Annotated in this window: 51 protein-coding genes, 1 pseudogene and 1 riboswitch (1 of these 53 only partly in view); of the genes and pseudogenes, 33 read left to right on the plus strand and 19 right to left on the minus strand. The window is 41.8% G+C overall.

The window, feature by feature from the left end; genetic code table 11:
* The 9 genes from PNC201_RS07110 to PNC201_RS07150 form a co-directional block, all read left to right on the plus strand.
* Window positions 1-291, plus strand: the 3' portion of a protein-coding gene (locus PNC201_RS07110) for a hybrid sensor histidine kinase/response regulator (RefSeq protein ID WP_102056608.1). It extends 831 nt beyond the left edge of the window; only the last 291 of its 1,122 coding nucleotides appear in the window; the start codon falls outside the window, past its left edge; the stop codon is at window positions 289-291.
* Between the two features lie 386 nt (window positions 292-677).
* Window positions 678-1,520: an isopenicillin N synthase family dioxygenase gene (locus tag PNC201_RS07115; protein ID WP_017219251.1), complete on the plus strand. Its 843-nt coding sequence runs from the start codon at window positions 678-680 to the stop codon at window positions 1,518-1,520.
* A gap of 310 nt (window positions 1,521-1,830) precedes the next feature.
* Window positions 1,831-2,742 carry an N-acetylglucosamine kinase gene (nagK, locus tag PNC201_RS07120; RefSeq protein ID WP_102056609.1) on the plus strand — a complete coding sequence of 304 codons (912 nt, stop codon included), beginning with the start codon at window positions 1,831-1,833 and terminating at the stop codon, window positions 2,740-2,742.
* A complete protein-coding gene (gene nagA, locus PNC201_RS07125; RefSeq protein ID WP_102056610.1) occupies window positions 2,742-3,866 on the plus strand; it encodes an N-acetylglucosamine-6-phosphate deacetylase in 1,125 nt (374 codons plus the stop codon). The genes nagK and nagA overlap by 1 nt, the downstream gene beginning before the upstream one ends.
* A gap of 259 nt (window positions 3,867-4,125) precedes the next feature.
* On the plus strand, window positions 4,126-5,259 hold the full coding sequence (gene nagX, locus PNC201_RS07130) for a transmembrane glucosamine N-acetyltransferase NagX (protein ID WP_102056611.1): 1,134 nt from the start codon (window positions 4,126-4,128) through the stop codon (window positions 5,257-5,259).
* Between the two features lie 262 nt (window positions 5,260-5,521).
* Window positions 5,522-6,316, plus strand: a complete 795-nt coding sequence (nagB, locus tag PNC201_RS07135) for a glucosamine-6-phosphate deaminase (protein ID WP_010604062.1) — start codon at window positions 5,522-5,524, stop codon at window positions 6,314-6,316.
* 147 nt (window positions 6,317-6,463) lie between these two features.
* Entirely contained in the window at window positions 6,464-7,366 is a 903-nt protein-coding gene (nudC, locus tag PNC201_RS07140) for an NAD(+) diphosphatase (RefSeq protein WP_102056612.1), read from the plus strand.
* Between the two features lie 2 nt (window positions 7,367-7,368).
* Window positions 7,369-8,547, plus strand: coding sequence for a cystathionine beta-lyase (locus PNC201_RS07145; RefSeq protein ID WP_102056613.1), 1,179 nt, complete (start codon window positions 7,369-7,371; stop codon window positions 8,545-8,547).
* Window positions 8,548-8,762: 215 nt separating this feature from the next.
* Window positions 8,763-9,050, plus strand: a complete 288-nt coding sequence (locus PNC201_RS07150; protein WP_039495561.1) for a hypothetical protein — start codon at window positions 8,763-8,765, stop codon at window positions 9,048-9,050.
* 241 nt (window positions 9,051-9,291) lie between these two features.
* Here PNC201_RS07150 and PNC201_RS07155 read toward each other — a convergent pair.
* A pseudogene (locus PNC201_RS07155) lies at window positions 9,292-9,540 on the minus strand (site-specific integrase); the annotation flags it as partial.
* 325 nt (window positions 9,541-9,865) lie between these two features.
* On the opposite strand from PNC201_RS07155, the gene PNC201_RS07160 reads away from it, so the two are divergent.
* From PNC201_RS07160 to tnpC, 5 genes are all read left to right on the plus strand, one after another.
* A complete protein-coding gene (locus PNC201_RS07160) occupies window positions 9,866-10,636 on the plus strand; it encodes a hypothetical protein (RefSeq protein ID WP_102056614.1) in 771 nt (256 codons plus the stop codon).
* Between the two features lie 93 nt (window positions 10,637-10,729).
* A complete protein-coding gene (locus PNC201_RS07165; protein WP_102056615.1) occupies window positions 10,730-11,434 on the plus strand; it encodes a hypothetical protein in 705 nt (234 codons plus the stop codon).
* A 295-nt stretch (window positions 11,435-11,729) separates the two neighbouring features.
* Entirely contained in the window at window positions 11,730-12,032 is a 303-nt protein-coding gene (gene tnpA / locus PNC201_RS07170; RefSeq protein ID WP_102056524.1) for an IS66 family insertion sequence element accessory protein TnpA, read from the plus strand.
* A complete protein-coding gene (gene tnpB / locus PNC201_RS07175; RefSeq protein WP_102056525.1) occupies window positions 12,029-12,373 on the plus strand; it encodes an IS66 family insertion sequence element accessory protein TnpB in 345 nt (114 codons plus the stop codon). The genes tnpA and tnpB overlap by 4 nt, the downstream gene beginning before the upstream one ends.
* An 89-nt stretch (window positions 12,374-12,462) precedes the next feature.
* Window positions 12,463-13,938 carry an IS66 family transposase gene (tnpC, locus tag PNC201_RS07180; RefSeq protein ID WP_102057857.1) on the plus strand — a complete coding sequence of 492 codons (1,476 nt, stop codon included), beginning with the start codon at window positions 12,463-12,465 and terminating at the stop codon, window positions 13,936-13,938.
* A 281-nt stretch (window positions 13,939-14,219) separates the two neighbouring features.
* Here the strand turns inward: tnpC and PNC201_RS07185 are convergent, their stop codons facing one another.
* The 12 genes from PNC201_RS07185 to PNC201_RS07240 all read right to left on the minus strand — a co-directional run bounded on the left by PNC201_RS07185 (window position 14,220) and on the right by PNC201_RS07240 (window position 29,977).
* Entirely contained in the window at window positions 14,220-15,731 is a 1,512-nt protein-coding gene (locus PNC201_RS07185; RefSeq protein WP_102056616.1) for an NAD(P)-binding domain-containing protein, read from the minus strand.
* Between the two features lie 2 nt (window positions 15,732-15,733).
* Window positions 15,734-17,470: an ABC transporter ATP-binding protein gene (locus tag PNC201_RS07190; protein ID WP_102056617.1), complete on the minus strand. Its 1,737-nt coding sequence runs from the start codon at window positions 17,468-17,470 to the stop codon at window positions 15,734-15,736.
* 3 nt (window positions 17,471-17,473) lie between these two features.
* The gene (gene darE, locus PNC201_RS07195) at window positions 17,474-18,766 is read right to left on the minus strand and encodes a darobactin maturation radical SAM/SPASM protein DarE (RefSeq protein WP_010604503.1); all 1,293 of its coding nucleotides are present in this window, start codon (window positions 18,764-18,766) and stop codon (window positions 17,474-17,476) included.
* Between the two features lie 12 nt (window positions 18,767-18,778).
* Window positions 18,779-19,453, minus strand: coding sequence for an ABC transporter ATP-binding protein (locus PNC201_RS07200; protein ID WP_102056618.1), 675 nt, complete (start codon window positions 19,451-19,453; stop codon window positions 18,779-18,781).
* A complete protein-coding gene (locus PNC201_RS07205; protein ID WP_102056619.1) occupies window positions 19,446-20,684 on the minus strand; it encodes an HlyD family efflux transporter periplasmic adaptor subunit in 1,239 nt (412 codons plus the stop codon). Before PNC201_RS07205 ends, PNC201_RS07200 begins: the two co-directional genes overlap by 8 nt.
* Before the next feature lie 8 nt (window positions 20,685-20,692).
* Window positions 20,693-22,996: a darobactin export ABC transporter permease subunit gene (gene darB, locus PNC201_RS07210; protein ID WP_102056620.1), complete on the minus strand. Its 2,304-nt coding sequence runs from the start codon at window positions 22,994-22,996 to the stop codon at window positions 20,693-20,695.
* A 1-nt stretch (window position 22,997) separates the two neighbouring features.
* On the minus strand, window positions 22,998-24,074 hold the full coding sequence (locus PNC201_RS07215) for a hypothetical protein (protein WP_010604507.1): 1,077 nt from the start codon (window positions 24,072-24,074) through the stop codon (window positions 22,998-23,000).
* A gap of 65 nt (window positions 24,075-24,139) precedes the next feature.
* On the minus strand, window positions 24,140-24,316 hold the full coding sequence (gene darA / locus PNC201_RS23240; protein ID WP_157782782.1) for a darobactin family peptide antibiotic: 177 nt from the start codon (window positions 24,314-24,316) through the stop codon (window positions 24,140-24,142).
* Between the two features lie 430 nt (window positions 24,317-24,746).
* Entirely contained in the window at window positions 24,747-25,298 is a 552-nt protein-coding gene (locus PNC201_RS07225; protein ID WP_102056621.1) for a DUF4136 domain-containing protein, read from the minus strand.
* Window positions 25,299-25,405: 107 nt separating this feature from the next.
* Complete coding sequence (locus PNC201_RS07230) at window positions 25,406-28,183, minus strand: ATPase (protein ID WP_102056622.1); 2,778 nt, start codon at window positions 28,181-28,183, stop codon at window positions 25,406-25,408.
* Complete coding sequence (locus tag PNC201_RS07235) at window positions 28,180-28,728, minus strand: condensin complex protein MksE (RefSeq protein WP_010371906.1); 549 nt, start codon at window positions 28,726-28,728, stop codon at window positions 28,180-28,182. Before PNC201_RS07235 ends, PNC201_RS07230 begins: the two co-directional genes overlap by 4 nt.
* Before the next feature lie 4 nt (window positions 28,729-28,732).
* Window positions 28,733-29,977, minus strand: a complete 1,245-nt coding sequence (locus tag PNC201_RS07240; protein WP_102056623.1) for a hypothetical protein — start codon at window positions 29,975-29,977, stop codon at window positions 28,733-28,735.
* 156 nt (window positions 29,978-30,133) lie between these two features.
* On the opposite strand from PNC201_RS07240, the gene nhaD reads away from it, so the two are divergent.
* From nhaD to PNC201_RS07260, 4 genes are all read left to right on the plus strand, one after another.
* The gene (gene nhaD, locus PNC201_RS07245) at window positions 30,134-31,381 is read left to right on the plus strand and encodes a sodium:proton antiporter NhaD (RefSeq protein ID WP_102056624.1); all 1,248 of its coding nucleotides are present in this window, start codon (window positions 30,134-30,136) and stop codon (window positions 31,379-31,381) included.
* A 145-nt stretch (window positions 31,382-31,526) separates the two neighbouring features.
* A riboswitch (Lysine riboswitch) is annotated at window positions 31,527-31,697 on the plus strand.
* Between the two features lie 88 nt (window positions 31,698-31,785).
* Window positions 31,786-33,132 (plus strand): lysine-sensitive aspartokinase 3, encoded by a 1,347-nt coding sequence (gene lysC / locus PNC201_RS07250; protein WP_102056625.1) that lies wholly within the window; start codon window positions 31,786-31,788, stop codon window positions 33,130-33,132.
* Window positions 33,133-33,254: 122 nt separating this feature from the next.
* A complete protein-coding gene (locus PNC201_RS07255) occupies window positions 33,255-33,785 on the plus strand; it encodes a DUF924 family protein (protein WP_010604514.1) in 531 nt (176 codons plus the stop codon).
* 79 nt (window positions 33,786-33,864) lie between these two features.
* A complete protein-coding gene (locus PNC201_RS07260; RefSeq protein ID WP_102056626.1) occupies window positions 33,865-35,190 on the plus strand; it encodes a sodium-dependent transporter in 1,326 nt (441 codons plus the stop codon).
* 61 nt (window positions 35,191-35,251) lie between these two features.
* Here PNC201_RS07260 and PNC201_RS07265 read toward each other — a convergent pair whose 3' ends face one another.
* Window positions 35,252-36,052 carry a DUF2989 domain-containing protein gene (locus tag PNC201_RS07265; RefSeq protein ID WP_102056627.1) on the minus strand — a complete coding sequence of 267 codons (801 nt, stop codon included), beginning with the start codon at window positions 36,050-36,052 and terminating at the stop codon, window positions 35,252-35,254.
* A gap of 188 nt (window positions 36,053-36,240) precedes the next feature.
* Between PNC201_RS07265 and PNC201_RS07270 the strand changes: the two genes are divergently transcribed.
* The 7 genes from PNC201_RS07270 (at window position 36,241) to PNC201_RS07300 (ending at window position 45,049) form a co-directional block, all read left to right on the plus strand.
* On the plus strand, window positions 36,241-37,686 hold the full coding sequence (locus PNC201_RS07270; RefSeq protein ID WP_010604517.1) for a glyceraldehyde-3-phosphate dehydrogenase: 1,446 nt from the start codon (window positions 36,241-36,243) through the stop codon (window positions 37,684-37,686).
* A gap of 245 nt (window positions 37,687-37,931) precedes the next feature.
* Complete coding sequence (locus PNC201_RS07275; RefSeq protein WP_010604518.1) at window positions 37,932-39,059, plus strand: M14 family metallopeptidase; 1,128 nt, start codon at window positions 37,932-37,934, stop codon at window positions 39,057-39,059.
* 135 nt (window positions 39,060-39,194) lie between these two features.
* On the plus strand, window positions 39,195-40,865 hold the full coding sequence (locus PNC201_RS07280) for an alanine/glycine:cation symporter family protein (RefSeq protein WP_102056628.1): 1,671 nt from the start codon (window positions 39,195-39,197) through the stop codon (window positions 40,863-40,865).
* A 108-nt stretch (window positions 40,866-40,973) separates the two neighbouring features.
* Entirely contained in the window at window positions 40,974-41,300 is a 327-nt protein-coding gene (locus PNC201_RS07285) for a hypothetical protein (RefSeq protein WP_010604520.1), read from the plus strand.
* Between the two features lie 2 nt (window positions 41,301-41,302).
* Window positions 41,303-41,584, plus strand: a complete 282-nt coding sequence (locus tag PNC201_RS07290; RefSeq protein WP_010604521.1) for a YeaC family protein — start codon at window positions 41,303-41,305, stop codon at window positions 41,582-41,584.
* Window positions 41,574-44,258 (plus strand): DUF349 domain-containing protein, encoded by a 2,685-nt coding sequence (locus tag PNC201_RS07295; protein ID WP_102056629.1) that lies wholly within the window; start codon window positions 41,574-41,576, stop codon window positions 44,256-44,258. The genes PNC201_RS07290 and PNC201_RS07295 overlap by 11 nt, the downstream gene beginning before the upstream one ends.
* 191 nt (window positions 44,259-44,449) lie before the next feature.
* Window positions 44,450-45,049 carry a polymer-forming cytoskeletal protein gene (locus PNC201_RS07300; RefSeq protein ID WP_102056630.1) on the plus strand — a complete coding sequence of 200 codons (600 nt, stop codon included), beginning with the start codon at window positions 44,450-44,452 and terminating at the stop codon, window positions 45,047-45,049.
* Between the two features lie 43 nt (window positions 45,050-45,092).
* Here PNC201_RS07300 and PNC201_RS07305 read toward each other — a convergent pair whose 3' ends face one another.
* The gene (locus PNC201_RS07305; protein ID WP_102056631.1) at window positions 45,093-45,755 is read right to left on the minus strand and encodes an FMN-dependent NADH-azoreductase; all 663 of its coding nucleotides are present in this window, start codon (window positions 45,753-45,755) and stop codon (window positions 45,093-45,095) included.
* Between the two features lie 107 nt (window positions 45,756-45,862).
* Between PNC201_RS07305 and PNC201_RS07310 the strand changes: the two genes are divergently transcribed.
* The 5 genes from PNC201_RS07310 to PNC201_RS07330 all read left to right on the plus strand — a co-directional run bounded on the left by PNC201_RS07310 (window position 45,863) and on the right by PNC201_RS07330 (window position 52,646).
* On the plus strand, window positions 45,863-46,750 hold the full coding sequence (locus tag PNC201_RS07310; RefSeq protein WP_102056632.1) for a LysR family transcriptional regulator: 888 nt from the start codon (window positions 45,863-45,865) through the stop codon (window positions 46,748-46,750).
* A 111-nt stretch (window positions 46,751-46,861) separates the two neighbouring features.
* Window positions 46,862-47,665 (plus strand): phosphate/phosphite/phosphonate ABC transporter substrate-binding protein, encoded by an 804-nt coding sequence (locus PNC201_RS07315; protein WP_102056633.1) that lies wholly within the window; start codon window positions 46,862-46,864, stop codon window positions 47,663-47,665.
* A 31-nt stretch (window positions 47,666-47,696) separates the two neighbouring features.
* Window positions 47,697-49,310 carry a sensor histidine kinase gene (locus PNC201_RS07320; RefSeq protein ID WP_233525226.1) on the plus strand — a complete coding sequence of 538 codons (1,614 nt, stop codon included), beginning with the start codon at window positions 47,697-47,699 and terminating at the stop codon, window positions 49,308-49,310.
* 247 nt (window positions 49,311-49,557) lie between these two features.
* Window positions 49,558-50,052, plus strand: a complete 495-nt coding sequence (locus tag PNC201_RS07325; RefSeq protein ID WP_233525247.1) for an RNA polymerase sigma factor — start codon at window positions 49,558-49,560, stop codon at window positions 50,050-50,052.
* A 272-nt stretch (window positions 50,053-50,324) separates the two neighbouring features.
* Window positions 50,325-52,646, plus strand: coding sequence for a TonB-dependent siderophore receptor (locus PNC201_RS07330; protein WP_233525227.1), 2,322 nt, complete (start codon window positions 50,325-50,327; stop codon window positions 52,644-52,646).
* A gap of 49 nt (window positions 52,647-52,695) precedes the next feature.
* Here the strand turns inward: PNC201_RS07330 and PNC201_RS07335 are convergent, their stop codons facing one another.
* Entirely contained in the window at window positions 52,696-53,070 is a 375-nt protein-coding gene (locus PNC201_RS07335; RefSeq protein WP_227387189.1) for a VOC family protein, read from the minus strand.
* A 227-nt stretch (window positions 53,071-53,297) separates the two neighbouring features.
* Here PNC201_RS07335 and PNC201_RS07340 point away from each other — a divergent pair, with 227 nt between their 5' ends.
* Window positions 53,298-53,603 carry an NIPSNAP family protein gene (locus PNC201_RS07340; RefSeq protein ID WP_010604531.1) on the plus strand — a complete coding sequence of 102 codons (306 nt, stop codon included), beginning with the start codon at window positions 53,298-53,300 and terminating at the stop codon, window positions 53,601-53,603.
* Window positions 53,604-53,630: 27 nt separating this feature from the next.
* Window positions 53,631-54,146, plus strand: coding sequence for a GNAT family N-acetyltransferase (locus PNC201_RS07345; RefSeq protein ID WP_102056636.1), 516 nt, complete (start codon window positions 53,631-53,633; stop codon window positions 54,144-54,146).
* A 49-nt stretch (window positions 54,147-54,195) separates the two neighbouring features.
* Here the strand turns inward: PNC201_RS07345 and PNC201_RS07350 are convergent, their stop codons facing one another.
* A complete protein-coding gene (locus PNC201_RS07350) occupies window positions 54,196-55,095 on the minus strand; it encodes a DMT family transporter (protein ID WP_199539689.1) in 900 nt (299 codons plus the stop codon).
* Window positions 55,096-55,211: 116 nt separating this feature from the next.
* Between PNC201_RS07350 and PNC201_RS07355 the strand changes: the two genes are divergently transcribed.
* Entirely contained in the window at window positions 55,212-55,694 is a 483-nt protein-coding gene (locus tag PNC201_RS07355) for a MarR family winged helix-turn-helix transcriptional regulator (RefSeq protein ID WP_102056638.1), read from the plus strand.
* Between the two features lie 175 nt (window positions 55,695-55,869).
* On the opposite strand, the gene PNC201_RS07360 is transcribed toward PNC201_RS07355, so the two are convergent.
* Both PNC201_RS07360 and PNC201_RS07365 read right to left on the minus strand, forming a co-directional pair.
* Complete coding sequence (locus tag PNC201_RS07360) at window positions 55,870-56,295, minus strand: N-acetyltransferase (protein WP_102056639.1); 426 nt, start codon at window positions 56,293-56,295, stop codon at window positions 55,870-55,872.
* Window positions 56,292-56,543, minus strand: a complete 252-nt coding sequence (locus tag PNC201_RS07365) for a hypothetical protein (protein ID WP_095727859.1) — start codon at window positions 56,541-56,543, stop codon at window positions 56,292-56,294. Before PNC201_RS07365 ends, PNC201_RS07360 begins: the two co-directional genes overlap by 4 nt.
* Window positions 56,544-57,671: the final 1,128 nt, after the last annotated feature.

Consider the following 57,671-nt stretch of genomic DNA (forward strand, 5'->3'; position numbering starts at 1 on the left):
GCCTGGATTGACCATGATCACCTTGCCACCATCACTTTTACGCGCTCAGGTAACAATTTACATGTTAATTATACTGACAATGGAATAGGGCTTAGAGGAATTAGTACACAAGAGTTATTAAAACCATTTGTGACGACAAAAAGAGGTAATGCAGGCCATGTTGGGTTAAGCGCAAATTTAACTGCCAACTTGGTTTCAGGGGCACTCAATGGAGAGTTTAGCGTGAAAAATACACCGCAAGGATTGGAGTGGGATATCCAAATACCGATAGATACCCCCGATAATGCTTGATCTGCATCAAAAGTCTCAGGCCCTATACATAAAAGCGGACATAAGTCCTTATATCATTTGTCCTAATTCAATAAGCTCGCTCGCTGTTAAAACGTAATCTTTAAAAAGTACTCTGCTGACCATGTAATTAGCTACACTTTTTGAAGAATTATCGACAACACGATCGTATAAGGGCTTTTTAGCCTTTGCTGTTGCTGTTTTGAGTGAGGCTTGTTAAATACAAGTTTACTGCTTAAAAACAACCCCCTAGGTTAACAGACCCGATAACATACGCCTTACCTTCTACTAGGTACGCAGTGTTGAGATGACACGGGAAGTGCGTTATTTACCCCGATGTGCAATTGAGTAAATAACCATGAATTACTAATAATTTTGGTGGAACCATTATGCAACAGTTACCTACCGTAGACTATCAATCGCCAAATGCTGCGAAAGAATTTGTAGAATCTTTAAGAAACACGGGTTTCGGTGTACTAAAAAATCACCCAATCCCACAAGAGTTGGTTGAATCAATCTACAAACATTGGCAAGAATTTTTTAATTCAGAAGAAAAACACGAATTCCTTTTCAATAAAGAAACCCAAGATGGTTACTTCCCACCAGAAGTCTCTGAAGTTGCGAAAGGTTTTACAGTAAAAGACATTAAAGAGTACTTTCACGTTTATCCAAAAGGTCGCGTACCGGCTCAATTAGAAGCAGAGATTCGTGAATATTACCGTTTAGCGAGCGAGTTTGCTCAAGAGTTGCTAAGCTGGGTACAAGCGGAAGCGCCTGCAGACGTGAGAGCGAGATTCTCTATTGATCTCAAAGATATGATCAAAGAATCAGAGCAGACATTACTGCGTATTCTTCATTACCCACCAATGACAGGCGATGAAGAACCAGGTGCAATTCGCGCCGCAGCGCATGGTGATATCAATCTACTTACTGTATTGCCTGCGGCAAATGAGCCTGGCCTACAAGTGCAAAGACAAGATGGCAGCTGGTTAGACGTACCATGCGACTTTGGTTCGTTGATTATTAACATTGGTGACATGCTGCAAGAGGCGTCGGGTGATTACTTCCCATCGACAATTCACCGTGTGATTAACCCAACAGGCAAAGCGTCGACGAAATCTCGTATTTCATTGCCGCTATTCTTACATCCAAGACCGGATGTTGTGTTGTCAGAGCGTTACACTGCAGATAGCTATTTGCAAGAGCGTTTAAGAGAACTTGGGGTTAAGTAATCTGCGAATAACCTGAACGACAAGGTTAAATCGATAAAGCGACTTGATGTAATATTGAGTCGCTTTTTTATTATGTGTCTAACAATCCCTAATCTCTGTTAGTCCTTGTAATTTGACGATTATTGCAATTTTTCACTGACAATCCTCACAATCTGTGCAATATTAGTTTTTTTCAAAATGAAGAAATTTCTTGAAAAATTTAATGACAACGCTGTCATTTGTTGTGTAACATCAATTCAACATGAATGAAAAACCGTGTCCAACGAAAACAATAACGCGGTCTAATCCAGAACAAAGTAGGGGTCTTTACATGATGGCTAAACAGGTTAACCAAGACCAACTATACATCGGCGTCGATGGTGGTGGAACAAAATGCCGCGCTACAATTTATTCTCTTCAACATGGCGTTTTGGGTACGGGTCTAGGCGGTCCTGCGAATCCCCTACATGGTCTAGAGCGCACGCTTGAATCTATCATGGTGTCGACACAAATGGCGTTACAAGACGCAGGTCTTCGTGTTGAACAAGTACATGAGCTAAATGCAGGTCTTGGCCTTGCAGGTGTTAACTTACCCGCGCTCTATGACAAAATCATGCAATGGGAGCATCCCTTTAAACAAATGTTCCTTACCACAGACTTACACACCGCGTGTATTGGTGCTCATGAAGGTAGCGATGGTGCCGTGATTATTACGGGCACCGGCTCCTGTGGTTTTGCGTTAGTTGATGGTAAAACAGTGAACTATGGTGGTCATGGCTTTGCTCAAGGCGATATGGGCAGTGGCGCATGGATGGGATTAGAGGCGGTCAAAGCTGCGTTACTCGATCTTGATGGCCTTGGCGAAAAAACATCATTGAGCCAAGTATTACTAGAGCACTTCAGTGCGAAAGGGGCGATGGGTATTGCTGAACAAATGGCTGGGCAGCCGTCTAGTGGTTATGCAAAGCTGGCTCGTTATGTATTAGAACAAGCCAAGCTAAATGATGAAATTGCTCTTACTATCGTAAAGTCTGGTGCGGAATATATTAGTCGTTTAGCAAAGCGTTTACTTGAACTAAACCCGCCTAGACTCTCTATGATCGGCGGATTATCAGAGCCACTACAACCATGGCTCGACCCAGAAGTTGCAAAGCAAGTCCAATTACCGAAACAACCTCCTGAAATGGGGGCAATTTACTTTGCAATTCAAAGTGCAGGTCAAGAATTAAAAAAGGCGAACTAATGACGACTCAATGTTATTTTGCTCCAGAATTTTTTGATGGTGAAAGTGTTAGAAAAGACGTTTACTTCGAAATAAACAACGGCCAAATTGGTTATATCAATGAGTCGCAAGCGACCAATGTATCTAAGCTATCAGGGTTAGTTGCACCAGGCTTTATTGACGTACAAGTTAATGGTGGTGGCGGTGCATTTTTTAACGCCGAGCAATCGACGGCATGCTTGGCGACTATGGTTAAAGCACATGGTCAATTTGGTTCTACGGGATTAATGCCAACCCTTATCACTGACAAAATTGAAGTGATGCAACAAGCGGCAGATGCAACAGCAGAAGCGATTGTTACTAAACAGCCCGGAGTGCTTGGGATCCATTTTGAAGGTCCACACTTATCTCATCCTAAAAAGGGTACGCATAGCGAAAAGTTCATTAGACCAATTTCAGAGCAAGAGTTTGCGGTTTACGCGCGTCAAGATTTAGGCATCAAAATGGTGACTTTAGCACCTGAAACTCTGCCACTTAGCGATATCGAACTCTTGATTTCACTGGGTGTGAAAGTGTGTATCGGTCATTCAAACGCGGACTATGACACTGCTAACGCTGCACTCAGTGTTGGCGTGGATGGCTTTACGCACCTATTTAATGCAATGTCTGCGTTTACTTCTCGTGAGCCGGGCGTTGTCGGCGCCGCGCTTTGGAATGACAATAGCTGGTGTGGTTTGATTGTTGATGGCCATCACGTTCATCCATTGTCGGCACAGCTTGCGATTCGTACTAAGCAGCGCGGCAAAGTGATGCTAGTGACGGATGCCATGCCTCCGGTTGGGACAGATGATACGGAGTTTGACTTTTTTGATGGCAGAAAAGTTATTCGTACTGGTGATCGGTTAAATTCAACAACCGGTGAGCTTGCTGGTAGTGTATTGGATATGGCAAGTGCGGTGCGAAATACCGTCAATACGCTTAACGTGAGCCTAGCGGAGAGTTTGCGCATGGCCTCTCTTTACCCTGCACAATATCTTGGCCTGTCTCAAAAGGGGCATCTAAGATCGGGCGCTGATGCTGATTTCGTGGTGCTCGATAGCGATTTGATTGTGAAGCAAACCTATATTGGTGGTCAGTTGCTGTAACTGATTTGCAATTGAATAGTGGACGGAAACGGCCGCTTAAGTTTCCCTGATAAAACCCCGCAGCAGTACCGCGGGGCTTTGTTTTTTTAAGCTTAGCCGGTATTTGGTTAAGCATGGGTGGATCGACAACTCAGGAAGTTAATGTCGTGTGCGTAATGATAGAGTCATGATTGCAACGCGCATCAAAACTAACCTTGAGGCAAATGGATTTGCTTGATTGAGCGATCCATAGTTAATGTTTTCACGCGGATAAATAACAATGACAACGAATAATAAGCCAAAGCGACTTGCGTCTTTAGATGCCTTACGCGGCATGGATATGTTCTGGATCTTAGGTGGCCAGTCTATTTTTGCGGCACTGTTTGTATTGACCGGATGGCAAGGGTGGAAGGCGTTTGAAGCGCACACGCTACACAGCCCTTGGCATGGCTTCACTTTTTATGATCTTATCTTTCCACTGTTTATCTTTTTATCGGGTGTGGCGATGGGCTTGTCGCCTAAACGTATCGACCATCTGACCTTTAATGAACGTAAACCGTTTTATCTCAAAGCACTGAAGCGCCTTTTGTTACTGTGTGCTTTTGGCGTGTTATACAACCATGGTTGGGGAACTGGGATCCCAATGGATCCTGACGGTGTTCGCTACGCCAGTGTATTAGGTCGCATTGCGTTTGCTTGGTTCTTTTGTGCTTTGCTGGTTTGGCATACGAGTTTGCGAACCTTGGCCTATGTGGGTGTAGGCATATTGATATTTTATTGGGTATTGCTTTGCTTTATCCCGGTTCCTGGTGGGCAAGCGGGGGACTTAAGTGCAAATGGTGTTGGTAGTTGGAATGCGTTCATTGACACGTATTTACTGCCAGGGATCAGTTATCAAAATCGTCCGGTTGACCCAGAAGGTGTGCTGTCAAGCTTACCTGCCATTGTAAATGCTATCGCAGGTGTATTTGCTGGTCGTGCGATTGCCAATGCACAAACGCAGGGAGAGTGGAAAACCGTTGGTATTTTGGCAGGCTCTGGTGTACTTGTTTTAGCACTAGGTTGGCTTTGGGACATGCAATTTCCAGTTAATAAAGAACTGTGGACAAGCTCATTTGTGCTAGTAACCGTTGGCTGGAGTGCAATTCTACTTGCGGTATTTTACGCGATAGTAGATGTACTCAGCTTTCAACGTTGGGCGTATCCATTTGTTATTATTGGGGCTAACTCCATTATTATTTATTTAGCGTCAAGCTTAGTGAGTTGGACATTTATTAGTAAAAGCGTATTTGGTGGCGTGATTGCCGCCGTGCCAACTGCGTGGCAACCATTAATTGCTGTTTTTGCGCTACTGGCGGTACAGCTTTTAGTGCTGCATTGGATGTATAAACGCCGTATTTTTGTAAGTGTATAATATTCACTAGCCTCCTTTCAAAAAGCCCACCGTTGTGGGCTTTTTAACACCTTTCGATTGCATAGAGTAAAAAATATCCATATTTTTTTTCACTTTTGCTTTACAAGCGAATTATTTCTGATAATAATGACAGCGTTGTCATAATGGTAATAACCTAATGTTGTGTATCTCAATTAGGTTCGATCTGACCTTGCTTTGATTGCACGCGAGGCAAGGCTCAGATCCCATTTTATTCTAATCATCTCAACATTTGGTTAATCGTATGCAAGTAGTCATTTTAAAAGACGCTGCCGAAGTGGCAGCATATGGTGCAGACATTTTTACAACGCAATTAAAGCGTAAAGCTAACTCTGTGTTGGGATTAGCGACGGGTTCAACACCGGTTGCTTTGTATCAAGAATTAATTAAGCGTAACCAAGCAAACGAAATCAGTTTTGCTGAGGTTACCAGCTTTAACCTAGATGAATATTTAGGCTTAGATGGCTCGCACCCACAAAGTTATCGTTACTTTATGCAGCAGCAGCTATTTGACCATATCAACATTGATAGAAGTAACACACACGTACCGCCGGGTGATGCAAAAAATCCAATTACGGCGTGCGGCGAATATGAAGCGCGTATTAAATCTGCTGGTGGTATTGATGTACAACTGTTAGGTATTGGCAGAAATGGCCATATTGGCTTTAACGAGCCATCTTCTGGCTTAACGTCTCGCACTCGGGTTAAAACCCTAACGAAAGCGACGATTGATGATAATGCTCGTTTTTTTAAAGCTGATGAGTACCAACCTCATTTGTCAATCACAATGGGTATTGGCACGATTTTAGATGCTAAAAAAGTCGTGTTATTAGCGACGGGTGAAAACAAAGCTGATGCCGTTGTTGCTATGGTGGAAGGCCCGTTAACTGCAGCGTGTCCGGCTTCGGCACTACAAATGCATCGTGATGCTGTAATCGTCATCGATGAAGCTGCGGCATCTAAGCTAAAAGATATTGAATTCTATAAGCATATTGAAAACGAAAATCAAAAGCTGTTGGACTATCTTGCCTCTCTGTAGTGTGAAATCACACTGTAGTTTTCAAAAGCCCATTTATGGGCTTTTTTTTTGCCTGTACCTTTGTGCTATGGTAGTTTTAAGGTCTCGCCGAGGTGGATAAAATGTTCCAGAACACGAAGGAATAGGGGCTTGCTGTATTACACTCAAATGACGTTAGACAGAGCGTCTAACGAAAGAAAAGATCAAAACTGGTTATTATCTCAAATGGGTGACAATAGTCGCTGGTTATTAATTCAAGACGACGCTAATTTAGTGCGTATCGGAGATAATGAATTACACTATCTTTCTCGCACAGAAGTCGCTGATTTAGCACTTCAAGACGCGATATTCTTAGGTCGTGACGAAGCGCACAGCTATTTTGCGCTTGACGTCTCTAAACAACGAGACAAGCTTTCTTTTATTGACTCCGAGTCAGAATTCATCGATATGCGCCAAGTGGGTCGTAACTTACCAAAGCAACAAGGCTCAATTGGTGTGCTTGCACGAGGCTTATGCTACTGGCATAAAACCCATTGTTTTTGCGGACGTTGTGGGCAACCCAATAAAATGGTTGAAGCAGGTCATGCAAGACGTTGTGTTAACCCTGAATGCCGCCACATGACGTTTCCACGTACAGATCCAGCCGTTATCATGCTTGTCACTCATGTTTTCCCTGATGGCGTTGAACGCTGCTTGTTGGGCCGTCAGGCTGTTTGGCCAGAAGGTGTATTTTCGACACTGGCTGGGTTTGTTGATCCCGGCGAGTCGTTAGAGCAAGCCGTGATAAGGGAAGTGATGGAAGAGGCGGGTGTTGAAGCATACGACGCCACTTATATTGCCTCACAGCCTTGGCCGTTTCCGTCTTCACTTATGCTTGGGTTTATCGCGAAGGCGAAAACCACAGAGATTTTTGTCGAGCAAGATGAGCTTGAGCAAGCTAAATGGTTTTCACGGGCGGAGCTTAATACATTTTCAGAGTGGGGCGATACAAAGCCCGGCTATAAACTCACCAGAGAAGACTCGATCTCCAGATATTTAGTTGAATACTGGCGTGCACAATCAGAAGAGTAATTATGAAAAAGCATACTAAAATCGTTGCTGCTGGAAGAAAAGCAGAATATACCAAAGGGGTAGTAAACCCAGTTGTTCAGCGCGCCTCTACCGTAGTTTTTGAGAGCGTTGCCGAAATGCAAGAAGCGATAAAAGGACGTGGACATCGCACTTTGTTTTACGGCCGCCGTGGCACCAATACCCATTTCGCCTTGCAAGATGCCATTACAGAGCTTGAAAATGGTGCGGGTTGCGCCTTATATCCGTCTGGTGCTGCTGCTATCGCACAGTCACTACTGTCATTTTTAAAAGCTGGCGATCACTTGCTGATGGTGGATACTGCCTATGAACCAACCAGAGATTTGTGCGATAAGCTGTTAAAAGGCTATGGTATCGAAACCACTTATTATGACCCTATGGTTGGCGCTGGAATTGACGCGTTAATTCAAGACAATACCAAAGTGTTGTTCTTAGAGTCTCCAGGTTCAATCACCATGGAAGTACAAGATGTACCAGCGATGGTTGAAGTTGCAAAGCGCCGTGGCGTTATCACTATGCTTGATAATACGTGGGGCAATGGCTGGCAATTTCGTCCGCTCGATCATGGTGTTGATATCAGCATTCAAGCCGCAACCAAGTATATTGTTGGGCATTCGGATGTCATGATGGGGGTTGCTGTTGCAAACGAGCGCTATTGGCCTGAGCTTAGAGAGCACTCGTATTTGCTTGGTCAATGTACCTCTGCAGATGATGCTTATTTAGCACTACGTGGGTTACGTACTATGCCTGCGAGGTTAAGACAACACGAGCAGTCGGCAATGACGGTGGCGAAATGGCTCGAAGCGCATCCGCTCGTGGATCACGTTAGACATCCCGCTTTTGATACTTGCCCTGGTCATGAATTCTTCAAGCGAGACTTTGATGGTAGTAATGGTTTATTTTCAATCGTAATGAAAGAAGGTAGCCAAAAGGCGATTAACCGCTTCTTAGATGCTTTATCCCATTTTAAAATGGGTTTCTCATGGGGCGGCTATGAAAGTTTAGTTACAGCCAATAAAACCATGGAGCATTTGCGATCAACTACAGGTTGGACACTTGGCCCCGTGATCCGCCTTCACATCGGTCTTGAAGATGTAGAAGACTTGATAGAAGATTTAGAACACGCACTTAAGGTCTACGAACAAAACCTCGCGAAATCTTAAAACTTCGGCTCAACTTATCAGTATTGGGTGCTTCACTTTTAACGAGGCACCTCGGATTTATTGAGCCATAATCGCTGTTGGATCAAGACTGAAAACTGTAGAAAGCAATACCAGTTTGGCGCAGTTTAAGCGTAAAGCACAGGGAACCTTTAGAGGGAGGTAATGTCCAAGAGCTACGTCATGAAAGTATTGAAAACTAAATTCAAGGAAAGGTGATGAAATTAAACAGACTGATTATGTTACCGGTAATCTCACTAAGCGCTTGTGTGGTAATGCCTGTGCAAGATACTGCTCACACCAACAAGTGCGAGATTTCATCGGATAGAAAAACCCTAAAGATAGTCGATGTTGCAGATGAAACCAATACGTATTATTCCGTGAGTGGAATTATATTAACGCCGATACTCGTTCCTACTACTGCTATTATTTCGGGAACTTATGTGCTGGCAAATAATGCCTATCGTCTTGGGGAAGAGACGATAAAATGCGAAAACAAATCTTAAAACTAACTACAAACTTATTTAATTGTTGCGTCGTGTTTTGTATTTGAACATAGCGCAACGCCTCAAAACCACTTGTGCGAGCACCTTGGGTTGCTGCGTTTTTATTAAGTATCTAGCCTTCAGATATCTCCTTTTTTACAACTGTTTTCTAATACATTGAAAAAATATAGATATTTTAATGCTTTTAAGTTGTTTGCGTTTCCTTTTTCCCTTCAGAGCGAACGTCCATATATGTCACTTATTTTCCTCTCAAATAGGCTAACGCGTTAAGTGCAATTTTTTGTGTGTTGATAGCCACATTTCGTTGGTCGGCAAGGAAGACTAAAAATTGTGTAACCTCTTCCGTTCCGATTGTCTCAGGGTGACGCTTGTGGTGAAAGTTAATGAATGCCTTAATCCAATATAGGTAGGTTTTTTCTGTACTAATGCTGTAACCACGCATACGCATTTCTTCCTGAAGACCTTTCAGAAATGGGCTTTTTAGACTCATGATAACTGCTTACCTTATGTGGCTGTGTACATATACAGTGTTATCTGAAGTTCTCGGATATCAAGGAAAATAATGAAAAAAATTTTGCGCGTTTACGTATGAATAAATTAAAAATGTTATTTTTATCAATAGGTTATTTGTTTTTGATTTGAAATAATAGGTTTGGGAAACGCGCATGCGCATTTTTCCAGATGGTATATTTAGCAGAATGCTGATAAGTTCTTTGCATACTGATAGTTAACTGCGCGCGTTTTCACTGGTCTAACGAGGTAAACGCGCATGCGCATGAATAAAATGTTAGGCGCAAACACAACTTAGGCATCATATGACTGATCAACTTCAAAGAATGATGAAAAAGCTCGAAGGCGATGGGCCTATTGAGAAACACATATTGCTTCTTAAGCTAACCGAAGCTTTAGAAAACGCACCAGAGTTTGGAGATCAGGCAGTAATGGACACGTCATCTCCTCAGCGCCAGTGGCTGTCGAAAGTTGGCGCGTTACTGTCTCGCCTTGGAATCGACAAAAAAGTTAAATTCCAATCTTCATTCAATACTCTTGTTCAATATTGGAAGCACGCAATTGTTCAGATTCAGGGTCAAGTTCTAGATGCAATCGAGGAAATAAAGCTTGAGCTCGAACTTGAAGACAGAAGTGATATAGGTAGTGCCTACGCACCTGGTGATGTTTACCGGTTCTTTGCAGACCTAAAGGACGTAGTGAACTCAGCAGAATCTGAGGTAATGATTGTAGATCCATACTTTAATGGTGAAGCGTTTGATGCCTATCTTTCTTCTGCCAATCCAGAGCTGGGCATTAAAATTCTAGCTGACCGGTACTCTAAAGATATTAGTGCCTATGCTGAAAAGCATAAAGCGCAGTATGGTACTGACATCGAGCTAAGGCGTAGCAAAGAACTGCACGATAGAATTATATTCATAGATCATGATGTGGCGTGGATTATGGGCGGTTCCATAAAAGATGCTGGCAAAAAGGCTACGTATTTAATCCCGCTGCAAACACCTATAGCATTGGCAAAAAAAGAGATTTACCAAGAGATTTGGAGTAAATCCAAAGAAGTAGAATGCAGCGCCTAACAAGTAGCTGCACCGGAAAAATTACTCGCTGTGCTCGCATTTTTCCGGTGAGCTAGGCGTTAGGGCAATTAGAGTTTTGCGAAAGGAGTAAGAATGGCAAATATAGGAACGGTTGATTTTTATATTGGTGTACCAAGTTTACCTCGTGAGGACTTTGAAAATTATTCAACACAGCTATTCGATGAATGGGAAGCTTATGTTGAAAAAAACCTTGATTTAAAAGACTACTCCCTCGTTCTAGAGGTTGAAGAGGGGTCGATCAAAGCTAAAGGTAAAATACTCGCAACAGCAAGTGTTTTGTATTTTGGTATTGCCCAATATGGTTCGTTCATTTCAGGTTTACAGACAATACATAACCAAGTTAAAGCCGTTGGTGATTACTTGGGAGAAAGAGCCAGTTTTCCATTCGATCTCACAAGAGTTAAGCCCAAATTACGAAAAAGAGGTGAGTCTCTTGCTCGTATAGAAAGTCTATTTGTCAAAGTTCAACGTGGCGAATTAACTGTAGAAATGGCGATGAAAGAGACTGAAGCTATCTTTGGCGAAGAACTAAAAGAAGTTCCTGAGTTTTACAGCGAATTGAAGAAATCCTTAGAGCAGACTTTCATAATTCCTGAACAAATGGAGTTGAAGCTAATTGATGAAAACGGAGAAGAATTGGCAACTCCTAGTAAGCCACCGAAACAGCCACGTACACCTCAGCCTCGAACACCTCCGCCAGCTGTAGATCAATTCAGAGTAGAGGTTTGGCGTGAAACGAAAAATGGTAAGAGGAACGTCAAAGTTACGAGTTTATAAAAATTGCCCTAACAAAGCATTTAAGAGTGATTCCCAACGCATGGCATTTTTCATTCCATTTTTGAGTGCGATGTTTACGGTGGTATGTTTAAGTTTCGTGGTTGCGTTGCTCATACCCAAATGCGGCGTTAACCCATAGAAATTTTTATGCGAAATTCGCCTAATACAGCCGACGACCTAAAACATTTCTGTCCAAATACTAGTCGGATGAGCGTAAGCGTCGCCTGAACCACACCTAGCTACTGAATACGCTCAGCCTATAAAGTACAACTCTGACCTCAATTCGGAGCTGACCATGCCTAAACACAAAACCGCAGAGCAATGGCTGCAACTTATCGAACAACAGGAACTCAGTGGTTTGTCTGTCACTGACTTCTGCACGCAGCACAACCTTAGTACCAAGTCTTTTTATAATCGCCGAAGTAAACTTCGCACTAAAAAACCACCTGAGTCATCTTTTATTGCCGCTAAGCCTGCTGCATCTGAGTCCGTTTCTCTGCCTGAGTTGTTACAGCTCAAGCATGGTCAGAATACGGTGTTGTTGCCATCAAACACAGATGCTCTGTGGTTGGCTGCACTGCTCAGGGCGCTGTCTTGATCTGCTGGCACAATGAGTCTGTTTACTTGCACCGCCAGCCAGTAGACTTTCGTAAATCCATCAATGGCCTCTCGGCGATTGTTGAGCAAGAAATGGCAGCACACGCGATGAGCGGTCAGGTGTTTGCGTTTTGCAATAAAAACAAGGACAAGCTGAAGGTGTTATATTGGGATAAAACCGGCTTTGCCTTGTGGTACAAGCGCCTTGAAAAAGACAAGTTTAAATGGCCCGACAAAGAAGACGATGACGTCATTACACTCAGCGCCGAACAATGGCAGTGGTTATTGTCTGGCTTATCGGTCATTGCCCACAAGCCGCTCAGCTATGGTTATAACGTATGATCATAACAGGGGTTTTTAGATCACGAATTAATCTAAGCTATTAATTTAAAAACAGTTACTCTGTTGATACAGTAGACTGYATGAAAGAAATGAATAAACTGCCTGATGATCCTCAGCAGTTGAAGCAGATCATTGCTCAGCTTCAGGCGCGTAATAACTACCTCGAAGAACAATTCAGACTGGCCCAGCAAAAACGCTTCGGGGCCAGCAGTGAGTCGCACCCTGCACAAGCTGACTTGTTCAATGAAGCCGAAACGCTGGTTGAAGAAGCACCTGAGCAAGACGTGGAAACCATCGAATATCAGCGCAAAAAGCCGACACGTCAGCCACTGCCAAAAGATCTGCCCCGCGAACGTGTTGTGCATGACATCGACAACAAACAATGTGACTGCTGTGGCGGTGAGCTGCACAAAATGGGCGAGGATGTGAGCGAAAAGCTGGAGTTTATCCCGGCCCAGGTCAAAGTCATCGAACATGTCAGACCAAAATACAGCTGCCGGCACTGTGAAAAAACACAAACCCGGGTTGAGATAAAACAAGCCCCAGTCCCACCGAGCCCGGTCCCGAAAGGTATTGCCACGGCCAGTTTGCTGAGCCAGATCATCACCAGTAAATATCAGTATGGCTTACCGCTGTATCGGCAGGAAAGCCTGTTCAAACAATATGGTATCGCACTGAGCAGGCAAACCATGGCGGATTGGGTGATCCGCTGCGCCAGTTTATTCAAGCCGCTCTATGACAGGCTGCACGAAGTGTTGCTACAGCAACCGGTACTGCACGGCGATGAAACCACGGTTAAGGTGGTGAAAGAAGACAAACAGACCGGTTACATGTGGCTGTATTGCAGCGGCACGGACTCGCCTGTGGCAGAGGAAAGCATCCCCAATATTGCCCTGTTCGACTATCAGAATAGTCGTGCGGGTCGCTGTCCTGTGGCATTTTTACAGGGCTACAACGGCTATCTGCAAGTTGACGGCTATGCAGGCTATGAGCAAACGCAGGCGACACTGGTTGGTTGCTGGGCGCACGCAAGACGCAAGTTCAAAGAAACCGCAGATGCGCAGGCCAAGGGTAAAACTGGTAAAGCGAACTGGGCGCTCAACCATATTCAAAAGTTATATCGAGTTGAGACTGCAAACAAAACAGCAAGCGCAGAGGAGCGGCAGGCTGCACGGGTACAACAAAGCGCACCGCTGCTGGCCCAGTTTAAAACCTGGTTAGATAAATCAGCACAAACGGTGGTACCAAAATCGAAGCTGGGCGAGGCCGTCCACTATACGCTAAGGCAGTGGCCGAAACTCATTCGCTACCTCGATGACGGACATCTAAAGATAGACAACAACCGGGCAGAGCGCGCTATCAAACCGTTCGTCATAGGGCGAAAGAACTGGCTGTTTAGCTTCACCACAAGTGGCGCTGAGAGTAGCGCAATCCTCTACAGCGTGATCGAAACAGCCAGAGCAAACGGCCACACCCCATTCGATTATGTGATGCATTGCTTAAACGAATTAGCCCAGCCACAGTACGATATCGACAGTTTACTGCCCTGGCATGTTAGCCTCTAGGTGTAGTTAGCCGTACGCTTACGTTTAATCGAGGGATGGATAACGAGAATTCCAATGTCGACATCTACTGGATGGATGCAAAGATAATTAATGAGTTAAAAACTAAAAATCTAAGTAAGGAAGCATTATGAGTCGACGTTATATTTTGTCTCTATTATTTATGCTAAGTGGCGTTCGCAAAAGTCATGATACTAAAGCAGTTGCAACAAGTAGCTAGTTTGGCAATCCTATCAACGCAAGTAAACTAACGGGAACTCCTAGCTTACTTGCGTTGTTAATACTTACGCGAAATTAGATACAATTAGTTCCTTTATACCATTGTCCAACTTGCTTAAATCTTCCCATTCACCATAGATATCTTCTAACATATGAACCTCATCGACTAGCTCACCATTTTTATACTTGCTGACTACAGGATGTAAAAAACCATGTTGAGAAAACTTGAGTTGCTCATCTTTATCACTTGGTATGCGGTAGCTAAATTCCAATCTAAAACCTGAAAATTGCTTAAACTGTTCCTCATTTTCGTAAACAAGTTTTGGGACGCTTTCAAAAAATTCAAAGCCACCATTTGGTTTCTTTGAATACAAATCATAAGCGTTCCCAAACAAAAACCAAATTGTGGTTGCTGATTTTATACGCTCGCTGATCTCATTGTATAATTCCGAAGAAGAATCAAGTTGCTTTCTACTTTGCTGGGCTACAAGATTCAATTTCTTGATAATTATTTCAGATAATGACTCCGCGTTATGCCTAATTCCGTGTATAAAAGGAGTTGAGGAATCTTTGTAGTCATTGCATTGCATATTCGCTCCGCAAAAAAACAGATTCGGAATATTACTACTTTCCCATTTATGATTAAGCTTAGGAAACATGTTTTTTAAGCACAACTCAGGAAAAGTACTTGGTGCGTAGTGATCGAAGTTACACTTAAACCCTGTACAGTTTATGACGTAATCATAAGTGTTTTTTTCTGATTCTCCATCCTCTGAAAAAATCATATCTACCAAATACTGCCCAGAATCTAACTGTTCAATTGATGCAATTTTTCCGTTTAAGATCGCGTTTTGCTGTTTCAAGAAAAAAGTATCTAGAAACGCCTGATTCACTGAGCGTAAATGCCCGGGGTAGTGGCTGACCCAAGCAAAATTGAAATCATCTGGGCTTATTAAATGGGTGTTTGATGAGACTTCTAATAAGCTATCAGCTGTTTCAAATGCCGAGTTACCTTTCCCTAATATGAGTACTTTCTTATTTGTGAATTGAGCTACGTCGTTATTCATTTCTGTATAGGCTATAGAGTGCTCAATGCCTTTTATATTAGGAATGTTGAGTTCGCCGATCCCTGTGGCATCAACTAAGATCTCACTTACATATTCTTTACCGTTACCATCGACGACTGTAAATTGGTGGTCGTCTTTTGTAACCTTTGCAACGTGGGTTTCGTAATGAATAGGTAACTCGTATTTTGTCGCGAATTCACCAAGGTATTTCACAAGGTTGTCCGCACTCGGATAGTAAGATTTATCAAAGTCTTTAAAAGAAAACTTATCGTCGCCATTTAGTAGTGAATTCCAGTCCCATCTAAGGTTCTTCTCTTTATTATCAAAGCCCGTGTTTACCTTATTTATCGATATCAATTTACGATGGACTGGATAAGTTTCAAAGAAGCTTCCTGCAACTTTTGCACGTTCCAAAACAATATGGGACACATTTACTTTGTTAAGATAATAGCTTAATTGTAAGCCCGCAGGTCCAGCACCAATGATGATGACTTTATAATTTAACTCCATTCTCAACACTCCTTTTGTAAGGTTTCGGGGTTTTTGCTTATTTTTCTAAAGTGTTCATTCTTTATTATATTTTGTGGCGTATCAGTAGCCACGATCTGCCCGCTATCAACTACGATAACCTGATCTGAAAGGTAGATGCTATTTAGGTTATGTGTGATTATTAGTACAGTTTTATTTTTTGCTATTTCTTTTAAGTGACTATGAAGACCGGATTCAGTGGCGAGATCGAGAGAGTTTGTAGCTTCATCTAAAATGAGTATATCACTGTCTGAATATAGCGCTCTTGCTATCGCTAGTCTCTGTTTTTCTCCACCAGATAAATTTGCGGCATTCAAGGTGACTTCGCTATTAAAGGTGAAGCCATTGCTTTGCATGACGACATCGAAGTTTGAGAGCTGAGACACTCGCTTGAGCTTTAACTCGTCGACATTATCAAAACTGAGTTGTAGAGTGATATTTTGCCAAAGTGGTCCACTGAAAAAGAAAGGATCTTGTTCGACCATCGTGACCTTTTGGTGAGTCGATTGTGAGTTTTTTTGATTCTGATGAATGAGAATTTCACCTAGATAGCTTTGATATAAACCCGCAATTAGCTTAATTAAAGTGCTTTTCCCGGAGCCTGATCGGCCGATAATAGAGTAAACTTCATGCTCTTTAAATTTATGCGTTATAGCACATAATGATTCAGAATCTGCCTTTTGATATTTAAACGACAGGTCGGTTAATTCAATTTTATTGTGTGTTGACGTATCTTTGGTGGCGGAAGCTAGCCGTTCAGCGGGATCTTGATTTAGTAAACTATCTAAGCTGCTGACTGCGTTTCGAGCCTTCGTTGTAACGGAGTTTATGTCACTTATTGAGGCGAAAGAGTACGACATCAGTAATAATACCATAATGAACGCGACTAATTCTCCCGACGCCATTGAACCTTCTATGACATTCAACCCGCCTACCCACAAAACAAAGATTACGCTAGAGAAACTGCCAAAAATGATTAATCCAGATACAATAGATTCTAAAGAATGAAGTCTTTTAGTTGCATTGTAGACTTGACTCGCTCCCGATTCTATTTGTTCTCCCAGTAAAGTTTCCATTCTATGGATTTTTATTGATTGTATACCTGATAATGATTCAATGATTGTCGAGTTTAGATTAGCAACGGTTTCCCGTTTATGGGTGTTGGCCTCTGAAACTCGCTGGCTTACTTTAAAAATGATAAGAATAACCAGCGGAACGGTGACTATTGAAAGCAAAGTCATATACAAACTGGTGGCTAATAAATAAATTAGGCCACACAATAAAGTGCCGGAAGCTTGAAAGAAAATGCTTAAAATAAAGTGGACGTAGGTGTTTATAGCTTTAACATCATAGTCGATATTAGAATAAAGCTTGGAAGGGGAAGTAACGTCAAATAACTCTTGTTGCTTATATAGCATTCTCCCCATTGCAAAGCTAAGTAGTTTATTGCTTAGCATTTCCTTTATATCAAATACGAGTTTTTGCCTCAAGCCATTCGAAAGCACGAATGTAATTAATAAAAGCAAGATAAATGAGACAAAATAGTTTAAACGTTCTCTCGTGACTGACTCTTGAAACAGTAGCTCAACAGTATAGGCAATGCCAAATGAACTGATGACGACTAAAACATTAAGTACAGCCACAATGAATAGCGTAAAGTGCTGTTTCGCACATAGAGTTTTAAGTTTTTGAAAAACAATACCTTCTGGGATAAATATCATTCTTTATATTGACTCTTCGATAACTCTAAGTAATTTACCAGTTCCACAACATTTATCATTATAGTCTTCGACATGGCGAGCATTTATCACTCTGTCATGCGGACAACCACCATTACAAATTGAGAACCATTCACACTCTCGCATACGATCCGTCGCGTCAATTTCTTCTTTTACAGATGCTTGATTATGATTTGACTTTTCGAGCAGGGTGGCTAGATCTGAATTTAGAAGTGAGCCGTAAATACTGCCAATATCCCCAACATACTTATCACAAGGTGAAACATCACCGTTTGGTTCGACAGTGATTATTTCTTGAGAGCAATTTCCTGCCCAATAACAAGCGGAAAGTTGCTTAGTTTTATCCGATAAAACATCGATAAAATTTTCAAACATTCTGATTCTAACTTTGTCTTTGTAGTGCCCGTACCAAACACGATAAACGCAGCTTAAAAATTCAATGTATTCTTTGTAGCTAATGTAGGCATTACCGATATCATCACCAGGCTTTGCTCGGTTATCTGGGACGATGTTCAGAAATTCTATGTCATTTAATTCAATTGAGTGTAAATAGCTTAAAAGTCGTTCAGGATCTAAGTTGTAAACATCTTTGTCGACGACTATTAAAGCACCGTAGGCTATACCATGATGCTTAAGCCGTCGAATTCCTTCAGCAACCTTAATGCTGGTTGGTCTTCCTCGGACGTCAAGTCTCCGAGTATCATTGATTTCTGGTACACCATCAAAGCTAATTCCCACGGACATGCCAATGCCTTTTAAGAAAGTGAGCCACTCATCCGATATATTAACTGCGTTTGATTGCATAGTATTGGTGATGAAGTGATCTGGGCGTCTAAATTGTTCTTGTAACCAAATCAACTTTTTGAAGAACAATGGTCTAAGAAGTGTTACTTCACCACCGTGCCAAACAAACTCCACTCGAGATACATTTGGGATTGCTAATATTCGTTTAACAATTGAAACGAGGTTTTCGAATTTTATAGATTGATTCGGTCCTTCTGCCCACGAATGGCAATATGTACAGCGTAAGTTGCATAGACGTGTAGCCTTGAGTACAACTACAACTTTACTTGCTTTTAGTGGCTTTGCTTTGAAATCGCTTGCTTTTTCTTCTCTGAAAAGAGCTAATTCTTCATCGTCTAAAATATCATAGTCTTTGATCTCACCAATAAGTTGAGATGCTAAGCGAGAGTACTGATAATCACTCACTTCTATGTCTACGGTTTCTTTACTGTTTTCTGCAGCATCAATAACTTTAATAGAAATATCACCGAGCATAATTTATTTTCCTTAATTAACTAATTCACCATCAACCATACTTACTCGCCTACCTGCAACACTTGCTGCAGCAGCGCTGTGCGTTACCATTATGATTGTAGAAGCGCTTGTGTCATTTACTTCCAGCAGTATATCTAAGACCCGCTGGCCAGTTTTTTCATCCAGATTTCCCGTCGGTTCATCCGCAAGAATAATACTTGGTTTGCACGCCATTGTTCGGGCAATCGCAACCCGCTGTTGTTGACCGCCAGATAATTGACTAGGGTAATGATCTTTCCTCGCAATTAATTCCATACGCTCTAATTCTTGCTCTGCCAGTCCTAGTCTATCTTTGTGTGGCACACCCCTAAATTTGAGTGGCAACATAATATTATCCAACACTGATAGATCAGGGATTAAATTGAAAGACTGGAACACATACCCCAAATGTTCTCTTCTGTACTTTAATTTCTTTTTTTGAGATATCGCTGAAACATCAAAACCATTTAAATGTAAACTACCGGAGTCAATATTCGAGAATAATCCAATTGCGTTGAGTAATGTTGATTTTCCTGAACCTGACTTTCCTGTAATGGCAATAAATTCACCTTTATCAACTTGTAGAGATACTTTATTTAAGGCAGTAGTTTTAATTTTATTTGTATAGAAGTGCTTACACACGCACTCAAGTTGAATGACGCTATTCAATGTATAATTCCTCCTTATATTTTTTGTTCCAATCTAAAATTACGACGCTTTTACCTAACACCATAGGAGCATCAATCACTACTCGATCCCCAATCCTTTCCTTAATAAGGATAGGAGTCCTAATAGCCTTACTCTGTTTATCCGAGTGAAGATATACGAATGTGGTATCACCTTTTTGAAACGTTGCTTCGGCTGGAAGTGTAGGTAGGATATTCTTATCGCTATTGGCAAGTTCTATTTCGACAGATTGGCCGACTTTAATGTTACCTTGCCATTCATCGGTATTTGGCATCTCAAGGTTCATTTTGAACTTTCCCTGCTTAATTAATGGGAATATTTTTAATATCTTTAAGTTAATATTTTTATTGTCTATCTTGGCTGTAGCTCTTGTTTCTTTATTGATTCGCTCTAGATAAAATTCATTTAACTCTACTTCAATTAAGTATTCACCCACCATATCTAGGGAAGCAAATTCTTCTTTAGGCAATATCTGTTGTCCTGACTCGACATCAAAGCCAACAAGGTTGCCTGTGATAGGGGCCCTAATAAGAAGTTGCTGCTCGCTCTCCTGAAGCTTGAGTAGCAAACTATTTAGTATTTCCACCGTTTCACCAATCTGCTTTAGCTGATGTGTAATTTGATTATGTTGTGATTGGTAGTAATTAGTCAGAACACCTTGTTTCTCTTTCCATCGAGTCAGGTTACTTTTTACGTCTTCTACATCTGATTTTTGAGAAAGATTCTTTTCTAATAACCTGAGTTTTTGATCTAGTTCTCTTTCAAGTACATCTACGTTATAAAGGGCATCTTCTAATGACAGCTTTGAAGAGGTAAGCTCACGCCTCAAATTTAATCTCATATTTTCCAAATTACTAATCTGTTCTGATATTTGAGCCATTTTTTCTGTCAACTTTAATGTGTAGTCATAGTTTTCTAGCTCTAAAATAACATCTCCCTTTTCTACAAGTGTATGTTGCCGATTGATAAAGCTTTTTACTCTGCCGCCAATGTCAGAGGACAGCTTGATAGATTTCATCGGACGTATCGTACCTATAGATGTAATTGCTGAATGAGAGTTTGTTACGGCAATAATTTTTGCTTTTTCATATGGTATACTTGATATCGACTTGTTGCTGTGGAATAAAAGAAAGAAAAAGATGAATGTCATTAATAAGAAGAACGCTACTATCTTTTTACGCTTACCTTTAGGGTTTTCTATTATAGTGTCCATTTAAATCTTTACTGCCTCTCTAGATACTTTTTGCTAACAACAAAAAAGCTAAGAATTATCACGCTGATGAAGATGGCTGCGATGGCCATAGAAGAAAATATATAGCTCGTAAAACCAAAGGAGAAGTTATCAGATATCAAAAGGTTGTCTTTAAGAATATAATAACCAATGCAAGTTCCAACTAAAGAAGAAAAAGTATATAAATAAATATTGTTTTTTAGGGTGTAAGAAAAGATATCTTTCAATCCAGCTCCTAGTTGCTTCATTATATCTAGAGTGTAACTATTACGCTCTACATCAACTAAGCTGTTGGCAATTGTATTGAGGGAAATCAAAACTATGTTCAGAGCGACAACCCAAAGTAAATAATTGGCGATTTTTGATAAGTCTGAATACTCTGACTCAAGTGCTGCATAGCTTGAGCTAAAATCTAATTTATTATTTATGCTTATACGATCGACAATTCGGTTAGAAGTGTTAAGTAATACCGATGTTGCTTTCTCTTCATTAAGGACAATCATAATAGGATCATGAAATGGTTTTACCTTACTTAAAAAAAAGTCACTAACTACTTTAACTATTTCAATTTCTTCTACGCCATTCCCTAAGTCAGCATAAAATTTATGCATTGATAACTTTTCGATAGGAATATTGTCATATAAATTTGCGAATGCTTGAGTTACTACAACCCTTGTCTTTCCATTTATATGGCTGTCATAATTTGAGTGAATGATACTGTCTAAGTCTAGCGGATTTAGACCAAATACTTTTATAAATTCTTCACCTGCATAAAAGTAGTTAATTGGTGTGATATTCTGATCTATTTTTTGTTGTGCTGTGGAAACCGTGACAAAGTGTGATGATTTATCAAATGGGTGCCAGCTAGCTACAGCAGAAACTTCTCCATATTCGGCATTGATTTTATTTCTCAGTGTAATAGGACTTACATCATTAACACCATCTAGCTTTATAAAGTGGCTTTTTGCGATATCGTAGCCGTAGTCGGCCTTTTTTTCGGTAAACAGTTCATAAGTTAAGCTAACTGCGATAAAAATTACAATAGAAGTGATTAACATCTGAAGAAACACAGTGACTTTTGTAAGCCACATCGTTTTTAGTCCTGTCGATTTGGTGATGGACTCATTGCTTTGATAGGACAGAACTCTCTTAATAACAAACACATTAGATAGAGTGTATAGGGATGTAATTGTTATTATTATCAAGGATAATGTAAATAACTTTTCCTCTGTGTTGACCGTAGATAAAATATCAAACTCACCGGAAAGAGGTGGAAGGATAAGGTAAAGTAATATAGCTGATGTGATATTGGCTATGATAAGAGAATTTTTGTTTTCTAGTAGAGAAATAAAGATAATCTGTATTTCGCTACCGCCAATGCTTGTTAATGTTTTTATACGATCTAATTGAGAGACTTTTATTGAGATTATCGAGCTTAAAAATCCAACGGTTCCAAGAATGAAAGAAAATATGCAGATTCCAAAGATTAGATATAAGCTTGATTTTGAAAATGTAATTCCAAGCGCGTCAGGGTGATTCCTATCATAATGAAGATCTGAAACTGCTCTTTTTGAAAGGTTAATAAATGAACTTGGGGTGAAAGGTGCCCCAGGGATCTGCGGTGCGTTACTACTAACGATTTTTTCTAGATCTAGGTCATTTCTGTTTACCAGTTCGACAAATAGATGAAGATGAGTGTCATACCAATCAGTATAACTTTCTTTTATTTTTCCATTATATAAATGATCGAAGTTAACAATCACATCTGGTTGGATTGATAAGGTGTCATCTATTTTTATTACTTTCTCTATTCTATATAAACCAGTATTGTTTATTTTTATTGTTTTTCCAATTATTTTACTATTATCTTCCGCTATCTTTTCAGCGAGCGTGGACGAGATGAAAGCTCCACTTATACCCAGCTCTTCAGAGCCTAGATTTAGCATGAGTTGTGCAGTTTTATCTAATGCATAGACTTCAGTGCCTTTTAATTCTATATCATTATATAATATAGTTATATTCTCACGATAAACTTTGCCTACCCTTTTTACAGCTTGATCTTTTTCTAATACAGGTATAAGTGCAGCAGGCGCTTTAGAGCTTACCACGGTTTCACCGGATGGTAGGTTAAATTGGGTTTCAATTTTATATATGTCGCTGGAAAGTCCTGAATTTATAGAGCTGTCTGCTAGAAAAAAAATAAACATCAATCCAAGTAAGACAGCGCCCAGTGATAAAGATAAAACCCCAGTGACAGCGGAAAGTGCTTTTCCATCGCTCAATAGTTTAGACATCTTAACTACCTAAACTCTGCAAATTTTTGAGCGTGTCGAATAGTCTTTGTTCTATTTCAAACTTTGAATCAGTGATAGCATCTAAAAAGCTTGATGATGAAAAGCCTCTAGATGCTTGTTGTAGATAATAATATGCATTATCTGAAGGCTCATAAGCATACGCCTTTCGCCAGAAATTCTTCAAACCATACCAAGTGTAACAGGCTTGAATATAGGTATTTGGATCTAACATTCTACCTGTCCAAGGCGATTTGATGATACGAGAGTGAAATTTTGTTGGTAGACACGGCTCATACAATTCAGCTAGGTCAAATAGATTATGTGTCATCTCATGAACGATAGCATCGGCAATTGTTTCAACACTCACCTCACTAAGATTAGGATTAATCAAGACAATTAAGCCATTGCTAATATTAGTTGAAGCACAGTTAAAGCGATTTTTTGTCTTATCAAACCGGATTGCTATTGAGCAAATGCTCTCTTTTAAAATTGTGTAGCACGGATCTGAAACCGCTTTTATGTAATCTAGCGCATTGTAAATTTTTGGAGTCGAGCATTGAATAAGCTCTGGAGTAATGCCCGTATCGTCCCAAGGAATATCTTTTTGGACACCTCTTGCTAGGTCACTAAAGTAGTCTAGAAGAATGTTTGAGTCGGGATGAACATTTTGATTTTTAAACAGTTTATCTGAGGATGCTTGATAACCAAGATTACCGCGTAAGTTCCAAGTGACTGAGGTTTCATCAATGAAATCACTTTGGATAATATAGTCAGGGTTAAATTCCAAGAAAGAAAGTTCTGTAATTAGTAATCTCTCTATCGTTGATTGATATTTTTCATCACCACGGCGTGCGATCAATGTATTCCAAAATCTTGGTAATTTTAAAAGCTGGTACAGATCATTAGTTGACAGTCTTTCAGAGAGCTTATCAAACAATTCTGAGAGCGGTTTGTTTGATAATACCTCTTTCTCAATGATATCTATCATTAATGTTAATTTACATCGCGTAAATATCTCAACAAAGGAGTCGTTCTCAAACTTCAGACAACTGGGTAATTCGCTCGTTAAAATATTCATAACATTCGTCCTAAATAAAGCTGTTAACACTGCACATCTTTAACAGCTAATCAACCAAAAGGTGGTTACTTCTCGAACGACTTAGACCAGTTCCAAGCGGTAATTGGTGGAGCAATCGCAATGCTATCAACACGAGATTGGTCAACGTTTGCAATATTTAGTGTTTGATCTGAAAAGCTAGCTTTTAACGCATCTAGTTTTTCTGCAACAGAAATTTTTTCTTTTGGTGCTTCAACGATCATTTTTAATTCCTTCTTAAAAGTTAAATTATACCTTGAGGACACATCCTCGAAATATTTGTACATTAAATGATAATGCAGTGTCAAATTTTTTATTTTAACTTGTTAGAGTGTGACGTTGGTTTGCACTTATTTTCTTCAACTTAATTTTTTGTAAGTCATTGGATTGTAATTGTTTATTGGTTTTTTATTTGATGAGCCTAGCTTGGGGCATGGCGAAGCTTACGCTGAGAATGAAGTTGTGTTGAATTTATGTTAATTTTATGGGTTTGTTGGTGGGCTGTTTGGCTATTTTTAGAGTTTGCATTATGGTGATAGATTTTTGGAAGATGTAGATGTAGATGTAGATGTAGATGTAGATGTAGATGTAGATGTAGATGTAGATGTAGATGTAGATGTAGAAGTGGAGTAATACATACTCCACTTATAAAACTTAATGCTGTGCTTTGGGAGGGAAGTTAGCCAATAGTTCTGAGATGGTTTTGTTTATTGACTCTGTTCTTTGATCCGGTGATTGATTGCTACGTAAGCGACCTTCTTTTGCTCCACGCCAAACTAGCTGGTTAGACGCTTTGTCTATCATATCGAGTACTAGCGTGCCCACTTCATATTCACGTGTTGTGGTCTGTGTTTGCCAGCCAATACCCCAGTAATTCCAACGCGCGCCATACGTGGTGTGAAGTGAGTCAGATTCAATTTTTGTATCAACTGATGCGTGATAGTTAACCAGTAAGTCAGCCGATTGCGGATCGGTGAGGGTGAAACCTTGTTTGCTCATTTCGTTTTGAATTGCACTGCGGATCCGCTTTTCCATTAAGTCATTGACTTGGTATTCACGACCATTATTTTTTAGGTCCGCTTCAGGTGACCAAGCATAGGTTTTGTAGTTAGTGAATTGTACAGACTTATCATAATCCCAATCAGGGGTTTTGGCGCAGGCCGCTAATATCAGCACCAAAGTGGCGATAACAATATTCTTAAACATGTGTCTTTACTCCTTAGTCGGATGTTTGCTCTACCTTAACGTGTTAAGGCGTTAAATGGTAGAGACAAGCACCCTTTAATAATTGTATCTAAGACATTAACTTGGGATTAATGTTCCACTTCTATCCAGTCTTTTTCATCCACCCAGTTTTGGCTACCTTGTGCAACACTGCGGATTGGCACCAAGTAGTCACAGCTGATCTGTGGTTTCACCGATGCAAAAATTGGCACAAACCCAAAGCTTAGTGCGGTTTCGATAATGGCCTTTTGGTTTTGTGGGTCGATATCTGCGGCTTCATCGATATAAATTGGGATACGATACATCGCTTGTTCTTGATCAGATACCAGATAGCGAATAAATAGCATGCCACATAAAAGCTTGATGGTGATCCGTGTACCGTTTGAGCCGGCCGAGTCAATTTTATCGAAGTGTTCAATGTCACCCGCGCGGTTGACCACTTCAAAGCGAATGTCAAAGAGGTCGGTTAACGTCAATCCCGCTTTATCACTTGCAAGTTTGATGATGTGATCTTTCGCCTCATTAACAGACTTTTCTGAACTAGGCTGCTCGCTCAGTAAGTCTAAGCTTTCGCCTTTTTCGTATAAATCTGAAGTGCTGATAATGGTGTCTATGCTATCGATAAGCATTTTACGAGGGATCACATTAATCTTAAACGCTTGCAAGTTAGAGATCCGATGTTGGCTTATGCCTTTGTTAAAGCTGTTCATCTCTCGGCGCAAGCGGTCTAAGTCTTGACGCAGTCCTTTAATGGTTGCGGCCACTTCAGTGAGTGCCACTCGTGCTTGTTTATCGACGGCATCTCGTTCGTTATCGAGATTGTGATAGGCACTGATGAGTTTTTGATACTTAATGGTAACGTCTGACTCGTTTTCAAACTTAGTGATCCCAGCATTGTAGATATGCAAGTAGGTATTACGCACATTAACGTCTAAGTTTCTAAGCTCATTACAATCTTTATTAAATTGGTGGATCACTTCAGACAGGTTATCAAAATCTAGGTTAATTTCTATTTCATACGGTGCCAGCTTACCCGAATATAGGTCTAGTGTGTGGTCGATACGTTCTGACTTCACTTGCTTTAGGCGGTCGGCTTGGCGCACCAACAAGTCTTGCTTGCTTTTAATGATAGAGCGGCGGTCTGAAATCGAACCAGCATTACGTTGAATATCATGTAAATATTCATCAACTTGCTCTCGTTCCATCTCTAGCTGCTCTTTTAGTGCTTGTTGAGCATCGACCGATTGCAACATGGTTTGATATTGCTCAAAGCGTTTCATGGCCGCTTCGGTAGCCATTAGTTCATCATATAGAGCATCACGTTCTTTTTGTTTTTCAGCGACGTTTGCGGCGACTTCACGCTGCTGCTTTAAGTCGTTAAGCGACTGTTGTAGTGACTCCAGCTGTGCTTGCAGTTGGGCTTTGTTCTCACCGCTTTGCATTTGTACTGGACTCAGTTTTTTCAACTTAACGGTAGCACCAGGTACTTTAAGCTCACCACCTTGAACTGACTTAGATAGGGACTCCAAAAATGCGCCAAAGGCATCTTCGTCGGTGATATCAATTTCACCTTGAGAGGTGGTTGAAAACGATAACAAATCCGGATTCAAGATCCGTGAGATCTCTTCCACTTCTTTTAAAGAAAGATCTTCACGCATACGAGTAAACAGGTTGAACTCAAGGTTCTTGAGTTGCAGTTTTAAACTCTTAATCTGCTTTTGTGTTTCGTTGATGCGGAAATCAAGGGTATGGAGACTTTGCCCCTGTGCACTATTAATAGAGAAGGAAAGCTGCTCATATTCCTTTTTCAACAGAGTTAAATTGGTTTTAAGCGTTGCATGATTCGTTAGTTCAAATTCACGTTTTAACGCGTGGAAATCAGTAAACCATTGTTCTATTTGGGTTTGTTTACGCTCGATATCTCGAGACTGTTGGACGTACAGCTGCTGCTTAGACTCAAATTCGCGCTTTTCAGCTTCTATGTCTTCTAGCTGTGTTGCCAGCTCTGCAATTTGCTCGTTGTGATAGTTATCATATTCAACCAAAGCTAAATCGAGTTTCGGTGCGTAAGCCGCCAGTTTACCTTTTAATACCGCCTCATTTTCAAGCATTTTCTCAAGGGCTGAAATTGGCTCTTGCATTGACTCCAGCGCATTTAGTTCACGACGCGCACGGTTAACCTTATCAAAAGCGCGACGCCAGACTTCATAAAAATCGACTTTCGAGTTCGACATATGGCGTTCGAACACCTTGAGCATAAAGCGCTTTACGTCTTGTGCACCGAGTTTGTGCAGATTCAAAATACGACGGAATATTTCTTTATATACAGGCGCATCTTGGACATTATTCAGTGGGATCATCTTCAGGTTGATATCGCCATCAAATGGTGTGGCGCCACCTGTGAGCAGGGCATTAAGTTCTTGTGCTTTTAGCTCTACAGGCTTAAGTTGTTTTTCCTGTAAGTGATTAAATAGCTTGGTGTACTTGATGATACTTTTACCCTGGGTGTAATCATCAAGATTCAGTTTGCCTTGATAGCAAAAAAACTGATGCGCGTAACCGGCGATTTTACCCAGTCCCGCAACGCCAATGACCACATCGCCGTGGGGGAGGTTGGCTTCAAGCAAAATATAGGATTGATCAGAAGAGAAGTAGAACTTACGCGTTTCTTCTAAATCGTGGCCATCCCATTCAGTCAGTCTTAAATCGTTGATAAGTGGAAACTGTAGCGCATTGATCACCGAGCTTTTACCGGTGTTATTCGGGGCGCAGATAGACGCACTTTTATCCAGAGGAATGACACACTTAGCGTATCCGGCGGTATTTAATAATGCGAGTTTACTTAGGCCGTACAACTGCTCGCTCATAGCTCGTCCTCAATATCATATTGTTCTTCGTTTACTTCCATTAGCGCGTCAATGTAGCGATAAATCGGTGCAAGTAGCATAAAGCCTTGCTCAACCTCACGGGCTAGACCCAATCTCACCATACGTAAAAACACGTCTTTTCTGAGATCTGAGCCCGAAAAAATCTCCAACTGGTCAAAAAGATGCTTATTGAGCTGTACTATGGTTTGCATTAGCTCTAAATCGCAGCTTTCATCAAATAGTACGCGAAGCGGATCTTTACCTTGGTTGGCATAGTGCTCAATCAAAATATAAATGGTTAGGGCAATCGCACGGGAAATTTTCCCCATATTTGGCGTGCTTTCATCGCTTGCCAAATAATAAAAACCACGGGCATCGTGCTGTAAATCATGGCCTAAGGCTGAAAATAGCGCTTGATAGCTATCAATTTGCTGATCTAACTCTTGCCAAAGGGTAGTGTCTTGCTCACTGATATGATACCCGCTCACCAGCTTTTTATTAATGGCTTGGAGTTCATTGAGCATGTCTAAGTTAATTGTCGTCATAATGCTAATCTTGTTTTGCTTTGGCACTAAATGGATATAAAGAGAAGGTATGCGATGCGATAGTGATCTTACTCTTTTGTTGCTCTTGGCTAAGTGCCAAGTCAGATTCGTTGATCAGTTTTTGATAAAGGAACAGCATTTCGTCTGCTTCAAGATCAGGGTAGCTATCGCTTAAAAAGCCCAATAGTGCCTGGCGCTTTTTACCGGTTTGTTGAAATCTCGTTTTTACCGAGTTGTAATCTGGAATGTTAGGGCTTTGATAAGCTGGCACATCGTCGTGATCGGGCAGCTGATATTCTTCATGCTCAAATTCAACTAGACTTGCCATATATGCGACCATGTGACGCTTTTGCCCAAGGTTAAAACGTTGAATGTCTGACACAAATTCTGGTTGAACTGGTGAGAGTAAACGGTCAACACCGCGCTTTCTAATTTGTCCAAGGACTTTAGAGGCTTGCCGCGTAATGAGTGTATTGCGGCGTAGCTCTTCACGTAACGGCATGAGGAGATCGGCACTGCGGCTTAAACTTTCTCTACCAATGAGGTGCATATCTAAAATGCGTGTTCTGAGCTGCTCCAGCATGCGTTTGTCTGCAGCACCACGGCCTAATTGTTCAATCTCGTCAATTTGCTCACTGACCTGAAGCTCTATCTGATCGAAGCAGCGTTGGAAAGGGCCATGAATATCGACCATTTCCAACATAGGTTCGATATATTCGTCAAACGCTTCTAATACGGCTTTATATCTCATGCCAAGAGACAGCGTTGAGGTGTCAGACTTTGCTTGTTCAACCAAGTTCATGATAGCGCTTTCGTTATGCTCGAACAGCTTAACAATTTTACGAACGCGTTCGTCCATAATGCGGCTAAAGCGGCGTAGCTCAGAGTAGTCAGCCTCTTCACCGGCTTGTGCGATGCGATTACCTAATCTTTCTAAGTCTTTTACCAGCACCGTGATCTCTTCCGCTAAACCGAGGCTTTCTTCTTGTAAGAGAAAGCTGGCGAAGTCAGCGATTGCACGGTTGATTTCTAACTGTGAAGATTTAGCTAAAGGAATAATAATTTCTTGTTGGAGTAATCGATTGGTTTCTTTATATATCCGTTCACTCGACCAGCTAGGATTTTTCTGCTTTAGGATGTTTTGTACATCTTTTAAACTAAAATCAGCGAGCTTAAATCGTTTAAAAAGTAGCTCAAGTACATTCCAGTGCTCATTTATCGTATTTAATAATTTTTTTGCTGGGATCATAACTTTCCAGTGTGTAGTAGAGAAGTTTCATCACTACTTCATCAATTTGTCACAAAATGTTTATTGTACGTGGCATGGGGTCTGTGATGGTGCTAGAATCCGCCCCGAAATCAAACCCACCCCTTGTTACAATTAATTACAGGTTGTTTGCGCATTATGGTCACGCCCATTATTCTAACCCTGATCGCCATCGCTTTTATACTCATCGTTATAGAAGATATTATTCACGTAAACAAGGCCAAAACAACGCTTTTTTTTGGTACTTTATGTTGGATTATCGCCTTTATCTCTCCAATTCATGGTCAAAGCCCAGAAATTGTACAAATTGAGCTAGACCATAACATTTTGGAAATCGCGACGCTTTGGCTGTTTTTAATGGCTGCCATGACGTTTGTCGCCTACTTGAACTCAAAAGGGTTTATCCAAAATATTGTTCACCGGATCATGCCAACCCATATTAGCGAACGCAAGCTAATGTTTTTGGTCGGTGCTTTTGCATTCATATTTTCATCCATCTCGGATAATATTACTGCGACGCTTATTTCATTAGCTGTGGTCATGTCTTTGAAACTTGACCCGAAAAAGTTAATAAAATATGCGACGTTAATTATCTTCAGTGTTAACTCCGGTGGGGTATCATTGATCACCGGTGATGTAACCACCTTGATGATATTTTTGGCCGATAAAGTCACGATCCCAGACCTTTTATTGCTGATCATGCCGTCGATGTTGAGTGTATTTGTGTTAGCAGCCATGCTTTCTATTGGTATGAATGAAAAAATTACCTTTGAAAAGGTAGAATTACGCAGAATTGAAAAGACCGATATCACCATTGCGCTCATCTTCTTATCAACCATTTTTGCTACGTTATTCTTAAGCGTGCAATACCATGTACCGCCGATGCTAACTTTCTTATTTGGCTTGTCTTTGATGTTCTTAATGGCGCAATTCTTGATGCGCAAGAAAGACGTTAATAAGAAAATCATCGACTATATCCGTGAAATTGAATACGACACCTTGTTGTTCTTTGTGGGTGTGCTCTTATTAGTTGGCGCGTTGAAAGAGGTCGGTGTACTGTCTAAGTTTACCGATTTATATCTGCATCTTGCACCGGAATACGCAAACTACTTGGTCGGTTTAATGAGTGCGGCGGTAGATAACGTGCCTTTGACGGCTGCGCTATTAAAAGCAGATATTACGATGACTCCAGCGCAATGGCTAACCTTTACTTATGCGACTGGGGTTGGTGGCTCTATGCTTATCATTGGTTCTGCAGCGGGGATCATTGCAATGAGTAAGGTTAAAGCGTTAACCTTCTCAAGCTATCTTAAAATGAGTATCTACCTGCTTATCGCATATACCATTGGATATAGTGGCGCGTATTTCGCGGGTCAGCTTATTTAAGACCAATGGATTTAATTTTTTAGCGCTTTGGGATAAGTTTTTCATAAATAACTTGACACCTAGACGGCTAAAAGATAATTTTCTCACATCGCCCGCATTTATTGCGGGCTTTTATTTTGCTTTTATTCAGATTAACAAAGGCAAAATAAACAGAAGAGGCGCGATGCTTAGGTAGTTAGTGTGAGGTGACGAGACCAATGACCACTAGTGAGGGAAGTATTCGCCGAGGAGAAAAGTTGCTCGTCGCAACGATTCTTCGGTTTACGAGGCTGAATCCTCGGAACTGTCACCGTATTGGTGGAGAGCTTCTGGCAAAGGTCATTTCAAGCGTTCGTCTTTTTAGAAATCCCATGCCGAGTTCTCCTTATAAAATTTGACTGTGCCAACAGTCGAGAGGAGAGAAAATGAATTCGCAGTATGTTGTAGCCAAATTTGGCGGTACCAGTGTCGCTGACTTTGAGGCTATGTCTCGTTGTGCTCATATTGTTCGTGACAACCCAAATGTTCGAGTGGTCGTTGTGAGTGCGTGTGCTGGCGTAACCAATCACCTTGTAACGCTAACCCAACAAAAGGAAGATGAGGCCGGGCGCAAAGCGGTTGTTGCAGCGGTTGAAAACATACAGCAAGCGATTATCGACCAAGTGTCTTTGGATGCTGATCTTGCTGAGGGTTACAAGCAAACTTTCAGTGAATTTGAAAGCCTTGCGAGTTTACCTGCACTTAGCAGACAGCAATGCGATGAAATGTTGAGCTTTGGCGAACGTTTTTCTTCTTATTTGTTTACCCAAATACTACGTAATAACCAGGTTCAGGCGTCGCGCTTTGATGTGCGTAAAGTGCTTAAAACAGATAATCAATTTGGTAAAGCGAATCCGAATATTGCAGCTACGCGTGAAGCTGCGCAAACCAATTTGGTCGCGCTACTTGGCGACACAGTGCAGGTGACGCAAGGGTTTATTGGTAGTGACCAATACGGCCAGACGACTACGCTTGGTCGTGGCGGTTCTGACTATAGTGCTGCATTGTTAGCAGAGGCAATTGACGCGTCAAGTGTGCATATTTGGACCGATGTCGTTGGTATTTTCAGTACCGATCCGCGTTTGTGTGTAAAGGCTAGACCTATTCCTCGTTTGAGTTTTGATGAAGCGGCAGAAATGGCGACATTTGGTGCTAAGGTGTTACATCCCGCAACGATATTGCCAGCGAGTCGTAAAGGTATTTCAGTATTTGTTGGTTCAAGCCGTGATCCGCAAGCGGGTGGCACTTGGATTGAAAAAGAGAAAACGGCGCAAGCAGGCATTCGCGCAGTGACACAACGCAAAAACCAAATACTATTGACGTTAAAGAGCCCTGAAATGCTTCTTGCTAGCGGCTTTTTGGCTCGTATCTTCACCATTTTAAGCAATTACAATATATCAGTTGACTTGGTAACGACTTCGGAAATTAGTGTTGCGCTTACGCTGGATAATGCGCCGAATGCTTCTCGACCAGAGCTAGAACAAGCTTGTTTGGATGAACTTAGCGAGTTTTGTCATGTGACCGTTGAAAATAATCTCACTTTGGTGGCCATGATAGGTTCTGAGATCCAGTTGAAGAAGTGCCAACTTAACCTGATGGATGTGTTGTCAGAGTTTAATATTCGATTGATATGCCATGGTGCGAGCAAGCACAATCTGTGCTTTTTAGTTGAGCAGCAGGAGTCAGATCAGGTTGTGCAATCAATTCATGCTAAATTACTAGAGGTTGCGTAAGTGAATTTATTGTTTTTTAGGAACTAATAAAAAAGTTGCATTATTGAATAATGGATGGCACTTTGTTTATAACGGTTAGGGTCTGCTGACCATCAAGTTTGTTTTTCCCTAGGAGTGCCATCATGAATTATAAAGACGTCTACGAATTCTGGTTTGTTGAATGCACTGAATCAGACTGGTGGAAGAAGTCTGCGGACTTTGATCGCATAATAAAAAATCGCTTCGGTATTTTGCACCAAATGGCGCACCAAGGTGAGCTTTCGAGCTGGAGAGCAACACCACTTGGTGCACTGTGCGAAATCATTATCTTAGATCAGTTTTCACGCAATATATTCAGAGACACTCCAGAGGCGTTTGCCAGTGACCCTTTGGCGTTAAGTCTCACCCAACACGCCATCGAAAAGGGCTACCACCGCCAGCTCAACGATACTGAATTGATGTTTTTATATCTACCTATGATGCATAGCGAAAGTCGCATCATCCATCGTGCCGCAGATCATTATTTTCGCGACCTGCCCAATTATGATTTTGAAGTCGCGCATAAAAAAATTATCGATAGATTTGGCCGTTATCCCCATCGAAATGAAATACTCAATCGCGATTCAACAGAAGAAGAAATGGACTTTCTAGAGACGCCCAACTCGAGTTTCTGAGGCACGGCTCGAACCTCTCGCATTTTTAGCGGAAGTACGTATAATCGGCCGTCTACAAAAATAATGATTGATTACAGACATGGCTCATACGCGCGATGGATTTCAAAGCCGACTTGGCTTTGTGTTAGCAGCAGCTGGTGCGGCTGTTGGACTTGGTAATATTTGGGGATTTCCCACACAAGCCGCAAACCACGGTGGCGGTGCATTTTTACTGGTTTATTTTGCGGTAATTTTCTTACTCGCATTACCTGCACTTTACACAGAATTGTACTTAGGCCATCAGGCACAAGCAAACCCAGTTAAAGCACTTAAGACAGCCTGGCGTGAAGGTAATCCGAAAATAGGAGCCGCGGCGGGGTATATCGGCCTTGCTGGTGCTATTGTGATGCTCAGCTTTTACTCCATCGTGGCTGGGTGGATGCTGTCCCATGCACTTGATCCTCTTGCGCAAATGGCTGAACTAGATGCTGCACATCAGTTTCTTAGCGGTGATTCGATGCTGAGAAACTTTATCTTTACGCCACTAATGTTAATTTTGACTGCGAGCATTATTCTTAAAGGCGTAAAATCAGGCATAGAAGCTTGGTCACGCAGACTTATGCCGTTGTTACTGGTATTACTGCTTTGCCTTATTGGCTATATGGCGACATTAGACGGTGCAGCAGAAGGGTTTAGAACGTATTTAGTTCCGGACTTTTCAAAAATTAGCGATCCTGACTTGATCATTGCGGCGATGGGGCAGGCATTCTTTTCGTTGTCGTTGGGTGTGGGCTGCATGATGATTTATGGCTCGTACTTAAAACCGAATGAAAATCTACCTAAGCTGACGTTTAGTGTTGCAATGCTAGACACCAGTGTCGCATTTTTGGCCGGTTTACTTATTATCCCTGCAATATTCGTTGCGCAGCAAAATGGTGTTCAAGTATTTCAAGACGGCAAATTAATCGGTGAAGGCCGGTTGATTTTTGCCATTTTACCCGAGCTATTTGCCAATATGGGTGAAATGGGATTATTAGTTAGCCTGACTTTCTTTGTGCTTATGTCTATTGCGTCGGTAACGTCTACCATTTCTTCAACAGAAATTCCGGTATCTTTCTTGGTTGAAAACCATGGCTTTCAACGTAAACAAGCGACTGGGTTGGTTACGTTAGTTATCTTATTAGCATCGAGCACGATTATTCTAAACTTTGATTGGTTGTTCGAATTGGTGATCAGTCTATTCACGCAATATCAGCTACCATTGATGGGGTTGTTCTACTTTATTACTGTTGGCTGGGTTTGGAAGCGTGGTAATCAGCTTCACTTAGAGTCTCGTGGTGCACATTACTGGTTTGCTCAGTATGTTAGATTTGTTTGCCCAATCTTAATGACCGCGGTATTTATTAACGTAGCACTGGCAAAGTAGTGATCATTTATTCTCAAAAACGGGAAGCATTGGCTTCCCGTTTTGATTTTTATAACTAAGCTCAAAAATCTCGTGGGGAAACAAACTCCCCAGCTTGAATGCTTTCGTAAGTTCTTTGCGCCAATGAATCTAAGTTGGCTAAATCTTTGCCCATTGAAGCCAGTTGGTTTGTTACTGGAATAATATCAATATCTTCAACCCCAGAAAGCTGGGCCACTCGGGCAAAAGTATATGCGTGCTTATACTTTTCGTGTTTGTAGAAAATACTGACTAAAGATGAATAGACTTCTGGGTTAGGGGTATGACCTCTTTTATTCAGCTCTAATACGCGGTAGAGAATATCAACGGTTTTATCGTCATCTACTTTGGCATAAAACTCTGCGAGGAAAAGCTGAATTTCGGGATCGTTTTGGACCCTAGGGTCGTCTTGCATATTCAGTAGCTTGTTCATTGCTGTGCGATCACTGTTACGAGACCAATGATAATAGAGCAGGCCTGGGTGGTTACTGCCTTTTGTTTCATTGTAAATACGCGTCATTTCTTTTAGTGCGGTGAGATGACCTTCCACTCGTGAAGTGGTCTTTTCTTTTAACTTGATGTGCTCAATTTTGGCGGCGCGAGAAACACATTGGTTGTAGCTTTCTAAATTTTGCAACAAGTCATATTTGTTTTCGTCCGTTGGAGACTTGTATTCGTGGTAGCGCGCGTAAATTAGCGACGCACGTTCGTCTTTACAGTGACTGTCTTTATTTAAGTCTTCACAAAAACCAGGCGTTTCGCTACACACTTGGTTCAAGGTTAGGGTGTCGTCGCAACCAGCAAGTAGTAACGCTGCAAAGATTAGCGACTTTTTAAACGCCATAGTTTGACCTCAATGATTTTTTATAATTATAGGGGGTTACGCCCGAATAAACAGGGTAGAGCTAATAGTTTACTAGTTTAACGCAATGAATTGTTCGGTAACAGTGGAGAATCACGGCAGTTTAAATTAGAATAGCCGTGCCCATTCGGGCTATCCGTTCAAAGAAAATTGTTTATTAGGCAGAAAAAATGACCTTATCTCACGAGCAAGAATATCAAAACAGCTGGCAAGAGCGTCAAGATTATGCAGAAAGCATGCAACCCCTAATCGGTCGTCTATACCGTAACAAAGGCGTTGAAATCTCTGTATACGGTCGTCCTCTTGTGAGCGCAAGCACCATTGATGTTATCAAAGCACACAAAACAGTAGCACGCTTTGAAGAGCGTAAACTACGTCTTCGTGAAAGCTTTCCATTCTTAGAAGTGATCAGCAAAATGGAATTAGCACCAGGTCGTGTTGACCTTGGTAAGCTAGCTTATGCCTACATTTATAAAAATGCAGGTGAAGGCCGCTCAATCGAAGAGTTTTTAAATGCAGAACTTGCAGAATTACTAAACCAAGGTGCACGTCCAGAACCTCGTGACGTCGTTCTTTATGGTTTTGGTCGCATTGGCCGTTTATTAGCACGCCTACTTATCGAACGTGGCGGCTCTCACGCTGATTTACGCCTTCGTGCAATTGTTGTTCGCGGTGGCCGCGATGGTGATCTCGAGAAACGTGCAAGCTTATTGCGCCGTGACTCAATTCATGGTCCTTTCAATGGTTCAATCACAGTAGACCATGAAAAAGGTGCGATTAAAGCAAATGGTAACTACATTCAGATTATCTACGCAAACTCACCTGAAGAAGTGGATTACACAAAATACGGTATTGAAAACGCGCTTATCGTAGATAACACAGGTGTGTGGAAAGACGAAGATGGCTTAGGTAAGCACCTTAAGTCAATTGGTGCGTCTAAAGTGTTACTTACAGCGCCAGCTAAAGGTGACATCAAAAACATCGTTTATGGTGTTAACAACTCAGACATTCAGTCTGAAGACAAGATTGTGTCTGCAGCAAGCTGTACAACTAACGCAATCACACCGGTATTAAAAGCACTTAACGACAAGTTTGGTATTAAGAATGGTCACGTTGAAACGGTTCACTCTTACACCAATGACCAAAACTTGATCGACAACTACCACAAAGCTGAGCGTCGTGGTCGTAGTGCAGCATTGAACATGGTTATTACTTCAACTGGTGCTGCGAAAGCGGTTGCTAAAGCACTTCCAGAGCTTGCTGGTAAACTAACTGGTAACGCAATTCGTGTACCAACACCAAACGTATCAATGGCAATTCTTAACCTAAACCTAGGTAAAGAAACAACTGCTGAAGAGCTAAATGAATTCCTTCGTGAGTCCTCACTTTACTCTGAACTACGTGACCAGATTGACTACACTGCATCAACAGAAATCGTGTCTACTGACCTTGTGGGTAGCCGTTATGCAGGTGTGGTTGACTCAAAAGCAACCATCGTTGATGGCGACCGCGTAGTACTTTACGTATGGTACGATAACGAGTTTGGTTACAGCTGTCAGGTTGTACGTGTAATGCAAGACATGGCGGAAGTAAAATTCCCGAGCCTACCTCGCTAACACGAAATTTACGATAAAAAGCCAGCACCAGCTGGCTTTTTTAGTTTTTGAAACAAATTGGTTGTGGTAGGCTTGCAAAGATAGGTCAGCTACAATTAGCTAACAAAAAGTTACACCTTAACTTTGTGCAAAGGCAGGCACAGTATTACCTCTTTTTGAGGCTTAATATTGTTCTAGACTGAAGCAAAGTTGAGTATGGTAACAGTGTATTTACACAACAGTTTTTAACTTATTTAGGGAAACCTATGCGCATTACGAGTAATTTCGATAGTGGTAATATCAAGGTGGTAAAAGCAGAATCACCTGCGGATATTCAACTAGAAATCAATAAAGACAATGAGTCTGACTTTTTTCAATGGTTTCACTTTAGACTTGAGTCTACGCCTTTTTTAGAGCACAAAATTCATATCAACCAACTACTAAACTCAGCGTACCCTGAAGGTTGGGATGACTATCATGCGGTTGCATCTTACGATCGTCAAACTTGGTTCCGTGTGCCAACCCGTTATGAGAATGGCACATTAACTATCGATTTTGAGCCTGAATGTGCTCATACCTACTTTGCTTATTTTGCTCCTTATAGTTATGAGCGCCATTTAGACCTAGTCTACTGGGCTCAAGCCCATGATGCGTGCGTTGTAGAGACGCTAGGTCAAACGCTTGATGGCCGTGATATGAGCTTACTCACTATTGGTGAGCCGTCAGATGAGAAGAAAAAGATTTGGATCACGGCGCGCCAGCACCCAGGTGAAACGATGGCAGAATGGTTTGTTGAAGGTCTACTTCACAAATTATTGGATGACGAAGATCCACATTCCGCTGCACTGTTATCGAAAGCGGTATTTTATGTCGTGCCAAATATGAATCCGGACGGCAGCGTTCGTGGTCATCTGCGTACAAATGCAAAAGGCGTTAACCTTAACCGTGAATGGCAAACGCCAACACTTGAGAACTCACCTGAAGTTTATTATGTATTAAATAAAATGCATGAAACTGGGCTGGATATGTACCTCGATATTCATGGTGACGAAGCATTACCGTATAACTTCGTTGCGGGCAGTGAAGGTATTCCGAGCTATGATGAGCGTCTACAACGTTTGGAAGAATCTTTCAAGGCGGCACTGTTGACTATTACACCTGAGTTCCAAGATGAATTTGGTTACGATAAAGATGCACCGGGTGAAGCAAACCTTACCGTTGCTTCGTGTGCTGTTGGTGAAGCGTTCAAAGCGTTGGCTTATACCGTTGAAATGCCGTTTAAGGATAATGCAAATCTGCCGGATCCATACTTCGGTTGGTCAGACCGACGCTCATATCAGTTTGGTCAAGACACCTTAGCTGCAATCTTAAATGTGGTTGACGACTTAAGATAAGCTTAAAGACGGGTAATCACCATATTGATTACCCGTTTATTTTTGTGCGTTTAAAAGAACAACAAAATAATATTTAAAAATAATAAAGTAGAACACCTCAACAGGGTGTAATAACAACAATAAAGGGGAATATTCGTGGATGCGTTAGGCAGCTTATTAGATAGCTTGGATGGAATGTTAGGTGGTTCACCTTGGTTCCCGTATGTACTGTTAGGGGTAGGTTTGTTTTTTACAATCTACTTGAAATTTCCACAGATCCGATATTTCAAACATGCTTGTAAAGTCGTTACCGGAAAATACGATAAAAAGGGCCTAGAAGGGGATACCACACACTTCCAAGCACTCGCAACGGCACTTTCTGGCACAGTTGGTACTGGGAATATTGGTGGGGTGGCACTGGCAATTTCAATCGGCGGGCCTGCAGCATTATTTTGGATGTGGATGACGGCCTTTTTCGGTATGACAACCAAATTTGTGGAAGTCACGCTATCGCATAAATACCGTGTACAAACAGATGATGGCACCATGGCCGGTGGTCCAATGTACTATATGGATCGCCGCCTAAACATGAAATGGTTAGCGGTATTATTTGCAATTGCGACTGTGATTAGCTCATTTGGTACAGGTAGCTTGCCGCAGATCAACAACATTGCTCAAGGCATGGAAGCGACCTTTGGTTTTGCACCGATGGCAACAGGCGCTGTGCTTTCAGTTTTACTTGCGCTTGTTATACTTGGTGGTATCAAGCGCATTGCTGCTATCACTTCTCGCGTTGTGCCATTAATGGCTGCGATTTATATTCTTGGCTCTTTTGCCGTTATTTTCTACAACATTGAGAATATCGTTCCTTCTTTCCTTTCTGTATTTACAGATGCTTTCACGGGATCTGCGGCAGCGGGTGGTTTCTTAGGGGCTTCTTTTGCGTATGCATTTAACCGTGGGGTTAACCGAGGTCTATTTTCTAATGAAGCGGGTCAAGGTTCAGCACCAATCGCGCACGCTTCGGCAAAAGCCGATGAGCCAGTATCTGAAGGTATGGTTTCCATTCTGGAACCGTTTATTGACACAATCATTATCTGTACCTTGACGGGATTGGTTATTTTGTCATCGGGGGTGTGGACTGAAAAGTTCGAAACTCATTTTGAGCGCTCGTCTATGGTTATCTTAGACGGTAAATATGACGAATCGAATCAACAAGACCGAGATGCATTGTACGCCTACTTGAATGGTAAAAAAGAGCATACTGTCAAACCTTTCAATGGTGAGATTGAAGTCGTACAGGGTAAGGCGGTAACAGAAAACTTTACCGTGATCCACTCGCGCTCTATTGGTGAGCAAGTACGTTTTGGTATTACAGAGCGTCACAAGTACACAGGTACCGTCGAAGTGAAAGACGGCTTGCCAACAGACAATAGCATCAGCGTGATTGGTTACTCTTTAGTGCATTCGGCAGAGCTGACAACCAAAGCATTTACCCGAGGTTATTTGGGCGAAAATGGTAAATACATCGTTTCGATTGGCTTGTTGTTATTCGCGTTTTCTACGGCAATTGCATGGTCATACTATGGCGACCGCGCGATGATTTATCTTCTGGGTAGCCGCTCGGTCATGCCATATCGCGTATTCTATGTTGCAGGTTTCTTCTGGGCGTCGTTTGCTGATACGACACTAGTGTGGAAGTTGGCTGCAGTGGCCATTGTAGTGATGACCTTACCTAACTTATTTGGTATTTTACTACTCAGAAAAGAAATGAAATCTTCAGTTAAAGAATACTGGGAAGATTTCAACAAAGAACACAAACAGTGAGCGAATTTTAATTAAAATTATCTTGTCATTTAAGGACAAGAGTTCGCAAAGGTAGTAGAATAGGGCGCCTCACAGGTGCCCTTTTTTGTATTATGGAGAAGTAACACGATGGCAATAGCACAGTGCCCAAGCTGCGGTAAATCTATTTCCTCCAAACATAAGTCCTGCCCGCATTGTGAAACCAATTTAGCAGACTTTTCTCAAGAAGACAGAGAGAGAGCGGCCTCTAGAAACCGTGTAAAACGTCAGCAATCAGTAATGAATTACTCGTTTATTGCACTGATCTTAGTGCTAGGCGGATTCTTATATATCTATTGGCAGCAGCCTGAACCTAACTCGTTTGAAATGATCGCAAGCAAAAGCGCTATAGGCATAGGTGCGGTTTGGTACTTAATTAATCGAGTCATCCTCGTTATTTTGAAAAAGAAAAAGTAGTAATGAATGTAGATAGCTTAGTTCAAAATATTACCCCTGAAGTATTCGAGCGTTTGCAATACGGCGCGTCAACTGGAAAGTGGCCTGATGGTACGTCGCTAAGTGATGCGCAAAAAGAGCAAACCGTGCAGTTGGTCATGCTATATCAAGCAAAAGTAGCCAAGTCCAATGAGCAGTTCACCATCAACGAAAAAGGTGAAATGGTGCAAAAATCCAAACGCGAATTACAACAAGAATTCAAAGCCGACAACGAAATAGCTAGGTTCAGTGAAAATGATCTTTAAACACCTTTTTACACCGAAATGGAAACACCCTAAGGTTGACGTTCGCTCACAAGCAGTGGACAAGTTAGACTTAAGCAAAGACGCAACTTTACTACATACGCTAGCACTTGAGGACGAGTCTGCACAGATCAGAAAAAAGGTACTTACTAAGGTAAATGACCTTGGTCTTTGGTGGAAAGTTTATAAGCAAGATAGCGAGCTAAAAGAGCTTGCTGAGCAGAAAATTTCGAGTGCGGTTATTAATCAAGACACCGCACTGCAGAGCAACATTCGTGAAGAATACATTGAACGCTACGCGCCAGCTAAAACACTTGAGAAAGTTGCGTTAATTGAAACCGATTTAACGAACAAAGTTAAACTGCTTAAGCGCCTTGCGAATGCCACGTTAATCGAAAAATCCTTCAAAGAAGGTGATGAAGCACTTCAGATCGCTATGTTGGAACTGATTGCACAGCATTCACTTGAAAAGAGTGTCCTAAAAGCAGCCAAAGGTGAAGCGCTGACTTCTCTTACTGGATCACTGGAGCAGCAGCGATTAGCAAAAGAAATGCCTGCTCAAGTTGCTGAGCAAACGCGGGTTGTACTTGCCAAGTTAAACGCGCTAAGAGATAAGCAAAACTATGAAACTGTGAACGCGCAAGCACAACAGTTATTTGCACAGTGGCAAAGCATTGAGCTTAAGTGGTTAGATGCTGAAACGGTAACTGCACTAGATGCAAAGTATCAACAAGTAGCAGATAAATTAAACCGTCATCTCAATGAGTTACAAGTTAAACATCAAGCGCAGCAAGCTGAGTTAATGCAAAAGCAAAATCAAGCCCTAGAGGTTGCTGAATTAACTGCTGAACTTGAAGCCATTGAAAAATCGGTCGAAATTGCATGTAAAACACTTGACTTAGCCTCGCACGATGCACTGGTTAAGCGTAGTGAAGTATTAAAAGGCAAAGTGTCTGCACCTCAATATGTCACTGTTGAAGCGCTTGGCGAGTTTACCCGAAAACTGCAAAATATTGAGCGTGATCTTGCCGATTTGCCCGCACTTATTGCTGCAAGTGAAACCTTCAATAATGCCTTAGCAGAGTTGAAAGCAGTTGAAGTACCAACTTCATTAGAATCGCTTGATACCCAAGTGCAAGCACAAAAAGACCGCTATGTTGCAGCGCGTAAAGCACTAGATTCACTGCCTAAGGTATTGCATAAATCAGCAAAAGCTGAGCTATCAGATGTAAGCCAAGTGTTTATGACAGCTATCGAGCCGCTGAAAAATGAGCAAGAAAAAGCACTCAAAATCGCGAAGAAGAAAGCACGCGATGTGCAACGATTAATTGATCAGGGCCGATTTAACGTGGCATTTGGCGTTTTTAATGGCTTTATCGAGCAGTTTGAGTTGCTAACACCAAGCTACAAAAAGCAGCTCGAAAACCAGCATGAAAGCTTGTCTCAAGCACTAAAAGACCTTAAAGATTGGCAAAAGTATGCTGCTACACCTAAACGTGAAGAATTGCTTGCGGAGCTTGATAACAAACTCGCTGAGGAGGCGGTTGACCCAGTTAAACGTGCTGAGGAAGTAAAATTACTTAGAGTACGTTGGAACGAGCTTGGTCATGTTGAAACGGAACAGGAAAAGGCACAAGCCGCTCAATTTGATGAAAAAATTGAATTATTGTTTGTACCGTGTCGCACTTACTTTGCGGAGCAAGAAGTACAGCGTGAGCAGGCAAAAATAGCGCGTGAAGCGGTGATTGAAGAAGTGAAAGCACTGCTTGGTACTTTGGATAACGAAGGTATTGATTGGCGAGAAGTTGAAGCACAATTTAATCGCCTAGCCAAAGCATGGAAAAATGCTGGCAATGTGGATGCCAAAGTCTATCAAAAGCTGAATTCGATTTACCGTGAGCACCATCAAGCGGTTTACGAGAAACTTAAAGCCTTCCATCAAGCCAATGCCGTTGAAAAGACAAAGCTAGTTGAAACTGCACAGCAGCAGCTAGAGGCTGAAGATTTGGCAGCAGCTTGTGACTTACTGAAATCATTGCAAAAACAGTGGCAGCAAATTGGTTTTGCTGGTGCCAAACAAGAGCATACTCTGTGGAAAGCATTTCGTGCCCATAATGATGCCGTGTTTGAGAAGCGCAGCGCACAATATGCAGAGCAAAAAGCACAGGAGAAGTCGCAGGAAGCCGAGCAGCGTCAGTTGTTAGCAGAGTTCGACAACAAGGTCATAGAAGCGGTAACTCAAAATGAACTGGTTGCTATTCGTAACGAACTCAATATGTTTATTGTAGTGTCAGGACTAAAGCAAGAAAAGAATCGTTTATTGTCACAAGTGAAGTCGAAATTAGATGATCTGTTTTCATCTCAGCGTCGCGAAAAGTTCAATGAATTGGTGGAAGCGGTAGACACTGACGGTGATATTCCAAGTTCGTGGCAAGGTAGCAATAAAACCTCGCTAAACGCTGCCCAATTGCTGCTAAGGCTTGAAATTTTAACGAATCAGTCATCACCAGAAGCGTTGCAAAGCGAGAGAATGTCTGAGCAAGTCGCGATGCTGGATGCAAAACTGCAAGGTGAAGAAAGCAGCCTTGAGACTTACCTTATCAGTTATCTAGCTGAGGCTGAAAAAGCCGATATAGTGACGTCAAAAGGCAGGTTACTTGCTGTTTTGAACGCATAGTCATTATATACTTTGAGCCTACTCAGAACACTCTGGGTAGGCTTCTCCGATGTAAACTTTATCCGCCTCTAACACCTCCTGAGCTCGGTTTGAATGCTAAGGTTAAGTGAAATCTGCTTAGTGGCTCTAGGTAGTTACACCACTTTGTCTTAATACTTTGCTCTAGTAACCAATAATAAGAAGAAAAAATAATGACCAACAAACTTTACCAATATCCACTTGCACTTGCGTTTACCTTCAACTTGGTTGCATGCTCGGTAGGTAATCTTAACGCTACTCATGGTGAAGACTTAAGCCATTTTGCTGGAAATATTAATGTGGCAAGTGGTCAAAGAGCCGGGAACTTATCCTTACAAAATGGCAATATTACGCTAGCTGAAGGGGCCAAAGTTAAATCTGCAGAAGTGACTAACGGTAATGTTCAGCTTGATAAGCATAGTGAAGCGCAGTCGGTTAATATTGATAATGGTAATATTATGCTGATGGAAAAAGCGCACGTATATGGGAGCATTCAAGTTACCAATGGTAATATTGAGATTGGTGAGTCGGTTCTAATTGAAGGAAGCGTCATCAACGCGAGCGGAGATATTACAATTGCCAGCGGCGCTACTATTTTAGGTGATGTGATCTATCGTCATGCAGGATATCTTGCTTCTAAGCTTGAGAAAGACATACCAACGCTTACAATTAGTGATGGTGCAAAGATTGTTGGCACTATCCAGCTTTATCGTCCTATTCATATTGAACCTAAACATCTACAAAGTCAGATCACTTACCACTATAAACAGTAAGCTGCATGAGAGTAAGGTGAGCGTAATACGCTCACTTGTGCTCTTACTTAGCGCTAAGTATTTGCGCTAGTTTGTGTACATCATCAATAGCACGTTGTTTTGAGTGCTTATGCCTGTCATCTCCAAACTCTTGATACTCAGATGCGATTTCATAAAACGCCTCAGCACCTAAATATGGAGCCAACTGCTCGATATGGCTACTTAGATGATTCAAATGATATTGTGACTCACCTTTTTTAAATGCAAATTCTCCCCAAGATGCCAGTAATACGAGAGTTTTACCCGATAAAATTGGCTCAAGTGGTTTATCACCTCGTGCTAAATCAAAGCTGAAGGTTTTATTTACTCGGATCGCCAGATCAAACCAAGCCTTTAGCACGGCAGGCATGCCGTAGTTATACATAGGACTTGCGATTACGATAATATCGGCATTGGTCACTTCTTTGATAATTTCGTCAGACTCAGCGAGTACTAAGCGTTGCTCTTCGCTCAACACGCCTTTTGCAAATGCAGCCGCTATAAATGCTTCATCGATGAATGCAGGTTGTTTCACGGAGAGGTCGCGATGGGTGATTTCCACTTCATGTGTGAAGCAGCTAAATTTTGTCAAAAATTGCTCACCTAACATCCGGCTAATTGACTGATGTTGCGAACTCGTCTCACTATACTTTCTTACGCTACTACTTATATATAGAATGTTTTTCATGGCTTTTCTCCAGTTGTGTTCTGTGCTTTATTGTGTGCTTACGTGAGCAATGTGACAACTGAGAAGAGTTCACAAATAGATGAGATAAACTAACTTATAGGTTTGCTATGTTCACACATTTACCGTCTTTGAATAACATAAAAACCTTTGCGGTTGCTGCGCACTACTTGAGCTTTAAAGATGCGGCGCGGGTACTTAATGTTACGCCTACGGCAGTGTCACATCAGATAAAATCACTGGAATCACAGTTAAGGGTTCAGCTTTTTGAGCGAAAAACGCGAGCAGTGCAATTAACATTACAAGGACAGACACTGGCAAAGGTGTGTATTGATTCACTTAATATGCTCGATAATGCGTTTATTGAGTTTACTGAGCAAAAGAACGATTTGCTTATTTCATGTTGTAATTCATTTGCTGCACTTTGGCTTGCTCCGAATATGGCTGCCATTAATCATGCTTTCCCAAACCAAACCGTCACAATATGCGCGAGCGATCAACTCATTGATTTAAATAAAGAGAAGCATATTGATATCGCCCTGCGTTATGGCAAAGCGGATCCGAATTCTAATGAAACTCATCTTATTACCGAGAAAATTGGGCTTTATGCTAGCCCAAATTATCGGGTGCCAGACCAAGGTAAACCTGTACTATTTCTCACCCATTGGCAAGACGAAACGGGGCTTGAAAATATTCCTTGGCGAGCGCACATTGACGAAAGCCATTATGACTTGCGTTATTTTGAGCAAGAACACTTTGTCTTGCAGGCGGCTGTGGCCGGGCAAGGGCTGGCACTATTGAGCGATGTATTAGCAGAGTCAGCAGTAATACAGGGGTGGTTAAGTAAAAGCCCAACAATGGAGGAATTTTCAGGCTATGGCTATTGGCTCAGGCAAACGACTTATCGCAAGAGTTCGGCGATTGTTCACCAGTTTACCATTTGGCTGGCAAGCGCGTTACAAAATATCAAGGCCAACAAAGATAAGGACACAAGATAAAGGACAGGCACTTTTATCAATGAGCAGATAAGCCGTTTTTTAATATTGATCTATACTTTTGTGGAACTTAAGTCCTTATTCGAAAAGTGTTTATTGCTAGGTGGTGATGTGATGATAAAAATCCTGCTGATGAGTCTCATTTTATTTCCCGCTTTATGTTTGAGTGGTGATTATACCTTCGCCTTTGTGCCGCAGCAGTCTGCAAATAAGTTAGCCAAAAATTGGCAGCCTATTCTCGATTATCTCAGTGATAAGACCGGAGATAACTACACGTTTAAAACCGCTAAAGATATACCAACCTTTGAAGCCCGGGTGTTGAAGCAAGAGTATGATGTAGCATACATGAATCCCTATCACTTTGTTGTATTTAATGAGCAGGCGGGTTATCAAGCTATCGCCAAGCAAAGAGATAAAATGATCAAAGGGATCATCGTGGTTAAAAAGGGGGCTGGTATCGCTGACTTGTCGCAGTTGCGAGGAGAGACGCTTGCTTTTCCGGCTCCTGCTGCATTCGCTGCAAGCATTTTGCCCCGTGGTGAACTTGTGAAACAAGGTATTGAATTTACACCAAGGTATGTCTCTTCCCATGATTCTGTTTATCTCAACGTGTCGAGAGGATTTGTCAAAGCGGGCGGTGGTGTTATGCGTACTTTCAACAACGCCGATCCCAAAATTAAATCACAACTCGACATTCTCTGGACGACAAAAGGTTATACGCCACATGCATTTGCCGTAAAAAAAACAATGCCAGAAGATGCAAGGCAAAGATTAGTAGAGGCGTTGACCTCTCTTGAACTGAGTGAAGAGGGAATTAGGCTACTCGAAGCGGTGAATTTCAAAGGCATTATGGCGGCGTCGAACGAGGACTGGCAAGACGTAAAAGCATTAGAATTAGAAACCTTAGTTGGCAATTAGTACGCGGACTATTAAGAAGCCCCACAACTGAATGAAAAGGCTATCGTTAAGACTCAAAACCATGATTGGCACCGCTATTATTGAAGCGGTGTTGTTGAGTGCGCTCATATTTGTAGTGATTGATTTTATGATGGAGTCTGCAAATGACGCCATGAATAAACGCGCAACGACGACCGCAAGCCTGTTTGCGAGTGCGACCAAAGATGCGGTGCTGTCATACGATTTGGCCACACTGGATGCTTTTACCAATGAGTTATTAAGTAACCCAGATATCCTTTACGTTAAAGTCATCGATGGTGAAAACCAAACTCTTTCTTTTGCAGGTAACGAGCGCTTAAAAGAACGTACATTTGAAGGTGATACGTTAGTTGAAACAGTTACCGACGGTATTTTTGATATTCATGCTGATATTGTTGAGGGTGGGACACTGTTTGGCGCCATTCAAATAGGCATAGATATTGGCACCATAAATCGAGCTATGTCAGAGGTAAAACGCTGGACGGTTTCCATCGCGCTGTTTGAAATGGCGTTAGTTGCTATTTTCTCTTATTTTCTCGGTATATATCTCACAACCAATCTGTATATACTGAAGAATCAAGCTAAATTTATCGCTCGGAATGTCAAAAACGGCGTGTTTGATTTCAAATGGAAACCAATACAGAGTAAAGATGAGTTACAAGAGCTATCTTTGGCGTTTGATGAGCTATCACAAACCTTAGCCGAAGAGCATGAGCGTCGAGAGCGATATAAGCATGACTTGATTGAGCTAAATAAACATCTAGAAGAATTAGTGGCGCAAAGAACTGAAAAACTGAATCAGAAAAATCAGCAGCTTGAGGCTACCAATAGAGAGCTTGAAGCCGCACAGCAACAGCTTGTTCACTCAGAAAAAATGGCATCGGTGGGTCAATTAGCCGCCGGGGTTGCCCATGAAATAAATAATCCGCTCGGTTTTGTCATGAGTAATCTCGATGTGATGCGTCACTATCATGGCGATTATGCCGAACTTGCAAAGCGTGCGATTCAGCTTGGACTTGAACCCAGTACACTCGTAGCGTTTAATCAGTTTATTCAAGACAAAGACTTTGCTTTTATTAATAGCGATTGTACTGAGCTTATTGACGAGTCGATGACTGGGCTACAAAGAGTGTCTGCAATTGTGAACGACCTCAAACAGTTTTCAAGGGCAGATACTATTCAATTGCAACCTTGTGATATTAACGCCTGTATTAAGACAACGTTAAATCTGGTGGAGAGTAAGCTCAAATATCATGCTAATGTGATCACACAACTGAATGAAGTCCCTCAAGTGCTCGGTAATCAAGGTAAACTAATTCAAGTATTAACGAATTTACTGATCAATGCGGCTCAGGCATTGAAAAGCGAAGGAGAGATCCGCGTCTCAACAAGTCTAGAACAACAGCGTGTACTGATCCGAATTCAAGATGACGGGGTGGGGATCCCCGAAGAAATAAAAGATAAAATATTTGACCCATTTTTTACGACTAAGCCCATTGGCAACGGGACAGGCTTAGGCCTTTCAATAAGTTATGACATTATTAAAGAGCATGGTGGCGAGCTTGTAGTAGAAAGTGAGGTTGGGATTGGAAGCTGTTTTACTATCACCTTGCCTGTTTCTCCTTGAACTCGAAAAGCAGTTTGATCTTGCCCTTGTTATTCAACACTCAAGTATAAATTATCCGCAGTTCAGATCCGCATTCTAGTAATGAATATCAGTTGGTGTGAGCCTGAGACAAAGGATTTCTAAATAAAGGGTGATGGATTACCTTCACCCACTTAGGCTTTATATCTCAGAAGTATTGCAATTTTCATAAATGGTAATTATTATCATTCGCAGTTTTTGCAAGGACTTGCGTGTTGACTTATAAATGATGTATTCACAAGAAATATTACAGTCACTCTCCTCAAATGAATGTGCACTAAAACGTTTTCTGACTAGCAAGCTTGGTTGCTCAGATACAGCGTCAGACATTCTACAAATCATTGCTGAAAAGCTGTTAAAGATGAAAACAAATCGAAATGTAGAAAATCCAACTGCCTATCTGTATCGCTCAGCCCACAATGAAGTCATTAACTACTTCCGTACTGAACAGGTCAGAGCCCAGTATGAAAAAGCGTACATGACGACATGTATTGATAGTCAAATAGCCGATATTTCAAAGTGCCATATCAGCTCGTGTGAGCTTCGTTGCATAAACTTGGCACTGGACGAGCTGCCATTGTTAACCCGGCAGATATTTTTTATGTACACCATCAAGGGTGTTAAACAACGAGATATTGCCACACAGTTAGCAATTAGCCTGTCAAATGTAGAAAAGCGTCTCACCGTAGCAATAAACTTTTGTAAAGAGGTACTGTCTCGGTAAGTACGGGTGGCACTTTCGCTGCTCGCACATAAAAAGTATGACGAACACCTTTCAGTTACTACTTATCTTAATGCTCGCCGTTACGCTAAAGCGGATTTTTATAAGATTTTTACGGGTTTGCTAATTCGTAGACGTCTTAACGATGAATTATATAAATGGGTACATGAAAATAGAGGATGACCATGAAAAGCCATACTTTTAGAATAAATAAGTTTCAGCATGCGATAAATATATGTAGACGGAGCTTATTTATTTCTAGCGCAGGACTCATATTGGCAACTGCGAACGTTTATGCTAGCGATACTACGTACCAACTAAATATAGAACCCCAAACGCTTTCTACAGCGATAACCGAACTGTCAGCTGCAACGCAGCAGCACATTACTGCATATGGTGTCGCGTTAGCAGAGCAAAAAACGATACAAGTGAAGGGAAACTATACGACGGAAAAAGCACTTGAAATTCTTTTGAAAGGAAGCGGGCTTGTTGCAACTAAAGTTGACGAAAATCGTTTCTCAATCCATGAAGTAGGCGCAGCTCTCACGCGTGATAATGAAATTGAACGTATTGCGGTGACGGGCAGTTATGTGGTCAATGAGCCAATAGACACGGCAACAGGTTTGGGTCTGACATTGCAAGAAACTCCGCAAACCGTGAATATTATTACTCGGCAAAGTATTGAAGATCAGGCGTTAACGTCACTAACCGATGTGATTAATAATGCGTCTGGCATTTCGGCCAAAGCTTACGATAGCTCAAGGAATGCGTTTTCGTCTCGAGGCTTCAATGTTGACAACTACCAAATTGATGGGGTGCCAGTACAGTGGAATGGCGCGCAGAGTGCTGGTGAGTCGCTTACCGACACCGCACTCTATGAACGTATTGAAATCGTGCGGGGGGCTACTGGGTTGTTGACCGGCGCAGGAGATCCGTCGGCATCGATTAACTTGGTTCGTAAACACGCAAATGCGAGTGAACTTAGTGGCAAGGTAATTGCGCGCTTAGGGCGCTGGAACAATTATTATGCGAGTGTTGATCTGGGCACCGGGCTAAACGAAAGCGGATCTGTTAGAGGTCGAACGGTTATGGTGCTCCAAGAAGGCGACTCTTTTGTCGACTATGAAAAAAAGAGTAAACAGGTTTTTTATGCCACCGTTGATGCAGATTTGTCGAATGCAACCTTACTGCGATTAGGGTATAGCATTCAAGACAATGAACCCAAAGGCTCTCAATGGGGCGGGCTGCCAATATTCAACTCTGATCTCAGCCGTACAGACTTTGATCGTTCAGCTTCAGTGGCCGCAAAATGGAGTAGTTGGGCCAGTACACATAAAACATTTTTTGCAAACCTACATCACAGCTTTAGTAATGGATGGGAGTTGGTTGCCCATGCGAATAAAAATGTCAGCACTGCAGACATGTATTTACTTTGGGTATCCGGACTTCCTCATCCTGTGACGGGGGCTGGGATGACTGCTTCTGGATCGCGCCTAGAAAATGAAAGAGAGCAGATTGACTTTGGTGTCAGATTACAAGGCATGTACTCTTTATTTGACCACGAACATGAATTTGTAGTTGGGGCTGCAAAGAGCGATCAGGACTTTGTGTATTACGGCTATGAAGGTGGGGGGAGCAAAACTGCCAAACCAGTCACAAACTTTTTTGAGTGGAACGGGGAATTTGACCAGCCAGATTGGGGTCAAAAATACATCAGCCAGGATTACACCACTGAGCAAACAGGTTACTTTGCTGCGACACGAATACATTTGAGCGATAAATTTAAGGCAATTGTTGGTGCACGGTTAGCGAGCTGGAATAGGCAGGGTGTATCCTATGGAACAGACCAAGACTATGGCGATGATGACGTATTTATTCCCTATGCGGGGCTACTGTATAGCTTAAATGACAGTCATACGATTTATACAAGTTATACGGAAATCTTTAAGCCGCAGAATGCGGTTGACGCTGATGACAATTACTTAGACCCCCTCACTGGGATCAATTATGAAATTGGTTTGAAAAGCACTTATTTCAATGATGCGTTACATACCAATATAACTTACTTTCAAACACAGCAGGAAAACTTAGCGGTTGTTGACCCTGATTTTGTTCCACGTCCTGATAAGTTAGCTGCATACAAGGAAGCAGATGGTGTTGAAAGCGACGGTTACGAGCTCGAAGTAGTCGGTCAGATCATGGACGGCTGGAAGATTAATGCCAATTATACTGCATTCGAAGCAACCGCTGAGGATAGTAGTGGCACATCAAATACGGTTAATACGCGATTTCCTCGAAAAATATTTAGATTATTCAATACCTTTGAATATAACCAATTTACATTGGGTGCAGGTATTTCTTGGGAGGGTGAAAACTACACTGACATAAAATCACCATTAGGCAATGTACGAGTTGAACAGCCAGCCTATTCACTTATCAATTTAATGGCTAGATACCAACACAACGAGGCGCTATCAGTACAACTAAATATTGATAATGCCTTTGATAAAGAATATTACAGTCAGATCGGCTTCTACTCGCAGCTAGCATATGGTGAGCCAAGAAATATTAGTTTGAGTCTTCACTACAAACTATAAATTTGAACTCCATATTCGATGGAAAAAAGGTATAGAGCTAGAAATAGCGCTATACCTTATCACTAGTAAACACGCGAATACGATGTCTATCAGGGTCTAATACGACAAAACTAGCGCCATATCCCTCGGCTTGCGGGACTTGAGCAAACTCAATATCTAGTAATTTCCATGTATCGTATAAAGCCAAAAGCGCTTCTTGGCTTGGTTGCATAATAGAGATTTCAGAACCGCCCCCGGTAATGCAACTTGGTGGTGTAAGGGCTGTGTTTTGTTTAAGTGCAATGGAGACGTTGTGTGCACATTTCATAGAAACAAAAGTTGGAGAAAGCTGCGCTGCCTCACATTGGAATAGCTGTCTATAAAACGCTTCGCTCAGCTTGATATCGCTTACATATAACACCAAAGAATCAATGGTGATCATCATGGAATTCCATCATCTTTTAAAAATTGCAGCTAAGATATGCTCTCGGTGTGTCAGTTACTGTCAGTAGTTTTACGTTGAGTTAGAACCTTGGGTGAGCATTTAATCGAGACAGCTAGTCCCATATCACTTTAACTTCATGTTATTAACGCTTAAAGTAATCTCGCACACTGTCTATCGGTGTGTAGAGCAACGTGAAACTGGTATTTTTAACAAAAAGGAAAGGTTGTATGGTTACTTGCTACTTAAAATATGTTGTTGATCCGGCAAAAATTGCTGACTTTGAGGAATATGCCAAAATGTGGATCCCACTCGTCAATCGTTTTGGTGGGCAGCATAATGGCTACTTTTTACCATCGGAAGGTGCAAGTAATATTGCCTTGGCATTATTCACCTTTCCCAGTTTGGCAGCCTATGAAACGTATCGTAATGAGTCGTTTCAAGATGCTCAGTGTCAGGCTGCAATTAAATTTGCAGAAGATACCGGTTGCATAATTAGCTATGAACGCAGCTTCTTTAGACCTGTATTTGAATAGAGGTAAGTAAATGGAGCTGAACATCTCGTGCAACTAGATATTTCTGCCAATCTCAAACTACAAAACCTTGCTTTGACGCATGCAAAACCATTGTTTGATTGCGTACAAAGCAGCCGTGCAAGTTTACAAAATGTGCTGCCGTGGGTTGCGAAACTACATACCGAGGCTGACGCAGAGCGATACATCGACACACGTATAAACAACCAAGTCGGCGGACTTTGGTCTGCTATTGAATTTAATTGCGAGTTTTGTGGTGTGTTTGGGATCAAATATATGGATGCGCAAACGCAAACTGCTGAAATTGGCTATTGGCTTGGCGAAAAGGCAAGAGGTTACGGCTTAATCGGTCTAGTGCTTGAACAGGTTATTGCCAGGCTTCGAGAGGTAAGTGATATTAAAACTGTGGAGTTTCAATGTTTACAGTCAAATATTGCGAGCCAGCGGATCATTGAAAAAATAGGCGGCCAGTTTGTTGAGTCCTGTGTCAATGATCTGGGCGTAGCAGGTGACGAGCCATTATATATTTATCGACTCACACTTTAGTTTCGCCTTTTTAAAGGAACGAGCGCATAATTGCTATGCGCTCAACTGATTAGTTTACCTCACACTTAGCAGGCACAGCTCGGCTTCGTAGGGTAGTGACGATAATTTGCGGTAATAGCGGCATTACAATCATGCCAACCATCAAACTATACTGAAGCGGGGTGAACGTCTCGCCCAGTAGCACCAGCCCCGTCAAAATACCCGCAATCGGATTTGCAATACCACCAAAGGTAAAGTCCACAACAGACATACGTTGTAGTAACCACACGTACAAACTATAACCCAGTGCGGTGTTCAGGAGCACAACCCATAATATGCCGCTGAGATTGGTCATCGAGAAATTGTTAAAAGCTGCAATATACTTAGCTGGTGCGATCACACCGTGAACGCTTGATGCGAGGGTGAGAATAACGCCGCCAATAATGAGTTGCCAAGTTAACACTGTCCACCAATGCATGCGATCACCAAGGGACTTAGTGATTGAGCTGCCGATCACGATACAGGTTATTGCCGCAAGTATTGCCGCTAAACCAAGAGGGTTTAAACTCAGTGAACTCGGATCAAATAGCAACCAGGCCAACACAATAAGCGCCGCACCGCATAACGCTTGCACCAATCCTGGGCGTTGCTTATTGACCAACCAATGGTAAAGCATGGCGAATACCGGCACAGACACCATGCCCACGCTCGATATGGCAGATGGTAGCGTTAACGACATCACGAAAATCATGCTAAAAAAGGCCGCGATATTAATCGCCCCAAGGCCGCATAGTATTTTCCAGTCTGCTTTTTTTGGCAAACTTGGCTTAACTGCCAGCAAAATAAGCCCAGCCGGAAGCGCTCTAATAGCGCCAAGTAAAAGAGGCGGCCAGTCGGCGAGGGTATATTGTGTTACCGCGTACGTGGTGCCCCATAAAAATGCAGGGATCATCGCGAGGAGTATATTCACATTAACTATCTTTATGTTGAGATACTTTGCGGTAAGGTATTACTAAAAACACTTTTTGTAAAGTATCTTTATGTTAAGATATTTCTTTACAAAGTTTGTTGTCGGGGCAAATATTGATGGATGCGATTGATAGAGTACAAGAGCAGTGGGCTCGCGAAAAACCACAGTTAGAAACAACGCCCATGGCGATAATGGGTCGCTTAGTGCGCATAGCTAAACATATGGAAGCCGAAGTTGAAAAGCTGCACAAGCAATACGGCTTAAATTTGGGCGAATTTGATGTGTTAGCTACCTTGCGCCGCAGCGGCAAACCATTTCGCTTAACCCCATCAGAGCTATTTAAAACCATGCTACTCACCTCTGGCGCGATGACCAACCGTTTAGATAAGCTAGCGGCAAAAGGCCTTATCAAGCGTGAGCATTGTACAGAAGACCGCCGCAGTGTAACGGTGGAATTAACAGCCGAAGGCCTCGCCCTGATTGAAAAACTGATTGAGCCGCATATCGCCATTCAAGCCCAATTGGTTAAGGGGATGAGTAGAGAGCAGCAAACCTTGTTAAATAGTGTGTTAAAAGAGTGGTTAACGCAATTTGAGTGAGGATGTAAACAGTCTTATAGGCGGTTCACCTGCCGAGAAGTGATGCCTTTCGGATGTGGGGGAAAGTGGTGTTGCCTGCGTCTTCAGGTTTTACGTAAGCCATTGGACTGTTCGCTAGCAGCACATAATCATCATGGTGTAGTAGGTTCGAATAACCGAAGCGCTATTCGACCCACTAAACCTTTGTACTCATCACGTACTCTGGATACCCTGTATGTTCATCTTTTTGTTCAGCGATAACACTAAAACCTTGAGATAGGTAAAACTGATAGCTTGCTTGATTTTCTTTGTATACACAAAGCATCAATATCGGTCTTTGATTTTTTGCATGAGTAAGCAATTGTTTGCCTATGCCGTTTCCCTGCCGCTTTGGTTTCACAAATAGGGCGGCTAAGCTGTTTTGGTGTAAAGCGTAAAACCCGACAACGTCGGAGTTCAGTTCGTAGACGTAAACCTCTGAAGCAGGGAGATAAATATTACGCATATTTTCTAAATTAGCTTGCCAAAACTCGGCTGAGATAAAGCCGTGTGCTTGAATGGATGCGCTCAACCAAATTTCAAGTATGGTATCTATGTCATCTTCAGTGTATTTTCTTATCATGATTGCAGCGCCCGTAATTTTTCGAGCACTTCATTAAGTACAGCTATTCCCATTGTTTTTTCCACGAGGGAATTCATATCCCCTTGAAGAAATTCATTCCAAGATACGGTTTTAGCGCCTGAATTGTGTGCATATCTACCATACGCAGATAACACAGTCCCATCATCCTGAATGGAGACGAGATAAAGGTTTTGATCCGGCGTATCAAGCCTACGCTCGAATAGTGTTTTAGGTTGTTTATATTCCATGACTGCTTATCAAATAAAAAAAGTGGCGATATGAATTCAGGTCTCAAGTCTGTGTTGAAGGTGCTTAAAACGTACAGTGATTACCTTTTCATTCCTTGTGATGTGCAAATTATCACTGGGCCATACTTGGTACAAGTGCTTTGTTGGCGAGATGGCATGCTTAATCTTTAAAAAACCAAAATAAATTACAAGACCGACCTAAATACGTTAACTTGAAATTGTCTTTTTTGATTGGTATCAAAGCGCATCCACGCGTTCCTCGTTCATTTTTTTGAAACGACGCGATCGAGCGAACCAAGAAAACGTCGCCCTAGCATCACACTTAATCCTCAAATCCTAACCCGATATAGTGTAACCGTCTTGTAAGGCACGTCCCTGTGCCAGACAAGACTTGGCCGACATCCTGTCGGCACATTACATATCGGCTTATGCTTTTCGGGTGTGATGAAGGGGAATAAGTCGCCTGTTAGCTGTTCACAAAGCCATTAGCAACATAGTTGTTTGCAAGCACCACAAGAATCTATCAGCACCTTTGTATCTCCCTCATCACACCCGAAAGTAAATTGCCAATGAGTCATTTCAGCGCATGGATGCGTGAAAAGCGGTGACAGGGCCAAGGATGGCCCTTACACAGCGGTGACGTTCATATTGGCGATTTACTTGAGGAGTCAGTGTGATGTTGGGAGTGCCCTTTCTTTTGCGCAACGATTCTTTGGGCATCAAAGAAAAGTATGTCGTAGCCCATGGATGGGCGTCGAAACCTGTCAGGATGACGGGCTGACTTTACGATAAATTTCGAGCTACCAGCCGTTAGCAAAATAAATCTCCATGTTTAATATCAAAGCGTATCCATGCGCTTTTCGTTCATTCTTTTGAAACGACGCGATCGAGCGAACCAAGAAAACGTCGCCCTAGCATCACACTTAATCCTCAAACCCTAAGCCGATATAATGCAACCGTCTTGTAAGGCACGTCCCTGTACCAGACAAGACTTGGCCGACACCCTGTCGGCACATTGCATATCGGCTTACGCTTTTCGGGTGTGATGGAGGGGGGGGGATGTCGCTTGAGGTGTTTGCGTGATGTAGGGAGTGGCTTTTCTTTTGCGCTATCTTCTTATCTTATTTA

The sequence above is a fragment of the Pseudoalteromonas sp. NC201 genome (assembly GCF_002850255.1).
Taxonomy (GTDB): Bacteria; Pseudomonadota; Gammaproteobacteria; order Enterobacterales; family Alteromonadaceae; genus Pseudoalteromonas.

Bases quoted from the DNA above. Each gene is read 5' to 3' on its own strand.
- PNC201_RS07285 (WP_010604520.1), top strand. From the start codon at position 40,974: ATGGCAATAGCACAGTGCCCAAGCTGCGGTAAATCTATTTCCTCCAAA.
- PNC201_RS07300 (WP_102056630.1), top strand. From the start codon at position 44,450: ATGACCAACAAACTTTACCAATATCCACTTGCACTTGCGTTTACCTTC.
- PNC201_RS07315 (WP_102056633.1), top strand. From the start codon at position 46,862: ATGATAAAAATCCTGCTGATGAGTCTCATTTTATTTCCCGCTTTATGT.
- PNC201_RS07160 (WP_102056614.1), top strand. From the start codon at position 9,866: ATGACTGATCAACTTCAAAGAATGATGAAAAAGCTCGAAGGCGATGGG.
- PNC201_RS07205 (WP_102056619.1), bottom strand. From the start codon at position 20,684: ATGGACACTATAATAGAAAACCCTAAAGGTAAGCGTAAAAAGATAGTA.
- PNC201_RS07225 (WP_102056621.1), bottom strand. From the start codon at position 25,298: ATGTTTAAGAATATTGTTATCGCCACTTTGGTGCTGATATTAGCGGCC.
- PNC201_RS07305 (WP_102056631.1), bottom strand. From the start codon at position 45,755: ATGAAAAACATTCTATATATAAGTAGTAGCGTAAGAAAGTATAGTGAG.
- PNC201_RS07215 (WP_010604507.1), bottom strand. From the start codon at position 24,074: ATGAATATTTTAACGAGCGAATTACCCAGTTGTCTGAAGTTTGAGAAC.
- PNC201_RS07260 (WP_102056626.1), top strand. From the start codon at position 33,865: ATGGCTCATACGCGCGATGGATTTCAAAGCCGACTTGGCTTTGTGTTA.
- tnpC (WP_102057857.1), top strand. From the start codon at position 12,463: ATGAATAAACTGCCTGATGATCCTCAGCAGTTGAAGCAGATCATTGCT.
- PNC201_RS07320 (WP_233525226.1), top strand. From the start codon at position 47,697: ATGAAAAGGCTATCGTTAAGACTCAAAACCATGATTGGCACCGCTATT.
- nagX (WP_102056611.1), top strand. From the start codon at position 4,126: ATGACAACGAATAATAAGCCAAAGCGACTTGCGTCTTTAGATGCCTTA.
- darB (WP_102056620.1), bottom strand. From the start codon at position 22,996: ATGTCTAAACTATTGAGCGATGGAAAAGCACTTTCCGCTGTCACTGGG.
- PNC201_RS07270 (WP_010604517.1), top strand. From the start codon at position 36,241: ATGACCTTATCTCACGAGCAAGAATATCAAAACAGCTGGCAAGAGCGT.
- PNC201_RS07355 (WP_102056638.1), top strand. From the start codon at position 55,212: ATGGATGCGATTGATAGAGTACAAGAGCAGTGGGCTCGCGAAAAACCA.
- PNC201_RS07165 (WP_102056615.1), top strand. From the start codon at position 10,730: ATGGCAAATATAGGAACGGTTGATTTTTATATTGGTGTACCAAGTTTA.
- PNC201_RS07230 (WP_102056622.1), bottom strand. From the start codon at position 28,183: ATGAGCGAGCAGTTGTACGGCCTAAGTAAACTCGCATTATTAAATACC.
- PNC201_RS07275 (WP_010604518.1), top strand. From the start codon at position 37,932: ATGCGCATTACGAGTAATTTCGATAGTGGTAATATCAAGGTGGTAAAA.
- nhaD (WP_102056624.1), top strand. From the start codon at position 30,134: ATGGTCACGCCCATTATTCTAACCCTGATCGCCATCGCTTTTATACTC.
- lysC (WP_102056625.1), top strand. From the start codon at position 31,786: ATGAATTCGCAGTATGTTGTAGCCAAATTTGGCGGTACCAGTGTCGCT.
- PNC201_RS07310 (WP_102056632.1), top strand. From the start codon at position 45,863: ATGTTCACACATTTACCGTCTTTGAATAACATAAAAACCTTTGCGGTT.
- PNC201_RS07255 (WP_010604514.1), top strand. From the start codon at position 33,255: ATGAATTATAAAGACGTCTACGAATTCTGGTTTGTTGAATGCACTGAA.
- PNC201_RS07185 (WP_102056616.1), bottom strand. From the start codon at position 15,731: ATGGAGTTAAATTATAAAGTCATCATCATTGGTGCTGGACCTGCGGGC.
- PNC201_RS07145 (WP_102056613.1), top strand. From the start codon at position 7,369: ATGAAAAAGCATACTAAAATCGTTGCTGCTGGAAGAAAAGCAGAATAT.
- darA (WP_157782782.1), bottom strand. From the start codon at position 24,316: ATGATCGTTGAAGCACCAAAAGAAAAAATTTCTGTTGCAGAAAAACTA.
- nagA (WP_102056610.1), top strand. From the start codon at position 2,742: ATGACGACTCAATGTTATTTTGCTCCAGAATTTTTTGATGGTGAAAGT.
- PNC201_RS07240 (WP_102056623.1), bottom strand. From the start codon at position 29,977: ATGATCCCAGCAAAAAAATTATTAAATACGATAAATGAGCACTGGAAT.
- nagK (WP_102056609.1), top strand. From the start codon at position 1,831: ATGATGGCTAAACAGGTTAACCAAGACCAACTATACATCGGCGTCGAT.
- PNC201_RS07325 (WP_233525247.1), top strand. From the start codon at position 49,558: ATGTATTCACAAGAAATATTACAGTCACTCTCCTCAAATGAATGTGCA.
- PNC201_RS07190 (WP_102056617.1), bottom strand. From the start codon at position 17,470: ATGATATTTATCCCAGAAGGTATTGTTTTTCAAAAACTTAAAACTCTA.
- nudC (WP_102056612.1), top strand. From the start codon at position 6,464: ATGACGTTAGACAGAGCGTCTAACGAAAGAAAAGATCAAAACTGGTTA.
- PNC201_RS07365 (WP_095727859.1), bottom strand. From the start codon at position 56,543: ATGGAATATAAACAACCTAAAACACTATTCGAGCGTAGGCTTGATACG.
- darE (WP_010604503.1), bottom strand. From the start codon at position 18,766: ATGCTCGGTGATATTTCTATTAAAGTTATTGATGCTGCAGAAAACAGT.
- PNC201_RS07115 (WP_017219251.1), top strand. From the start codon at position 678: ATGCAACAGTTACCTACCGTAGACTATCAATCGCCAAATGCTGCGAAA.
- PNC201_RS07265 (WP_102056627.1), bottom strand. From the start codon at position 36,052: ATGGCGTTTAAAAAGTCGCTAATCTTTGCAGCGTTACTACTTGCTGGT.
- PNC201_RS07335 (WP_227387189.1), bottom strand. From the start codon at position 53,070: ATGATGATCACCATTGATTCTTTGGTGTTATATGTAAGCGATATCAAG.
- nagB (WP_010604062.1), top strand. From the start codon at position 5,522: ATGCAAGTAGTCATTTTAAAAGACGCTGCCGAAGTGGCAGCATATGGT.
- PNC201_RS07290 (WP_010604521.1), top strand. From the start codon at position 41,303: ATGAATGTAGATAGCTTAGTTCAAAATATTACCCCTGAAGTATTCGAG.
- PNC201_RS07340 (WP_010604531.1), top strand. From the start codon at position 53,298: ATGGTTACTTGCTACTTAAAATATGTTGTTGATCCGGCAAAAATTGCT.
- tnpA (WP_102056524.1), top strand. From the start codon at position 11,730: ATGCCTAAACACAAAACCGCAGAGCAATGGCTGCAACTTATCGAACAA.
- PNC201_RS07295 (WP_102056629.1), top strand. From the start codon at position 41,574: ATGATCTTTAAACACCTTTTTACACCGAAATGGAAACACCCTAAGGTT.
- PNC201_RS07360 (WP_102056639.1), bottom strand. From the start codon at position 56,295: ATGATAAGAAAATACACTGAAGATGACATAGATACCATACTTGAAATT.
- PNC201_RS07235 (WP_010371906.1), bottom strand. From the start codon at position 28,728: ATGACGACAATTAACTTAGACATGCTCAATGAACTCCAAGCCATTAAT.
- PNC201_RS07150 (WP_039495561.1), top strand. From the start codon at position 8,763: ATGAAATTAAACAGACTGATTATGTTACCGGTAATCTCACTAAGCGCT.